Source organism: Sporosarcina sp. ZBG7A, from assembly GCF_000813425.1.
Classification (GTDB): domain Bacteria; phylum Bacillota; class Bacilli; order Bacillales_A; family Planococcaceae; genus Sporosarcina.
This window is the reverse complement of sequence record NZ_JWIB01000012.1, coordinates 1-49,185: the sequence shown is the minus strand read 5'-3', so window position 1 is coordinate 49,185 and position 49,185 is coordinate 1. Positions and strand designations below refer to the sequence as shown.

Sequence of the window (49,185 nt, the reverse complement as noted above, 5' to 3'; positions counted from 1 at the left end):
AGTAAGTGTAGCCTATACATGAATTTGTTTAAGTGTGATAAGCCCAGTATTTTTCTTGGGCTAGAACATAGTCATCACATAAAAAGCAGATACAGTATGTGGTGAGTAAGGAAGAATTAATATGTCGACATAAAGAGTAACGAGACGCTCCTTACAAATAAGAGACGCACGAGACAGATAATGCGACCTGAGGAATGCCTAATTATTAATCCATATCTTAAAAGGAAATTAATTTCCCCTCTCCATTTTTTCTATTTTTCTAGTTAATTGATCAATTTGTTTTTGCATAGATTCAATTTGATTTGATTGATCTGATTGGTTTTGTGTGTCCTGACTACTCGAGTTTTCTAATTGTTGTAGGGCAATTCCTGCTCCTACTGACTGAAGACCATCGCCTAATGTGGAGAGCAATGCTCCAATAAAACCAATTCTAGCAGCATAAATTTCAGGAGAGGTACTATTTTCACCTGGTGGAGTATTATCAAAATGATTCATTGTTACACATCCTTTATTGAATAATGGATTCTTATTATAGTATGAAACGGTTGCCTCAACGTTGTAGTCAATCTAAGGATATTACACATTTCGAACAAAATACGTCTCTAACTAAAAAACCACTCATAATTTAAATGAGTGGAAAAAGAGAGTGTCTAAAAATTAGAGTCAATTACAAGGTTAGTCTTTAGGATTAATGATCGCCAACATCTGATGATCTTCCCAAGACCCATTAATTTTAACGTTTTTCAAAGCTATTCCTTCTTTATGGAAACCAGCTTTTTCTAATACTCGAATGGAACCTATGTTATTTGGCATTACTCCTGCTTCAATTCGATGTAACTTTAGAATTTCGAAAGCATAATCAACAACCAACTTGGTAGCTTCGGTAGTATAACCTTTACCATTATGTTCTTGGTCTAAGGAATAGCCCAAAAGCGCACTTTCACGAGGTCCACGGAAAACTTGAAACAAGCCGATAGTACCTATAAGAGTTTCCTCGCCAATTTTAAAGATCCCGAATCGATATTCTAATTCTTTTTTTGTATTTTGCTCCCATTTTTCGATTAATTCTTTCTGAGTTTTTAACGTCCAATAATTTTCAGGATGAGCTATGGAATAGTTTTCAAAAAAACCTCGATTTCTCTTTTCTAAACTAAGTAATTCGACAGCATCCGAGAGGATAAGCGGTCGTATATATACATTTACTATTTTGGACATCTAATCTTCCTTTCTCTATGTAAAGAACTTAAAAATTATATCATACAGAAGAAGTATCTCGAACGCATGCCGAACTAAAAGTCACTCGAAATAGGTGAGAAAATGCTAGCTTTAACAGCACTAGAAAAAGAAGCAATCATTGCAGAAAGTATTTTGCTAGTGATAGTCATCTAGGGGATAGGGCAGCTGAGTAAAAGCAAAAAAGACGGCTGATCCTAATCGATCAGCCGTCTCTTTACAGTCACCTTTGCCTTTAGGCGAGTTAGGAGTATTTACAAGAATAAGACGAACTATACATTTCGCAATAAATGGCGTGATGGCATGGCAATTCGGTGCAAGAAATTGTGGGAAATAGCACACCAGTTACCGTTGGTAGAGCTGATTGAGCAACAAATGATGTTTGCAAGAAGTGTCATTAGAAGAAGGTACCTACGTAAGAAGCTTCCATTTTCAAGTGAATATTCAGGTATTTTTCACTCGCAGGTACCTTTCACTATTATACGGATGGCTTACTAGTTATTAGCAATATGACTTAAAAACATTAAAATTAGTATGGATAGTCTTGCAATTTCGTAAAGATAATAGATTATTGAAATTTTCATGATAAGGTTATTTAATATACATAAATTTTTACTCATCTTGAGAAGTGGGCGATGAGTGGTTTTGTACGAACATGAATCACATGATGAATCCGTTTTAAGTCTTTGTAATCTCGGGACATTTGTTAAGACCATTTTCATGATGCAAAACATGAGTCAATAAATATGTATATAAAAATTATCTAAAAGGGGAATGCTTTCATGACAAAGTTTAACGCAGTATCAGCAAAAAATACGGAGAATGCACCAAACGGTATCGGGTTATATTCACAAACTGTAGCTTTTTCTCATTACAATAATCTTTCGGCTCAATTACCGATCGAACCCAAGACAGGTAACTTGGTAGCTGGTGGTATAAAAGAGCAGGCTGAACAGTGCTTTAAGAATATCGAGGCAATTGTAAATAGCATCGATCATGTTATGAGCGATATTGTTAGAATCACTGTATTCGTTAAGGATATTCAAGATGTTGACGCAGTAGACGAAGTTTATAAAACATTCTTCCCAACTTACGTGCCATCACGGACAACGGTTGCAGTTGAAGCTTTGCCTATGGATGCTTTGGTACAAATTGAGGCACTTGTTTCACACGGTGAAGGCACAATTCCTAACGCACCACAAGCAGGCGATCTCATCAAGCTTACAAATAACACGGCAAATGCCCCAACAAATCCTCTTTCTACACAAACCGTGTCTTTCTCTCATTACAATAATCTTTCAGCTCAATTGCCTATCGATCCGAAAACTGGCAGATTGGTAGCTGGTGGAGCAAAAGAGCAGGCAGGCCAGTGCTTAAAAAATGTCAAATCAATTTTAGAAAGTATCGACGTTCCTCTTGACGATATCGTTAAGGTCAATGTATTCCTTAAAGACCTATCGGATACGGAAGCAGTTAACGAAGTGTACAAAACATTCTTCCCAGACTCAGCGATTGCTCGAGCTGTAGCGTATGTACCTGCACGTACAACAGTTGAAGCTGCAGCATTACCTATGGGGGCTTTAGTGCAAATTGAAGTAGTTGTTTCTCACGGGGATGGTACACCTCCGCAAGAAATTGAAGACAGACACGGAATCGTAATCTGGGCAAACAACACGGAGAATGCACCAAAGAATTCTCTTTCTACGCAAACTGTAGCATTCTCTCATTACAACCACCTCTCCGCTCAATTACCGTTGGATCCAAAAACTGGTGAATTGGTAGTTGGTGGTGTAAAAGAGCAGGCTGAACAGTGTTTGAACAATATCAAAGCTATTGTAGAAAGTATCGACCACGTATTGGACGATGTCGTTAAAGTAAATATCTTCGTTAAAAACATTTCAGACATGGATGCAGTGGACGAAGCTTACAAAACATTCTTCCCAGGTGGAGTACCTGCACGAAGAACAGTTGGCGTCTCTGCTTTACCAAATGATGCTCTAATCCAAATCGACGCAGTTGTGTCGAACGCTGAAGGAACACCACCAAAAGCATAATAATCATTTGTTCGTAAATACAGGAACGATTAAATTTACTTGTTAATGTCGCGGGTGAAAGAGTAAAAAGCTGGCCCTATTTTAAAAAACATCGAGATTTTTGCCGATTATGGCTGAGATCTCGATGTTTTTTTAGATTCCAAGCTAACTAAATCAACAAATACTGATCAACTTCCAAGTGACAGGAGCCACCGCAAGAAATTTTCGTGTATGTTTCATGACCTGTTACCCCTAATCAGGACAAAAGATGTGCAGATTTCTTTATGTTGAAATTATGTTAAGTATTTTCATCAATCTTTACAAAAGCTTTACATCATAACGTAATACTATAGTCTATAATCTAAATTGACTATGAATAGTGGGAGGCCGAAAGGTATGAGATTGAGCGTCAGAAAAAGAATATGGTTTGGTTTTCTACTTTTACTAACAATTTTAGTGGTTGTCGGTGTATCAGGAATAGTGTCACTTACAAAATTAAATAACGAATATCGATTTTTAATTGATGACAAAATAAAGAAAGTACTATTATTTGAACAGATTTTATCTGAACAAAACGAAGAAGCAAAAAATATTCGTGGATATATCATCTATAAGGATGAGTCACATGTTGAGCATCGGAAGGAAAACATGAACTCAATTAACGGGAAATTGAAAGAACTGAATAAAATTGTTCGAACACCATCGGCTCGTGAATTATTGAAGGAAGTAATAGAAGCCTCAAAAAGTTATGAGGAAATTAGTGCATTGACTATCCGGGATGTCAGTGAAGGAAATATTGATAGTGCTATGGCTTTAGCCGAGGAAGGTGCTTATTATCAAGATGCCATAACAGCAACTCTAAAAAAACTAATTGAACATCAAAAAAGCCAACAAGTGAAGACGGAACAGTCTTTGCTAGCTGTTTTAAATTGGATTAAAATTCTAATAGCTAGCTTGATGATCGTCGCTTTCATTGCAAGTGTTTTTGTTGCTCAAAGAATCAGTATAAGTATCGCCCGGCCAGTTGAAAAAATGACAGAAGCATTGAAGCAGATTGCTATGGGGGATTTTACTGCAGATGTCTTACTAATTCGAAACAAAGACGAAATCGGAGAAATGGCAAGTGCTTTCAATAAAATGACTAAAGACTTAAAAGGAATTTTATCGATTGTAAGAAACTCAGCCACTCAGCTTGCGGAACAAGCAGAAAACTTATCTGCAGGTTCTGAGGAAAGTCTTGCTTCTTCTAATACTATTTCGGAAATTACGGAAAGAAATAGGTTAGCGAGCAGTTCCCAAGTGACGACAGCCACCGAATCCAATTGTTACATAGAAGAGATGCTACAAGGTATGACTCAAATGAATGAAGACAACAATCAAATGCTACAGGCTTCCGAGTCGGTTTCTCAACTCGTATCGACTGGAAGGAGACAAATGGAAGACTTTACAGAACAAATGGAGAAAATTAGTTATAGCATTTCGCAATCTTCTCTAACAATAAGTGAAATGGCCATGTATTCAGAACGAATCAGGCAAGTGACAACACTGATTACAACAATTGCTGAACAAACAAACTTACTTGCATTGAATGCTGCCATTGAAGCTGCAAGAGCAGGTGATCATGGCAAAGGTTTTGCAGTCGTTGCGGAAGAAGTAAGGCATCTTGCAGAACAATCGAAACGTTCCGCGAAAGAAATAGGCATGATGATTGATGATATGGTTCACAAAGTGGAAAGTGCAGTAGGTAGTGTTGAAGAAGGATCAAACCAAATTACAAAAGGGCAATCGGTGTCAAAAGAGACGGAGAAAGTGTTTTATGGGATCGAAAATGCAACGCATAAGATGAATGATAAACTGTTAACTGTAAGCAGAACAATTGAAAAAGTACGCACAAAGACAGACGAGGTTTTCGAGGGTTCAAAAAGAGTGGAACACCTTGCTATGAAAGCCTCATACGAATCGAACTCGGTGAGTGCTGCAACTGAAGAACAACTTTCCGTAAATGAAGAGATTTCCTCAAATGCACAAATTTTAGCTCTCGTTGCTGAAGAGCTTCAGAACGAAGTCAGGAAATTCAAAGTTTAAATTAGGTGTTACTGAATAACCCCTAATCAAGGTAATGATTATGCAGTTGTGCAAAATCCTGCTCCTGCTTACTAATTAGTAGGAATTGGCATTATCGTCACATAGAAAGCCCGCAACGCCGAGAAAAGGTATCCATGCAAGAAACTTTCCTGTTTGTTAAACAATTTTGTTTGTTTCATGCACACCTTTCACTAATACCCCTCCACTTGGATTGATCGATTCATTCGCAAGACAATCGAATTTCTGTGCTTCATAAAACTTTCAAACAACCACAAGTTGGATAGTTTTATTGCGCAGAGTTTTTACTAAATGGTAAAGTTGTAGCAGCACTACAGGGTTCCAACATAAAGGGTCCCCGTTGCAATCTTATTAGAGCAGAGGATAGGACTCGAAAATAGATACCGGTATATTTAAATTAATTTCAATAACAAAGTGAGGGAAAATCATGAACATTTCGTATAAATTGATGTCTTCATTAAGTTTTGAAGACGCGCATGTCCTATTTAATAAAGGGTTTGAAGGCTATTTAGTACCGATGAATTTATCTTTTGATACGTTCGTTAGTCGTTTTGGTAATGCTGGATTATCTCCGGCATTATCTATCGTTGCATATAATGGAACAGAGCCAATCGGTTTTGTGCTACAAGGAATTAGGGAAGTGAATGGTCAAAAGATTTCTTGGAATGGTGGAACAGGTATTATTCCAGAATACAGGGGAAGGAAACTGGGTTATTCCTTGATGGTGGAAGCCGAAAAACTTTTAAGAGGACATAATGTAACTGTCGCAACTTTAGAGTCTCTTTCTGAAAATAAGGCAGCTATATCTTTATATGAGCGTTGTGGTTACAAAGTAGAGGACGATTTACTCTTTTTAAGTGCAAATGAAGTTTTAGATAGTACCTCACCAAACCTTGACGGTTATGAAGTTACAAGAATACCGGCTGCCCAATCTATTGGTTCAGATTTATTTCCAACTATCGTACCTTGGCAAACGGATCCTAGTAACACGCCAATAATAGGTGGAGAAGCTGTGATGTTAACAAAAAATGGAGAGGTCCAGGCAGCTTGTCTAATTCGAAAGCAATGTGTGTTTGGCAATGAGACGGAAAGTATTACTTTATATCAGGTGAAGGAAAATGGGAATGAAGATGCTCTCAACAAACTCCTTGCTTACGCATTAGAATATGACCAATCTATCAATCGTACAACTTATAACTTCTTAAAAGGGAATGATCGTGTAGTTTCATCCTTACTGGCAAGTGGTTTTGAAAACACTTCAATATCCCAAGTTTTTATGACAAAGGTTTTCGGAAATACCCGAATGATAGGACGATAATGCGTCGTTGCAATAACTTCCTTTAAGGGAGGTACCTGTGAGGGTCTTTCGTGTTTGTTCAAACATTTACGTTTATTTCTCAAACTGGTGCCATTCTCTTAAGAAAAACTTTATTATTCCCGTTGAATAGATCAGATATCATAGTTCCACCTAAACACTTCTTCATGTGTAGAAATCGTATGAATGTGGTAATATAAACATATGCTAAAAAAGACCGAGTGCACCAACACCCGGTCAATGTAGCTGGCATCCGCTTGAAGAGCGGTTGACCAGTTCAACGAAGGTGTTAAGAGTAATCACCCTGCTTACTGGTCAGTTAGCGGAGGGTGGTTACTTTTTTCTTTTGGTGTATAGAGCAATCATTGCAACAACAGCTGTTGCCATTGTTATGAGGAACATTCCAAATTGGAATAACAAGCTCATTGCATCGTAAGTCACCATAGTAACACCCCCTTTCTCAAGGGAGTGCCAACCGCCCATCCGCTATATGCTGCTACTTTATAAGTATATCATTCTTGATGGTTAAACGAAGTATTACAGAACACACATTCCCTTCTTTAACACTTTGATCTTTATCGACAATGGCCCAAGTGTGTACTACTAGTTTGAAGCTGATAATTCTTCCTATTTCTTGATCTAAAAAAGGTACCTATTGAAGCCTTCATGTTTGTTTCACACAATGGTACCTTTCACTAAAAAAACTACCTTGCTTGACTCCTTCGGACATAGTTTACCGGAGGAGTATTTTTTTTTGGTAAAAACAACACATTTACGGGAATCGGAAAACATTGTATAGTTGTATACATGAGTATCCAGCCATATAAATAATCAACTATTAGCGTTAGTTTAGCAAGAAAGGAGGACTCCTATTGCAACCGATATTAGATGAATCTCAACCCATATTTCGGCAAATTGCACAGATTATTAGTAATGGCGTTGTAGAAGGTATATTCAAGGAAGGAGAAAAAGTACCATCCGAAAATGAATTGTCACGATTTTATAACATAAACCGAGCAACGGTGCGCAAAGGGCTTGAGTCCTTGGTCGACGGAAATATTATCTACAAACAGAGGGGAATTGGAATGTTTGTCAGGGTAGGAGCGAAAGCACAGTTGATAAAAGAAAGGCAAAAGCAGTATCGGGATGAGTACGTCATGCCTTTGCTGGCAGAAGCAAAGCGTTTGGACATAGGAGTGGAAGATGTAATAAAGATGATCAAAGAGGGGGAGATAATATGATACAAGTAGATAATCTCACGTTTACCTACGAGAAAGAGCCTGTACTTCATGAATTGTCTTTAGCGGAACAAAGCCCTGTTATAGCAGGTCTTTGGGGAAGAAACGGTAGCGGTAAAACGACATTGATGAAACTTCTGGCTGGATATGAGAAACCAAATCATGGAAAGGTTGAAATACAAGGGATGAGTCCATACAACAACGCTGAGGCGATTCAGCTTGTCTGTTATATGCAGGAGGAACATCCATTCAGTTCACTCTGGAATGTAGGTGATGCGTTACGATTTGGGGAATACTTTAATCCCAACTGGGATCAAAATATGGCAGAACGACTTTTAGGTACTTTCCGTTTGGATAAGAAGAAAAAAATCACGAAACTTTCAAAAGGGATGAAATCTGCCCTTCAGTTTATCATCGGCATTTGCAGTCATGCGGATGTCACCATATTTGATGAACCGGTTAATGGATTGGACGCTGGAATGAGGAAGAAAATGTATGAAGTTTTACGAGAAAGCCATGAAGACAACCCCCGATTCATATTGCTCTCAACGCATCACATCGAAGAAATTCAGGCAATTTGTGAAACACTTATTGTTATTAAAGACGGGGGAGTACTATTCAACGAACCGATGGATGAGATAAAAGAGAATGGGATTTGGTTATCGGGAAGCAAAAACATTCTGGAAAAAGTAATTTACGGAGAGAGGATAATTGAGAAAAGCGAAATGGATTCGGTGATGAAAGTAATGTTGGATGTTCCTTACTCGAAGGAGTGGAGAGAACTCGCGCATTCCAATGGTCTATCGATCGGGAAGGCAGAACTCCAGGATTATTTATTGAATATGACTGAAGAAGATAAGGAGATGGTCGAATGAGTTCTATGAAAGGTACATTCCGGCTAGTCTACGAAGGTGCACTTTTTTTCTTAGGGAAATTCCTTTTTCTCTACCTGACAATCCCGTTGACGGTGGGTTGGATTCTAATCGGATTACTTTTTGGTGTACCTGATAATACCGTTGTAGCTATTTCCGGTCCAACTTATTTTTTTATACCTATGTTTGCTGTCACTGGTTTCAGGTCCCTTTTGCCAATAGCTATCGCATTTGGAGGGACGAGAATCCAACTTCTCAAAGTATTTTATGTAACAGGAATTGCTGCAGTATCAATTAGTATCTTGTTTTTAAATATACTTCAATATATTTTAATTACTGTTTACAACCAGTGGTCGAGTTCCGTTAACATTTTGCATCCAGGAGTATACGTGTTAGGGGATTATCATTTTCCCTCTTATTTATGGATAGATTTGATGGTTGGCTTGCTCTTATTCGGGATTGCCTTTTTGCTTTATTGCATTTTATATCGCTTAGGTATTAAAAGGACTATTATCATCACTACGGTACTGTCACTTATTGGAATGTTTCTCTATTATGGCAACATCTTAGACATTAACAGTTTTGAATGGATTTGGAATCATGATTTAAATCCTCTCACGTTATTTACGTTAGCAGGTTTGCTTGGTCTTGGATCACTCTTTATCACGTATCCGATGATGCGTCATGCACCATTGAATAAATCCATGGTAAACGTTGGTTAAGAACAGAAATTACTGGTGATTCTCCTAGAAATAAGTTGAGTTAATAAAAGGAGGAGGCATATGCCTCCTCCTTTTATTGGCTTATGAAATTATTAACAGGGCACAATTTAGGCACAAAACGCTATATCAGCAGGCTTATCTTTTAATCTAAAAAAGACAGAAAGCCCGTGATATAGCGTTTATTCAATACGTCCCAGGCAGGAATCGAACCTGCGACCCACAGCTTAGGAGGCTGTTGCTCTATCCCCTGAGCTACTGAGACATTTGGGATTTAACTATATTAGTATACGGCATATCTTCCATATCCGCAACCAATCTATTTTCTTCCACTAGTAAATCAAATTATTTTAATAGTTAAGCATTAAAGCGTATACTGAGAAATGATGGTACGAACATAATTATTGGAGGCGGTTTAGTTGAATCGATTAGAAAACAAAGTGGCAGTCGTAACTGGTGCGGGTTCTGGACTCGGTCGTGAAATCGCAGAACTGTATGCACGTGAAGGTGCAAAGATTGTCATCGCAGACATGAATATGGAAGGTGCAGAAGAAACCGTTCAAATGATTAAAGCAGCTGGTGGAGAAGCGCTTGCGGTGAAAACGAATGTTACTGCTGAAGAAGATGTTCAGCGCATGATCGATACAGCAGTCGAGACGTTCGGCACACTAGATATCCTTGTTAACAATGCAGGAATTATGGACAACATGTATTCCGCTGCAACGATTACTGATGACGTATGGGACAAAGTATTAGCAATTAATACTACAGGTGTCATGCGTGCAACACGTAAAGCACTTTCCATCTTCGAAGAAAAGAAAGCTGGCGTAATCGTCAATATGGCGTCCATTTCTGCACTTACAGGCGGACGTGGTGGACTTGCATATACAGCGTCTAAACACGCAGTTGCAGGGATGACAAAAAATGTTGCATCTCATTATGCACATTTGAACATTCGTTGTAATGCTATTGCACCTGCGCAAGTTCCTACAAATATTACGAACAACTTAGTGCAACCAGACAAGCACGGTATGGAACAAGCTATGAAAGGCGTCAGCCAATTGAGCCGTCCAGGTACGAAAGAAGAAATCGCGAACATTGCTTTGTTCTTAGCGTCTGATGAATCCTCTTATGTGAACGGCGTTATCATGCAAGCAGATAATGGCTGGTCTGCATACTAAGGTTTGAATACCGTTAAAAATCGACTTCCGGCTTTATGGAGGTCGATTTTTTGATGGATTCCTCAAAATTCGCACAATAAAATTGTCAGAAATGGGCGGATTGTATACCGTGGAAACAAGGTGGTCTTATGAAACGCTATCGTTTACAAATGAAATTTCAGAGCGTATACTAATATAGTTAGATAGGCTAACTAATCATTTTAACTGTGAAGTGAGGCGAGGAAATGCATTTGGAGCATCAATTTATCAGAAGCTATGTCAAACTGTACCGTCCTTTGGTGAACAAACTCAATAAACTGCTATTGCATTATGACTTGTACAACGCACAATGGACCATTCTCAGTTTACTTTCAAGAGAAGGGGAGATGACCTCTGCTGAAATTGCTGAAGAACAGATGATCGAAAAACCTTCTGTTACGAAAGTAGTGAAACGTCTTCATGAAATCGGATATCTTGATGTCACTCAAGGGCAAGATAAGCGTGAAAAGTTGTTAAAGCTCTCGAGTGAGGGCGAGCGGATCACAGCTGAGATTCAAGCGGAACTGCTTCCATTTTACGAACATATTTTAGCAGGAATTCCTGAAGAAGACATACAGGCTGCTAAACAGCTGCTCGATCAGGCGTACGAAAATCTTATCAACTAATAGAGAGGGTCATTATATGGAAGACAAGCAAAACTTATGGACAAAAGACTTTATTTTTATCTCAATCATTAACTTCTTTATAATGATTGTCATGTATATGCTCATCGTAACAATTGCTCCATTTGCAGTTGAAGAATATGGAGCATCCGCTAGTATGGCAGGACTTGTTTCCGGGATTTTCATCATCGGAACATTATCTGCCCGAATCGCAACAGGGCGTGTTATTGAAAGCATTGGTAGCCGTCGCATCTTACTGATTGGTATGGTTATATCAGTCGTAGCCATTGCACTATATTTCACTGCGCACTCGCTTCCGGTTCTTTTACTCGTTCGTTTCATCCACGGAATTGGACTCGGTATTGCTTCGACAGCAACCGGTACAATGGTAGCGCAAATTATACCACCATCACGTCGAGGTGAGGGTATTGGATACTTTAGTTTGAGTACCGTACTTGCGACAGCAATCGGACCATTCTTCGGTATTTACTTAAGTCAACATGCCGACTTCACATGGATTTTCGCGTTCAGTTTAGTATTAAGTATTATTGGTCTCGGAATGTTTTTCTTTGTCGATAAACGTCCTGAAGAGGCACCACATGAGATAAGCGCACCAGAAGACGCACCAAAAGGACTTGCAAATTACATCGAAAAATCTGCGATACCAATTGCAGTAATTACGTTGTTAGCAGGAATCGCATATTCAGGTGTTTTGTCGTTCTTGTCATTTTACGCAAAAGAAGCAAACCTTGTCGATACTGCAAGTTTCTTCTTCTTAGTGTATGCGGTCGCAATCTTGGTTTCCCGTCCTTTCTCTGGAAAATTACTTGACCGAAAAGGGGGGACATTTGTTGTAGTTCCTTCATTGATTTTGTTTGCAGGCGGTTTATTACTACTTAGTCAGACACATACTGGAATCATCCTGCTAATTGCAGGTGCTATTATTGGGTTAGGATTCGGGAACTTCCAATCCTGTGCTCAGGCGATAGCACTTATAGGTGTTCCTATTAAACGGATCGGAATTGCAACGTCTACTTTCTATATCTTCCTAGACTTTGGTTTCGGATTGGGTCCTTACTTCTTAGGTAGTGTAGCCACTGCATTTGGCTACCGCGATTTATATATGATTCTTTCAGGATTAATCGTCGTTGCGCTTATCCTATACTTGTTGATTGGCCGTAAAAAGCGTCCGGTTATTCAATAAATAACAAAACGGTTCTCCAGTAGACGGAGAGCCGTTTTTTTAAGAAAGAACCCGTTCAAATCCAAGAAAACGAGTACCTTGAAAACTTAACTTGCCAATGTCACCTTCGGCTAACATGCCATACTGATTACCTCTCATTTGAAACTCCTGCCGGTCGCCACTTTCATATTCAAAAGTCACATAGTAGTAAGTACTCGCTCCTGTATCACCAGTTCCGCCGGAAGTTTCTGTGCGTTTCGTTTTCACATGTGCAGCAACCGTGAGTTGAGGAGAGTTGTTGTTTTTCCCCCATTCCGCTGCTCCTTTTATGAAGGTAAAAAGAATTATTCCTACTATAATGCAGAAGAAAATTGCAAAAATTATTGGGAATCCGCCAAAGAACGAATCGTTAAAAGGATCCATAGTCAAACCACCTTCCTGTTTTTTCTAGTATATACGAGTTTCAGTGGAAACGGTTTCAAAAAAAGAATCAGTTTTTTCATAGCTAATGCTTTGCATTCTTTGAATTGTGTGCTATTCTATTATTACTTTAACAGACTAAAGCGATGAAGTGGAGGAAAACAATATGAAAATGAAAAAGATGAAGGTTGCGTTAGCCGGATTTGGTATCATTGCACTTTTAGCTGGTTGCGGGAATTCTAAAGAAGCAGCAAACGGTGAAAAAGAATTAGTCATCGGGGTTGATGATAAATTCGCACCAATGGGATTCCGAGATGAAGCGAATGAGCTCACTGGTTTTGACATTGACTATGCGAAAGCTGCAGCTGAACACATGGGCATGAAAGCGAAGTTCCAGCCAATCGACTGGAAAGCGAAAGAAACAGAACTGGCTAGTGGACGCATCGATCTTATCTGGAACGGGTATACGATTACAGACGATCGTAAGAAGAAAGTGCTCTTTACAAAACCATATTTAAGCAACGCTCAAGTAGTTGCAGTGCTTAAGGATTCAAACATTCAATCACTTAGTGATCTCGAAGGTAAAACAGTTGGTCTTCAAGCATTGTCTTCAGCAGCTGATGCATTAGAAGCAAATCCAATCGCAGATAAAGTTAAGAACAAAACGGAATTCTCGGATAATGTTTTAGCACTTTCTGATTTGAAGAGTAAGCGAGTAGAAGCAGTCATTATCGATGAAGTCGTGATCGACTATTACATGTCTAAAGAAGAAGGTAAATATAAAGTACTTGACGAAACGCTTGCTCCTGAAGAATACGGTGTCGGGGTGAAAAAGGGTAACGAGGATTTATTGAAAAAACTTCAAGATGCATTAGATACAATGAACGAGGATGGAACAGCTGCACAAATTTCCGAAACGTGGTTTGGTGAAAACAAAGTACTGAAGTAAGTCACGGTTTCTAGTTAGGTTGGAGGGGTTACAATGTCACCAGATTATTTGTTATCGATTTTAAAACCAATGCTTGAAGGGGCTAAGGCAACGATTCTATTGTTTGTGATCGCAATCGTTGCTTCGATCCCACTCGGATTCTTGCTTACTCTCGCGGTAAACAGCAAGTTTAAACCGCTGTCGTGGTTAGCGAATATGTATATCTATCTCATGCGGGGAACACCGCTCTTACTGCAATTATTGTTCTTCGTGTTTGGATTGCCACTAATTCCGGTAATCGGGGAATACTTAGTTATGGATCGCTTCGCTGCGGCTGCGCTTGCTTTCGTACTGAATTACGCAGCATATTTCGCAGAAATCTTCCGTGGTGGTCTACTATCTATTGATAAAGGACAGTATGAAGCAGCACAAGTACTCGGATTGAACAAGTGGCAGACGACGACACGGATTGTCATTCCTCAAATGATTCGCATTGCGCTTCCTGCTCTTGCGAACGAATCGGTGACACTCGTGAAAGATACGGCGTTGTTGTATGCAGTTGCTGTTCCGGAACTGCTTCACTTTGCGCAAACGGCAGTCAACCGAGACTTTACGATTGTTCCATTTATCATGGCAGGCGTGATCTATCTACTGATTACAGCGGTTTTGACACTCGTGTTCAAGTGGTTGGAACGACGATTCCATTATGTATGAGGAAGGTGAAAAGCAATGGCATTGATTGAAGTAATCGATATGAAAAAATCATTTGGAGATATAGAAGTCTTAAAACAGATCACATTCCAGGTGGAGAAGAACGAAGTGGTAGCGGTCATTGGACCATCAGGCTCAGGGAAAAGTACAATGCTTAGAAGTCTAGCTCACCTTGAAGAAATTGAAGGGGGAACTATCCGAATCGACGGGGAATCGCTCGTTAATGACGGGATCTATGCGAGCACTCCTGAAATCAGAAAGATTGGTAGACGGATCGGTATGGTGTTTCAGCATTTCAATTTGTTCCCACACCTAACTGTGAAACAGAACTTGGCGCTTGCTCCTAAACTTGTTAAGGGTGAGCCAAAAGAGAAACTTACTGGACGGATTACAGAACTTCTAACGAAAGTCGGTCTTGCGGAAAAAGTCGATGCGTATCCTGCTAATTTGTCAGGTGGGCAAAAGCAACGCGTTGCGATTGCTCGCGCGCTTATGATGGAACCTGAGATTCTATTGTTCGATGAACCGACATCTGCACTCGATCCAGAATTGACAGGGGAAGTGCTCGAAGTTATGAAAAAGTTGGCGGAAGAGAACATGACGATGATTGTCGTGACACACGAAATGTCGTTCGCGAAAGATGTCGCAACGAAGGCGTTATTCATGGCAGACGGACAAATTGTCGAAGAAGGCGTACCAACCTCGATGTTAACAAATCCGACACATGATCGCACAAAAGCGTTCTTAGCGCGCACTTTAGGCTAATGTGAAGTGGTTCGACCTTTCCTCATATGGTAAACTGGAAAGGTACGACAATTTACTAGCAATGGAGTGGTAACGTTGAAAAATGCGTCTTCTACAATTGAAACGCCTATAAAAAAGCGGAATTATAAGCCGTTCATCATCATTGTATCGGTCATTCTAATCGGTGCAATCGGGATTCTTTCAGGAATACCTGGAGTTGAAAACTTTGACGCATTTGATATTACAATTCTTCCGATGCTCAATGCAATCTTCAATACCTTTACATTCCTGTTTCTCGTCGGGGCATTAATCGCCATTAAAAAACGCAACATCACGGTACATAAGCGATTCATATACGCAGCATTCGTGACGACATTCTTCTTCTTAATCACGTATGTGATGTATCACTTCTTAGCAGAATCGACATCATTCGGCGGTAGCGGATTCATGAAAGGATTCTACTTTTTCATCCTAATTACGCACATCCTATTAGCCGCAGCAATCGTACCACTTGCACTAACAAGCGTAGCACGTGCATGGAATGGAGAAATCGAACGTCACCGAAAAATCGTCCGCTTCACAATGCCCATCTGGCTCTACGTCAGTTTCACTGGCGTACTAGTCTATGTCTTAATTTCTCCTTACTATTAAGAACTGTTGCATTTGAGTATGCTATCGTTAACAATCTCCATTTGAAGTGAAAGTCAACACAGTCTACTATCCCTTATTTAAAAAGCACGGACACCCAGTCAAAAATGGGATGTCCGTGCTTTTTCGTCTTACAACTCCTGATACGGCTTCATAAACCGTCCGCTATCTTTCACTTCCGCGTGATACAACGCCTTCAACGCAAAAGCCCGTTCCAATTCGTGCTCCTTCATAATCTGAGTCAACCGTGTAGATAGCTCAGGCTCCTTTTTCACAAGCTGTGCCATCTTTTGCTGATTATATTGCATATTCCATTCCGCCTCCGTTCTTTCCATGCCATTGCTACAGTATAGCACGCCTCGCACCGTTTTTCGATGTCCACACAAAAACCCCCTTTTCCGATATAACGAAAAAGGGGGGAGAATCTCTTGATTATAAAAGGGTACGGTTGTATTCATCCAAATCATGATTGGCTCTACGTGGATAATCCCCATCCACAAGAACGAGAATTTTCCCTTCATCGAAGTGCGTATTGTACTGATATGCTTCTTCTTCAGGGATCCCCATACCGATGAGAGCACCAGCTAATCCACCAACACCCGCACCTGCAGCAGCACCCGTAATCCCTGCAACAATTGGTCCGGCAGCGATAATTGGTCCGATACCAGGAATCGCAAGCGCTCCGATACCCGCTAGCACACCTCCAAGCCCACCTAAGACACCGCCCGTGGCTGCTCCCGTTGCCGCGCCATCCGTCGCATGTGTTCCAGTTTCTTCAACCACAGCGTTCGCGTGTTCGCGCTCTTTACTGATAACTGAAATTTCATCTGAAGAATAGCCTTGTCGTTTTAAGTCTTCAATTGCAAGAATCGCATCATTTTCACTTTCATAGTAGCCTACTACTTGTCGTTTTACCATTTTGAACCGCCTCCTGGAATTTTTATTACTAGATTTCGTTGCTAGTCTGAGAATACCCGTGCCATCATTTCTGAAACCTCTTAGTCCTTCTCATAACAGTTTTTTAGATAAACATTTAGATGTAGTGATTTCCAATTTTATTTTTTACCGAATAATAGGTTTTAGTTCTGACGAGAAGGGAATAAATCTAAGAAAGATTTTTTAGGGGGAACTTACATATGGATCAGACAGATGCGCATCAGAAGCGCAGAAAGTTAACGAAAACGCTTAAACCATCATGGGTCTTCGCGATTGCGCTAGGATCATCAGTCGGATGGGGAGCTTTTATCCTTCCAGGTGATTGGATTGGAGAATCAGGTCCTCTAGGCGCCATGATTGGCTTGCTAATCGGAGCGCTAGTGATGATGGTTATCGCATCAAGCTATGGGGTTATGATTAAGAAATTCCCAGTATCCGGAGGCGGATTTACATATGCCTTTATCGGAGCGGGTAAAATTTGGGCATTTATATGCGGGTGGTTTCTATCACTTGGATACATATCAATCGTCGCATTAAACGCTTCAGCATTTTCATTACTTCTTAAGTTCTTAGCACCTGGTTTTATGAAGCAATTCTATCTATATAGTGTTGCAGGCTGGGATGTCTATTTGCCGGAAGTCATAATATCTTCAGTAATCATTTTGTTGTTTGCTTTCATTAATACAACAGGGACTAACATTTCAGGACGTATTCAGTTTTACTTTAGCATTCTATTAGTCGCAGGTGTTGTATTGCTCGGGGCCTTTACATTTGGCATAACAGAAGCCCCATTTGAAAACATGAAACCACTTTTCAGCGGCAACCAATCCATTTTAACATCGATTCTTGTCATATTGGCAATTGCACCTTGGGCATATGTCGGATTCGACAATGTTCCACAAGCTGCAGAAGAGTTTAATTTCTCTCCGCGAAAAGCGACCATGCTCATTGTAGCTTCATTATTTGCATCGTTCCTTATTTATGCTGTAATGATTGGTCTTACAGCGTGGACATTCCCTTCAGGTTCATCAATAGGAGATGGTAGCCTTTGGTTGACAGGTGAAGTCGTAAATTCCGCACTCGGATATGGTGGACTCATTGTTATGGCAGTTGCGATTATGATGGGAATCTTTACTGGCTTAAACGGATTCTATATGTCTTCTAGTCGTCTTCTTTTCTCTATGGCGCGTGCACGTGCACTACCTGATATGTTCAGAACGATTTCGAAGAAAAGCCAGACACCTGTATGGGGCATTTGGTTTGTAACGTTAATTACTCTTCCTACTCCTTGGTTCGGACGCCAAGCACTTTCATGGATCGTGGACATGTCTTCTACAGGGGTAACTGTAGCGTACTTATTCACATGCATCGCTGCGTACAAAGTACTTGCTTGGGGAGCGGAAGAAGCCAATCGTGAAATCGCTCCGATTAAAAAAGGACTCGCCTTATTCGGAATTGTAGCTAGTATCGCGTTCTTACTATTATTGCTCGTTCCATTTTCTCCAGCTTCCCTGACGACACCATCTTATATTTTGTTAGTCTGTTGGGCAATCCTTGGAGGTGTTTTCTATAGTGTCATCCAAAAGCGCTATAATAGTCTAACTCAGGAAGAAACGGAATATTATATGCTCGGGAAGACGATCGAGTCTGAAGTGGATACCACTATTGAAGTGAAAACGGAACGACCAGAGCCTAAAAGTACGGATACAACAGGAACAGGTCTACCTACGTAATTCGGCATATAAGTTTTAAATGACAGCATGTCCCTAAAAGCACCATGGGCATGCTGTTATTTTCAGTTTATTATAGGCATTTCGTAGTCTGATGCTTGCCATAGCTAGGAGTAATCGATTACAATTAATAATAAATTGGGTGGATCGAAATGCGGACTAGGACGGAGGGTTTGAATTGACTTGCAAAACGGCATGTATAATTACCGACTTACAAATAGAAGTTAAGGTTGATGACCTAACACAACGCAGAATGCTAACAGAACACATGGAACGACTACATGTTCTAGGCGTTATTGACGGAGAGGACAGCTCTGTATTTACTGTTAATGAAGCTGGTCTCCGAGATTTAACTGACTTTGCTCGGGATTTTTTAGATATGAAAAAGTTATACTTTCGAATATCTGGAGAGGCACCGTGGAGGTCCCTCTTAGAAGTGGATGAAGTGTTCACCTCTCAGTGGATTGATGACCTCATCCAACAAGAACGCGTGATTTCCTTTTATCAGCCTATTGTGGACGCAGAATGCTCTGTTTTCGGCTACGAGCTATTAGCTCGGTTCCATTCGCCTGAAGGTCGGATGATTTATCCAGATGAAGCATTTTCCGCGGCTAGAGCTCGTGGAAGACTTTATGCACTCGATCGGTTATGTCGGATTACTGCAGTTCGTCATGCAGCACCTCTTATCAATAAAAAAGCCTTTATTAACTTTGTACCTACATCCATTTATTCACCTGAATTTTGTTTGCAATCGACCGTTGCAGTAGCAGAACAGTTCAATATCGACCCATTCCAACTTGTCTTTGAAGTTGTAGAGACTGACAAAGTAGATGATGTAGAGCACTTAAGAACAATATTAAGATATTATCGCGACAAAGGATTCAATTATGCACTTGATGATGTAGGGGAAGGCTATAGTACAGTAGAATTATTATCCGATTTAAAACCTCATTATATGAAGCTGGATCGATCATTTGTAGACGGTGTCTCATTGGACGTAAAAAAACAAGAGAATGCAGAGATGTTCTTGACGAAAGCTAAAGAGTGCGGTTCTGTTCCACTTGCTGAAGGAATCGAACGGGAAGAAGATTTCGAATGGTTAAAGGAGAAAGGCTACCAGCTGTTTCAAGGTTACTTTTTTGGAAAACCAGCGCTATCACCGCTATAATAGGAATAATTCAAGGACCGCCATAGTGTGCGGTCCTTTTTCAGGAGGGTTTTTTTGAAAACAATTGTCTGGTTCAGAAATGATTTGCGCCTGCATGATCATCCTGCTTTAAAAGAAGCGTCCGAGTGTGGTCACGTGCTCCCCGTATTCGTTCTACCGGATCATACGTCCCCGACAGCTGCTGATTGGTGGGTGTATGAATCTCTTAAGCACCTTGAGCAACAGCTCTTTGAGTTGGGGAGCGCATTGACAATTTTAAAAGGCCCCGCCTCAAAAGTCCTATCAAAACTCGCAAAAGAAACACAAGCAGATGCCTTATTCTTCAATGGTCAAGTGGATCCTGTTTCCCGAAAAGAAGAAGTCGACTTGCTTGAATTGGAAGCGTTATCGGAAGTGGACATTCAACGTTTCCCACCAAATATGTTGCTGGATCCTTCCAGTTTAAAAACAGGAGCTGGACAGCCGTATAAAGTGTTTGGCGCGTTTTGGAAATCTTTGCAACAACAAACGATCCCTTGGCCGATCGCAGCTCCCACTACATTGAAGAGCTGGTTTCAAGTGTATCCAGCAACTATACCTTTGGAACAATCAGGTTTACGATCTTCGATTGACTGGGATGCTTCACTTCAAGAAGAATGGACGCCAGGTGAAACTGGTTCTTTTGAACATTGGGCGAACTTTCGTGATAAAAGGCTAAAATATTATGACGCTAAGCGTGATTTCCCTGCATTGAACGGCACCTCCAGACTGTCCGGGTTTTTAGCATCCGGGAATATGAGCATCCGAGCTCTTTGGCATTCCGTCAGAAATGCACAAGAAGAGGGGATTGCCCCACAACCAGAAGCGTTTCTCAGGCAGCTTGCGTGGAGAGAGTTTTCATACTACCAACTGTTTCATTTTCCAGACATCACCGAACGACCGTTACGTTCAGAATTTCTCCAATTCCCTTGGCTTGATGATTCAGAAGGACTGAGTGCATGGAAGAAGGGGATGACCGGTTACCCGCTCGTTGATGCAGGAATGCGTGAATTATGGGAGACAGGTACCATTCATAATCGTGTGAGAATGGTTGTCGCCTCCTTCCTGATCAAACACTTACTCATTGATTGGCGTATCGGGGCGCAGTGGTTCAGTGAAACGCTCGTCGACTTTGATGTCGCGAACAATACATTAGGTTGGCAGTGGGTAGCAGGCTCTGGATTTGATGCGGCTCCATATTTTAGAATATTTAATCCGACAATGCAAAGTAAGAAATTCGATAAACAGGGAGCTTATATTAGAAGGTGGATTCCTGAATTAGCTGCACTTCCAGATGTATTTCTCCATGAACCGCATATTGCACCTGAAGAGGTCTTAGTTGAAGCAGGGGTTGTTCTCGGTGAGACTTATCCGTACCAAATTGTTGACCATTCTGCCGCTCGATCACGTGCTCTTGATGCATATGCGCTCATAAAAGGAAGGAAAGAGGGGCAAGCATGAAACGGACTCTTTGGGCAGCTGGATACGGTCTAATTGGAGGACTCATCCTGACGTTCCTGTTTAAATGGATTGAGTCTGCAACAGGTGAAAAAGTATACACGTTCTTGCTCAATGTCGATTACATACCTGTTGTAGGAGATATCACTTTCCAGGAATGGATAGAAGTGTTCTTTCACCTTGTAGTCTCGGTTTCGGTTGCACTCGGGTTTTATTTGCTGTACCGGTTGCGTCCATCGTGGAAAAAAAGAGCAATTACGATTTGTGCGGTAGGTAGCGTCATCATCGGGATTGCTTTATTTCCAACTACAGCATTATCCGATCGCACACCAGAGATTACGGATGGTCTATCGTTTCTATATTGGATACTAGGTCATGCACTTTTTGGGGCAGTATTAGGCATCTTCTTCAGATTTGAAAAGTAGACATTTGTTCATACAAAAAGCACTTCAGCTGTCATAGCGACAGGACTGAAGTGCTTTTTTAGTTAATGGAAAATCCCAGCTTCTTTCGATTTTTTCAAGAGTTGGTTCGTGCCTTTATTAATGCGCTCTTTGAGCAGTGCACCGAACAGGATAAATGCAATTGAACAGCAAGCAAGGAAAGATAAGTCTTTTGCAACTCGTTCCCAAACGATACCGCCAACTGCCTCACGCATGACATCAATTGCATACGTAAACGGTAAGAACGGATTGATCATCCCGAAGAAGTCGGGTAGCAATACAACCGGATACGTTCCACCAGAGCCTGCAATTTGCAAAACGAGCATGACAATCGCCATGGCTTTACCAACATCACCAAATACAGAAACGAGCGTGTAGACAATCGACATGAAGACCACGCTAATAATCACTCCGAAGACGACAAACCAAAATGGTTCACGGATATGAACATCGAGCAACAATAAGTCTCCCGCAACTACAATGAACATTTGCAGTAAGCCTATTAAGCCAAATGTCAGGAAACGTCCGAAATAGACTTGTCGTGTTGTGAACTCCTCTCCATGCACATCTGTGGAAAGTAAGGAAATGAGAAGGAGACAACCGACCCAGAGGGAAAGTACCGTATAGAACGGTGTCATGCCAGTTCCGTAATTTTCAATGGAGTACAATCGATTTTCTTTCAATTGAATTGGTTCTTCAAAGAATGTTTTTTCAGCATTCGGATCATTTTTTAGCAACTGAATGATTTTGTTAATATCCGTTTCACCTTGAATATTACGGATTTTCTCCGCTAATTGATTTACTTTTTCAGAAACGTATGGATACTCAGCTACAGCTTTTTCGATCGTTTCTTTTCCTTCAGCCAATTCCCGATCTGAGTTGCCAAGAATTGTTTGCACTTTTGGAAGGGTGGATTGAATTTCCGTAAGAAGTCCTTTTGCCTGTCCAAGCGTGCCTTTTGCTGTAGAGACTTCTTTTTTCACAGTCGGTTCAATCGTATTCACATATTCTTTCATGAATGCATCTAATTCAACAGATGTATTTCCGGCAATTTTTTGTAAATCATCGACTGCCTGGTCCAACTCCTCAGCTTTACCTGTAACGACACTGTTCACTGTACGAGCATTCGTTTGTGCTTCTTGTAACAACTTCTTCAGATTGTCTGTTTTTGTAATCGCATCATCCAGTTTTCCTGACAGGTCGGGGGATGATAATGAGGGAGTTGTTTGTTCTTCACTATCAGGGTTTTCATCCTGTGTTGGTAACTGTTGTACTAATTCCTGCAAACGAACAAGATCTTGCTTGACGCTATCGACCCGTCCAATACTTGCTGACATCCGGTCGTCCAATGATTTTTTCGCTTTATCCAGTTCCGTAAAATCCATCTGAACGCCTTGTAACTGTTTCAAAAAATCGTTCGCTTCGTTAGAAATATCACTTACTTTTTTCAAATCAGCTTTAATTTTTGGAGACATTTCATTTAACTTCTGTTCAGCTTCGTTTAAATAGCCAATGGTTCGATTGATTTGGCCAAGCCCATCATCTGTGATTTGTTTCGCTTCCGGCAACTTGCCTTGCGCTTTGTGAATGATGGCTTGGGCATCTGTCGCATCGCCTAATCCTCGATTGAGAAGATCATAGATTTCTGGCAAACTTTTTTCGGCTTCAAACACATAGTTTTCGAATTTTTGAACGTCCGGTAAGTCTTGTTCTAATTGAAGGCCAAGTTTGTTTAGCATTTCAAAGATGACACCGTTCACAGTGGAAACGAATTGACTACTAACCTGGTCAACAATCACCGTTGCACCTTTTTCAGTAATTTTCGGTGCGATGGAGTTTAATTTTTCATTCACAAAGTAGTCGATTTCGGCTTTTTGAGGATTGCCGGATACAACTGACGCAAGTTGTTCTGACAAGTTCTCTGGTAACACCATGACAGCAAAATAGTCGCCGTACTCAACTCCATCCATCGCTTCTTTTCGAGATACAAAGTGCCACTCCATGGATGGATTTTTCTTGAGTGTCGAAACGATTTCTTTACCTGTGTCAATGTGCTTCTCTTGCACATCCGCTCCTTTATCTTCATTAACAACAGCGATGGGCAATTTATCGGTTCTGCCATATGGATCTGAAGAGGCATATATATTGAGCCATGCGTACAAAGAAGGCAGGAATATTAAGCCGCCAATCAGCACTGCGGCCACCCAGTTTGTTGAGATGTTGCGCACATCCCGCTTAAAAATCGTGAAGATATTGCGCATTGTTTTGCCTCCTATTCCTTCTGATAATGGTGTCCATACTACCAGATTTATGTCGAAGTGAGTATGAATCTGCTGGGTTGATGCCCTCACTTCTATTCTACCCAAAAACCCCTTGTCCTGAACGTCAGGCAAAGGGGTTTGCTCAATTATTCAATCAAGCCATCTTTCATCATAACAATACGGTCCGCATACGGTAACATTTCTTCATCGTGAGTGACCATAAGGGTAGTGATTTTCAACGTTTTCGTTAAATTCCGGATGATTTCCATTACCTCTTTGGAACGTTTAGAGTCGAGACTCGCTGTTGGTTCATCCGCAAATAGCATTTTCGGTTGATGAATGATCGCTCGTGCAATTGCGACACGTTGTTTTTCGCCACCTGAGAGGGAAGAAGGGTAGGCATCTTTCCTATGTGACATGCCGACAAGATCCAGCACTTTCGACACTTCTTGCTTTTGCTGTTTTTTGTTCAATTTTGTTTCTGCTACATCGAGCATGAGCAACAACTGATCCTCCACCGTCAAAAAGGGGACAAGGTGCGAAGACTGGAACACAAATCCGAATTCACTTGAACGGATTTTACGGATTTCTTCTTGGCTCATCTGGGTCATGTCTTTACCTTCAAAAAGCACTTGCCCACCAGTTGCTTTCTGCAGTCCAGCGGCAATCGTCAAGATCGTCGACTTACCAGATCCTGAGGGACCAACGAGTGCCGTGATTTCGCCTTCGTTCAAGGCAAGATCGACGCCTTTTAAGATTTTCTCACTGACATCACCACTTTTGAATGTTTTTTCGACATCGTCAATTGTGAAAATCGCCATCTTACATCTCTCCTTGTTGGATTGCCTGCAACGGCTCCACTTTTTTGATTTGGAATCCTGAAATAGTTGCTCCGATGAATCCAATCACTAAGAATACACCAGATAATAATAATGACGTCTCAAGTGGTAAGCTGAACGGCATACCTGCGGGAGCTACCATACTGAACACTTGGCTGAGCCCAACGGATAATACGAGCGATACAGCTGTAATCAGTAACATTTGGTACCACATCATGCTAAACAGTGAAATGGTCTTCACACCAATCGCTTTCAATATGCCATACAATCCGATTTTCTGGACGTTCATCATATAGAAGAAAATCGCAAACAACATACCGCTAATCACAACGAGGAACCAAATAATCATGTTGAGGGACATTTGTTCTGCGCCATAGCTCGGAATCGTATTCAAGAATTCCTTGTTATTGAATGATTCAAGTCCCTTTATGGAATCAGGACTATCCGATCCTGGGATGAATACCGTCTGCATTTCCATCACACGGTAAATTTCTTGATAGTTTTTCATGCTGATGAACGCAACAGGTGCGTGGCTATACGTTTGCTTCTCTGTAAATCCAACGACTTTGAACTCTCCGCTGAATTGGTTATTCGTCAGAATGTCACCGACTTTGATCCCTTCATCTTTCAAGGAAGCATCTAATACGACTTCATTGTCTTTGACATTAGGGAATAGTTCACTGTCAGTGGACGTCACAAATGCAACACTGTGTTGTTTGTCTTCTGTATCGTTGACGAAGCCCATTTGAATGGACATTGCAGTTGCCCCATTGTAGTCTGCGAGCAATTTGTCTTGCTGATCGACATCGATTTTAGAAAGGTTGTATGTTTGTTTTGCATCTTCATTTAAGTAGAACTGCCCGTTGGGGACATTTTTAATAAGGGCAGCGTTGTCTTCAGACAACCCGTTAGCTAATCCCGAGATAATGAAGGTCAAGAAACTAACCAAAAAGATGATCGAACCGAGTATCAGGAATTTCATTTTACTTTTTTTAACTTCTTTCCACGCCATTTGCATGGTGAACACCTCCGTGATTGAATACCCTCAGTGTACTCCCGCAACATGAACGCTACATAAACACAGCATTACAATTGAATCTCTGCGAAACTTTTTCATTCAGTGTATTGAGAAGAACAATTTAGTTGGGAACCAATACTCAGAATTTTCCATTGTTCATGCGACGCTAGTTAGAGATATGGTATAATTATCCGGGAACAAAAGAGTTAACATTCGGAAAACATTTTCTAGTTTCGTTATACATAACCCAGAGTTTCTGAGTAAGTTATTTAATAGAAAGGAGACATTCTTATGGAAAATATGATTTCAATACTCCCAATCCTTTCACTACTTTTTTGGTTTGTACCATTTGTGTTCATCATTTGGTTTCTAATCACTTTCATTAAGTTACAGAAAGAAAAAAATCAAATCTTGCGTACCATTGCTGATAAGATGAAAAAATAGTAACGAAAGGAGTACAGAAAATGAAGCGATTAAAACAAGGGGATACAATCGGAATCTTCTCCCCATCATCACCTGCAACCGTGAATGCAGAGCCTCGCTATAAACGGGCAAAAGCGTTTTTGGAATCGAAAGGATTCATCGTGAAAGAGGGGAATTTAACAGGGAAAGCCGAGGGGTACCGATCAGGCGCACCTAAAGAGCGAGCAGATGAACTGAATGAGTTGCTTAGGAATCCCGATATCACGATGATCATGTCGACAATTGGTGGTACCAACTCAAATAGTATGTTGCCCTATATTGACTACGAAGCATTTAAACAAAACCCAAAACTTGTAGTTGGGTATTCGGATACAACAGCGATACTACTCGCGCTTTATGCAAAAACAGGTATCCCGACATTTTATGGACCCGCTTTGGTTCCATCATTCGGTGAGTTTGAGCCACTAGTCACTGTTACGTATCGCTATTTCGAGCAGTATTTTATGCAAGAAAGTAACATTCCTTATGAAGTACCTATGCCTGACTATTGGTCCGACGAACCGGTCAACTGGTTGGAGAAGACGACAGAGAAAAAGTTGTATCCAAATGAATGGGTAACGGGGAACGGAGGAGTTGCAGAAGGCCGACTGATCGGAGGGAACTTGAATACGATGTACGGCTTTATCGGGTCACCATATTTCCCTGAGATTAAGCAAGGGGATATTTTACTAATCGAAGACTGTACGAAATCGCCATCTGTTGTGGAAAAGAATCTAGCTATGCTGAAAGTACATGGCGTCTTCGAGAAAGTCGCGGGCATCATTTTGGGGAAACATGAATTATATGATGATTTAGGGACAGGCAAACAACCTTTGGATTTATTGCTTGAACAGCTAGATGGACTGCCAATTCCAATTCTAGCTGAATTTGACACGTGCCACACCCATCCCATGCATCCATTAGCCATTGGGAAAAAGGTCAAGTTAGATGCAGATGCAAAAACTGTAGCTAGTACTGAACGTTGGCTTGACGATTAAGTATAGAAATGTTGGTGCCGTTTTAAAGGAGTAGCAGAGGAGGAACAATTATGCAAAACTCTCATTTATCCTGGAGTTTTATGAACTTCGCAAACATGGAATGTAAGGGCTCCAGTGAACTCTATGAATTTCTGTCATTGAAAATAGCAGAAGACGCTGAAGTACTCAATTTGTGCCTGGCAGTTCCAAAAGGGCAGCCGGTACCTAACCTATTATTCGGGGCTGTTCATTATCTTCTATTAAAAGGATATGTACATCCATTAAAAGACTATTATAGCAGTGTTACAAATCCACCAAGGAAAATAGACAACGAGACATTCAGCAATTTTAAAGATTTCTGTGAGCGATATCGAGAGGAAATCATTTCAATAGTAGAGAGCAAGTTAGTTCAAACAAATGAGGTTAGGCGATGCGGCTATCTCTATCCAGTATTTTCGTGGATTTACAACAAAGTTGAAAGACCATTGTCTCTTATTGAAATTGGAACCAGTGCGGGTCTTCAGCTCTTATGGGATCACTATAGCTATTCATATGGTACTGGTGAAACGTTTGGAAAAGAAGGTGCTCGTGTTCATATCACCTCGGAAGTTAAAGGGGATCACTTTCCAATAATACTTTCTGAAAGCCCTCCAATTGCATCTAAAATTGGATTAGATCTCAATATAAGCAATCTATCTGATTCTGAAGACTATTTGTGGTTAAAGTCACTCATTTGGCCCGAGCATCAGGAACGAATGGAGTTATTCGACAGGGCTGCTGAGTCTTTGAAAGAAAACCCAGTAAAACTGGTTGAAGGCGATGGAGTATTTTTACTTCCCGACGTAGTAGATACACTTCCTACAGACTCCACGATTTGTATCTTTCACACTCATGTGGCAAACCAAATCCCAAATGAAACCAAGCACGAGCTATTAGATAAGATTGCAAAGATCGGGAGTAAGAGAGACGTCTTTCATATTTACAATAATATGTGGGATCGGCAACTCCACCTCGATTACTATGTGAATGGTGTGGAATCTAAAAACACGATCGGTGACACAGATGGTCACGGAAGATGGTTTGAATGGAAGTTGTAACTTAGCTGATTGTATCTTTCATAGAAAGAAATACCACTGGAGTGGGGAGGCTGCTTGAATGACTGGTTTTTTAGATGGTGAAAGAATTACCTTGAGAGAGATGGAAGATAGAGATTGGATCGATGTACATAGCTATGCCTCTCAACCCAGTGTCTGCCAATATCAACCTTGGGGGCCGAATACCGAAGAAGAGTCACAAATATTTGTGCGACAAGTACTGTCTGATGCTACAAGGAATCCAAGAAGTAGGTTTGTTTTTGCGGTCATTGAAAACAACGTGCTAATTGGTGCAGGCGAGCTGAATATACGGAGTTTAACCAATAGAGAAGGGGAAATAGGTTATATTGTGCATCCAGATTATTGGGGAAAGGGATACGCTACAGAAGTAGCAACTCTTTTAATAAACTTTGGATTTGATACCTTAAGTCTACATCGTATCTTCGCTACAAGTGATCCAAGAAACGTAGGCTCTTCAAAGGTTTTAGGGAAAGTTGGAATGACTCAAGAAGGAAGAATGCGAGAAAATATCTTATTGGAAGAGGGTTGGCGAGATTCAATTCTCTATAGTGTTTTGGATAGTGAATGGAGAAAAAAGGGGGAGTAACTTTGATGCAGAAAAAGGCGAAAGTTCTTCTACTTGGAACTTTTCATATGTTTGAACATGAAGGCCTAAACTCCGAAAAAAGACAAACTGAAATCGAGGAATTAGTTTCTAAACTAGCAATTTATAAACCAACGAAGATTGCAGTTGAAATGGTAGCAGAAGAGAATGAGGAGTTAAACGAAAAATATATCCAATACAGATCGGGCTCGAACAACTTAGAAATGAATGAAATCGACCAAGTAGGGTTTCGTTTAGGTTTAAAGCTTGGCCATGAACAGATATACGCAATCGATTGGATGGGCAAGTATGACATGCATTATGGAGAAGTCGAGAGTTGGGGGAGAGAAAACCAACCAGAACTTTTAAATGAAATATACAAGGAACTTCATGTGCCCGAATTAACAGAAAATAAAAGTATAGTAGATTATTATAAAGAGCTAAATGATCCCGTTCTCATTAATATGTTCCATAAGATATATGTAAATATAGCACGTATCGGTGATTTCAATAACTATGTCGGTATGAACTGGTTAAGCTGGTGGTACAAAAGGAATTTAATTATGTTCTCTAATGTGACCCGTCTAATTGAGTCACAGGAAGAACGTATTTTGTTTATAGTAGGTAGCTCCCATTCATCAATCGTTACCAAATTCCTTGAAGAAAGTGAAGTTTGCGAGGTCGTTCAACCACTTAGCGTTCTATCATAACTTATAGGTTGCTTTGTCATTTTATGAGATTCATTAAGTCGATAGATGGTGTAAACACTTTCTTTTTCACCAAACGCATTCAATAAGTCTGTGCTGCATTAGGGACACTGTCTTTGAAGACTGTTGCTTTCCGCTTCAGAAGGCACGCTTTCCGAGGGGCGTGGCTTAAGCCGAAAACCATGCGCCCTACGGGGTCTCAAGACGCACGCTGATCCCTTCGGAGTCTGCCTTCTTCCGCTACAATCAACAGAGCATATTACTATAAATCGCTTCTTCTTCAAAATAGCCAAATAGTTCAATAACAGGATTGATGATTTGGGGGATTTGATGAAAAGCTGGTTGGGTTCAGCAGGGATATGTTTCAACGAAAAAAATGAACTACTAATGGTGAAATGTCACGGATCAGAAGAATGGGCGGTTCCTTCTGGCGGAATCGAAGAAGGTGAAAGTCCCGAGGAATGTTGTCTAAGGGAAGTTAAAGAAGAAACAGGATATGATGTGAGTATCATCGAACAATTGCTAGTTAAAGAAACATCGATTAAAGGTATTGAAGTGAAAACCTATTATTTTATAGTAGAAAAAGTTGGCACGAGCACTGGTATCCAGGATCCTGATGGGATTATTGCAGCTGCTGCTTGGAAGTCATTACCTGAAGTGAAAACAATGTCTCACACATACCCAGAGGATTTAGATTTCTTACTGAAACAATTTAACCGTCGTTGACAAAATGTTTGTGTTTTTAATTATGCAATCCCCTTATGAATCGTGCCAAATTCCAAAGCACACATGCAAATAAATTTTTATCTTAAAAAGAACGGAGTATCGATATGAGGACGTCATTAGAACTACTTCGCATACTTATAATTCTTATTTTTTTTGGCGGTTTGGGATGGGCTGTATTAAACAATATTTATACCATGTATGAAGTACCTATTAAATACATGTGGGTAGGTGCAACAGCAATTTTTATAATCATTTTTGTATTATATAGAAACAAGTTACAGTTTTCAGGATGGTACAAAGGAAAAAGTAAAGAAAAACTCCCAAAAAAAGTGTCATTTTTGCTAATTCTCATTTCATTTTTATTATTGATAACACCGCTAGTGGCTAGTTCTTTTTGAAGTTAGAAAAAGTAATAATGCTAGATGAATTCCATCATATCATTTTAAAAACCTACAGAGGTTCAACTTGTTATCTTCGCCTGCTTTAAATGCACTTGATCATTCATACTAATTTCGCTCTACTATGGGGGGGATTTAATGATAAAGGGGTTATATGAAGCGCATATACCTGTTAGTAACTTACAACAATCAATTGATTTTTACACAAAGCTTGGTCTTACTTTATATAAAAGATATGATAAAGTAGCATTTTTTTGGATTGAGGAAGGTAAAAGTTGGATCGGGTTATGGGTAGGTTCAGAAGCAAAGATACCATATCACGTTTCATTAAGACACATAGCATTTTTTGTTGATTTGGAAGATATAAAGAAAGCGAAGGCATGGTTAAAAGAAAGAGGAATCGAAGTACGGGATGAATTTGGTATAGGAACAGAAGAACCCATCGTTATTCCTAGCCAAGCGCACGCAATGATTTATTTCGATGATCCGGATGGAAATAGTTTGGAACTGATAACTCGATTACCCAAAGAAGTTGAACAATCGGAAAAAATGTATTTAAGTGAATGGGAAAAGCAATATTTATAACTTAATCCATTATCTGGCGTAGTTGTTGAGTAATTGTTGCGGATTAATATGGCCATTTAGTTAAAGATAGGGGTGAGAAAAATTAAACACGTAAACATTGGTCTAACATTGTTAATTGTAAGTGCTATTCTTTACGGTTCAACTTTGATCTCGGCATCTGTCTATTCGCAGGTTTTGAATAGTCCTGGTGGAGGGGGATGGGATTCAAGGTATGGTGTTTTTAAAACTGCTCTAATACAAGTAGGAACCTTACCATTAATAATAGCCACCTCAGTAGCAGTATTAGGCATAGTTTTTATTGTTCAATCGGTTAGAAAGCCCTAAATTCCATTTTTCAGAATAAGGAACTGACTATTACTGTTGAAAATAAGCACACCTTGACACTCGAGGGGGAATTCAAATTAAAAAGGTTAAGTTGATATTTTTGGTTTTAATCTCGTTAGCATTATTCCCAGGGTGTTCCGCAGCTGAAGTGATACGAGTAGGAACTCCTGTAAATGGAACGGCAATTAGTTTTGAAATGGAGATTAAGGATGCAGAATCCATTGAATCTATGAGAACGATGATTAGAGAAGCTAAGGAGATTGATGAACCGAAGGACTTAGCTAGAAAACCAGATACATTTTTCACTCTAGAAAGACGAAAAGAAGGTATTGCTGAAATGTGGTTTTATGTATTTTATCAGGACGATGATAGTTCGATTTTATATAATGACGGTGCAAATATTTACTTTACGCTTTCTAAACAGGAAACTAATGTGTTAAGAAGCATCATAGGTAAATGATTTTTCTCTGTTTAGCAAAAGTGCGATATTCTTTTATTAAGGATCTGTATCTATTCCGGAACAAGAGCCTATTGAAGATGAAGAAAGGGCAGTCATAATATGGAGAACGCAACAAATGTAAATAAAGTGGAATCAATAAAATCTTTACAATCGACAATTAATAAACTTGAAAATGCTTTTTCTCAGATGACTCAGAAAGGCGCAAATACCACATTAGTAAAGAAGCGACTCAAAGCTGTTAGCATAGGATTGGCTACGCTGGAATACGCTTGGGATCAAAAACCTTATCATTACACACCGGCAGATTTAGTGGAAGCTCGTAGTGTTCTTAATGGTCTATTCCCATCAATCGAGAATAGTTATGCTAAGTCAAAGGCTGGTAGCCCGCAGAAAACTCTTTTAGAGAGAAGAATAAAAGCATTAGGATTAGCCGTTAAGGCGATTGATAATTTATCTAAATAAACGGACGGCGGTACTTATTAACTGCTGTACTTTAGCCAGGTCAAAATACTATAAGAACATCAATATATGAATTTTAATTAGGGAGGAAAGTGTTTGAGGGAGCGCCATATTAAATTTTCAAAATACTTCTCGGTTCTTTTCGTTATTAATATAACGGTTAACTTCATTTTCAAAGATGATATCAACATACTAACGGCATTTTCAGTTGCATTCAGAGTTAGTTTAGGAATCGCGTACTTAAGTCCGTACTTGGTCAGGAAGTAAATGGTTGAGCTGTACTTCTTCTCAAACGGATTCAGTTGTCGAAGAAGCATTGTACCTGAAATGGGCCAGAGAAACATGTCGCCATTAAAAAAGCACTAAGCAAATACGGTAGTTTTTTTTACTATTCTTATGTCATCTTGGAGGAAAGCAAATTGCGCGTTATTAAATACATCTTCTTTACATTAATAGGCTTAATTTTCACTGCTATCTTGTTGGTTGGCGTCTTTCTATTATCAAGTAAACTGTGGGGAACTATTGTTTTGATTCTGGGATTGATCGCCTTGTTTACAACCTTTATTTTTGCACTAATCAGCTTTATCAAATCCCAGTCTAAGTTTTATAATTGGAACGGACTAATAAAACTTTCCTTAAAAGCTTTATACTTGGCTATAACCGGGACTCTTTTGGTTGTACTATGGATTTTCAACTTTGCAATAATTGATGAATTCGGGGAGTTTTCTCCGCTTGATAAAATGAATGTCGTCTTAAGTAAGACCGATGTTAACGAAAACGTAATCCAACAACTCATAAAAGACTATCCTGAATTAAAGAAACGAAATATTACATTTAAATACCCGCCGAATGCGGAGGACAAAGTTCATGAGATGATCAGCAAAATGGGTGATATTGAACAACTTGAACTAGAAATCTTCGGATATCAAATACCTAAAACCAAGAATCTAGAAGTGATTATTTTGCCTAACTATTATGAGTACATACAAGCAAGACCATCTGCAGGGGAAAGGGAAGCCGGATCGTATACTGGAATGGATAATAGAGCCATCTTATATGAGCAACCAATAGATGTGAATGGTGAGGAACCTTCTTTGTCTGAAATTTTTAGCCATGAGTATGGTCACTATTTGATGGACATGTTTTTAGTCGACAAGGAAATGAAGTTTGACGATGTCCCTGCTTGGTATCATGAAGGCGTGAGCGAATACATGGGGAATCAGATAAGTGCGGAATTCAAATTCCCTGGAAACATTAGCCCTGAATTAACGTTTGACAAATTACAAAGTTCTCAAGATTGGAAGAATGCTACTAAGCAATCGGATGTCTATTACTTTGCAGGAAAAGCAATTGAATATGTAATAGGCAGCGTTGACGATTCCATTATTTTGTCAGACATTGTTTTGAATATAAAAGAAGCTGGTACGTTTGATGAGTCCTTTAAACAACTCACTGGGTTAGATCCAAAGACACTTACTATCACAACTATTTATTCATTGGAAAAAGATTTAGATGAAGCGCATATCCTCTGGCAAGAGTCTGATTTCAAAAAGGCTGAAGAACACTATAAAAAAATTCTCAAGAAGCATCCACGGGAACCGTTAGCATGGCACCAATACGCATTAATGCTGGAAAAGCAAAAAAGATGGGATGAAGCCCTCAGTGCTAGAAGAAAAGTCGTTAGTATAGAACCTAAAAATTCAAATAGTTACATATATCTCTCCTATTTATTAACCGTTATTGACTCTCAAGAGGCCGTAAACAATGCTCAAAAAGCATTAGAGATAGTTAAGAAAGATAATATTGAGGACTGGGGTTTCCATCAAAAATGGTTAGATGAGGTTTCTCACTATCATGAATTGAAGAATGAAAAGAAATATACAGAAGCATATCAATTCATTTCACAAAGTGAGCAATTGTCTACTTCTCCTGAAATAATTGAAGAGCTTGGCTTGATTAAGAAATAGTTGATTCTATCTTATTTCAATTTACAAGATGGATTTTGAAAGGGGATGATGTGACATGAAAAAATATGTTCTTCTAATGCTTTTCGCTACTATTTTATTCCTTGCGGCTTGTTCCAAAGGGGAAAAAGATGAAGTACAAGGATACTCAGGGGTTATTGGCTACGGGGCAGCCATGGGATATCAATACGTCGTGGTTAAGGAACAAGATACATTTTCTTGGGATATTGGTTATAAAGGAAATAATTTACTCATTGAAGAGAATGCAGATAATGTAAAGAATCTAGAGAACTTTATGTTTAGTGTCAACGAGAGCAAATTAGAATTAGGTACATTAATAATATCGTTCTCTTACTTTGTACTTGTTGTTATAACCGCCCTGATCCTTTACAAGAAAAAGAGTGAGATGCTTAAAGGTAGCGGCGCGATAATAATGATTGTTGCAACTACACTTGCACTATACTTTACTCTTGTGTCAGCAGTTGATTTAAGCAGTTTATTACATGAAGTGAAATACTATTATATAATACTGGCCAATTAAATTAGATTTCGGAAATTTTATAGGGCCTCTTAAAAAACAGAACTTTCCACCAGTTCAAACGTCTTACAATAAAGGGAAGGTTAGTGTAAGAAGTATTGACGGTGTTAGGAGGAGAGTTTCGTCACTAGTATTATTATGTTGTTTGTTATATTTCTAATTTTTGTTTTCATTGGCGTTGGCGTTTCTTTATACTTCAGAAAAAGAAATACTCAAAAAAAAACCATCTTTATTGGGAATTAGTTCATTTTCACTACAATTATCACTACTTGTATTTTTCTTCACTGGAATTTTAGAAATTCTTAATGAAACACTCTTTGATATTCTTTGGTGGAGTACAACATTTTGTGGTTTTGTGTTCGGTATTAGAGAATTCAAGAACAATATAATTGTATCCTTATTAAATATTCTTTTTAGTATTTTTCTAGCAATACTCATGCTGTTATTGTTATTTATTTCCTCAATGTAGTTTGCAATAAGGCGAGAATTTGCTAAAGAACACTCGCGCTTAATTTGCACCATAGTTTCCGGAATCGGTTATTTTCAACATGAATAGTTTAAAAATTCACAATGATGTTTGTGTCAAAAACATGTTAAGGGGGGCGTTCATTATGGCAAACGAGAGCACTTTTTTAGTTAATAACTTAAAGGGGAGAACGTCTATTTAACAACAGTGACTTAGCGTTCCCTCTAAAATCGAAAGGGGAAAATGTATGCAAGCAGGTAATGTGAAAATTGAAGAATTGAACGAAGATAACTGGTATGACTGTTGTGAATTAGAATTATCAGAGAAGCAAGCCGCGTATATAGAAACGAATGCTGTTTCAATAGCCCAATCAAAGTTTGAGCCCTCTTTAAAACCCTTTGCAATTTATTCTGAAGAAAAAGTAGTTGGTTTTCTAATGTTTAATACTTTGAAGGAGGAACTTGATGGTTATTGGGTATTTAGAATAATGGTTGATAAGACCTTCCAGGGGCAAGGCATAGGAAAAGCTGCAACTCAGTTAATGATTTCAGAGATGGGCAAGCTACCAAATGCAAAAAAAATTGTTGTGGGTTACCACCCAGATAATAAGGAAGCCCACCAGTTATATGCCAGTTTAGGATTTATTGATAATGGTGATCGCTTTGGCAAGGAAATGGCTGTGATCAAACATATAAACGAGTATTCTGAAATTTAGCCTATTTATAAAAAAGAACCAGAATGTAGGGTTCGCTTCGACCTAGTTATGTAGCAGAATCTTAAACAAGTTTGCTAAAAAGAAGGTAATCCTGTTGGAGATTATTACTCAAAAACTCATATATATAGCGTTGTTCATTTTTATTATTCATTCTATTGAAACGCTTGCTTATGCCGTGAGACTATCAGGAGCACGAGTACGGATGATTGCTTCGGCCTTATCTCTTTTTAATATAATGGTGATGTTTTCAAGATTGGCAAATATGATGCAACAGCCTTTTACAGGAAGTCTAATAGACACTGCGCCAACTCATAATGCGCAAGAATTCGTAGAGACACAATTTCGTTTTCTCATAGGCGCCTCAACAGTTGGTACTGTGTTTGGAATGCTTTTACTCCCTACTTTTGTAGCTCTATTTTCAAGGGCAATCATTCATTTATCTGAAGAAAAGGGTTCTGTTCCATCGTTATTTAAAAGACTGTTTTCCTCGCAGTACCTCAAACGAGGCATTACACATTTCAGTTTACCGAAATTTTCATATTTAAAGGATACTAAGATCAAAGATATTCCAGTAAGGTTATTCTTAATAAATATGATAATAACTGCAATATACACTATTGGTGTGTTATCTGCTTTATATGCAGCACTGCTCACCCCAGAACGTGCATCAACAGCAATTATGGCATCCGGCTTAATCAATGGTATGGCTACAATTCTATTAGTTATTTTCGTCGATCCAAAAGTCTCCGTGGTTGCGGATGATGTCGTGAATCAGAGAGGTAATTATCAGACACTTAAAAATATCTCATTGATGATGGTTACGTCCAGGCTTTTAGGAACTTTGTTGGCACAATTATTTTTTATACCAGGAGCAAAATACATTGCCTGGTTTACACAATTCATAGTTTAGATTTTTCATCAAAGTTGCTGAATAATCGCTTCATCTCAAATGGTCCAAACTATGATGGAAAAGGCCACCAAGACTGCGAAATCCCAAATTCAGCTGCTCAATAACGTTAATGTGTTTGTAATTAGAAATGATTTGAGTATAAAAATAGTACTGGAGGGGTTTTATTGTGAGTTCAAAAGTTAGCGATCTATTTCAATTTATTGAATCAGGTGATGGTGATGCCTTAGAGAAGGCTCTTATTCTTTCCCCCAACTTAGCAAATGCAGAAAATGAGCAAGGACTAACTCCTCTAGGTTTTTCATCTCATTTAGGTGATAAAAACGCTGTTCTTATCCTTTTAAATCATCATACGGATATAGATGCCCTTTCTCATTCTAAGATCGAGTATATCCCTTCGAATACTGCACTTCATGCAGCAATTGCAGGAACACGAAATCTAGAAGTTATTGAGCTTCTTTTAAATAATGGAGCTAAAACAAATATTTTTGATAGCAACGGGCATACAGCTTTACATACAGCTGCGTTTCACGACGATAATACGGAACTGATTAGTCTTCTTATTACACATGGAGCTTCTGCACATGCAAGGTTAGATAATGGGGTAACTGCAATGGAATTGGCGATAGAACAAGGGAACAATAAAGTGGCTGAACAATTGCGATCCTATGTTGGACAGCTCTAATCCCTTAATGAGTGTTTTCATCATTCCACAACACGGCTCGTTTTGAAATGTTCAAGAAGCTGCATCATGAAAAAGTATGCTTGAGAGAGTGTGTCAGAAGGGCATTCCAAATGATAGAGGTTACAGATCCAATTTGTAGCAATAACACAAATAATTAATCAGAGACTATGTATTTCCTCATCCCCCTTTATGAACCTCCCTGCATAGCGGCACAGTGCTAAGAATAAGGTTAAGAATTATTGGAAAATTAAATTGCGTTGTTGAGCCTCTTTGGATAGAATTGTCTAAAGAGGTTCTTTTTTGTTAACTGTACGGTATAACTTAAATGGGCAGCAACTTCTGAAATAGGAACAATCTATAATGGACAGATCGTAAAATGGGAGGATGAAATGAATAATAAAGAAAGCATACTACCCACTATAAAAATCAGGAATTTACGTGAAGACGATTATGAAACTGTTGTAAAGTGGAGTAGAGATGATACTTTTTGTGAAGCGAATGGTTGGGAGAAAAATAGAAATGAAAAAGAAGTATATAGATGGTGGCTTAACTGTGTAAATCTCGAGTCTAAAGATCTTGTCCGTATGGGAATCTTGCTTGAAAACAAATTAGTTGGATATGTGGATTTGGCTCATATTGAAAATAATACTGCTGAAATAGGCATTGCAATTGGAGAAAGAAGTGTATGGGGGAAAGGAATCGGGACTAGTTCCATTCTCTGTATGATGGAGTATGCTTCTGAAAAATTCAGGATTTCCATTTTTGATGCTGAAACACATGAAGGAAATATTCGCTCAAGAAAAATGCTTAAAAAGGTATGATTCAAAGAGATAAGTAGAATTGGTAAGGAAGATTACTTAGGAATCGATAACCAATTAATACAACTTCGGTTTTATAAGTAGGCACACTACCGGTAATACTAGCTGTCTTATGAGTGAGTTCGTTCTCATTGTGAAATCAACTAAGGAAGCATGATAACGTCATCCTTCGGATTTGCCAAAATGAAAATGGTATGAAAGAATTAAAATTCTTTTTTATTAGGTTTTCAGTGCCACTCTGTGTATTAGGAGCAATTTTTAATAAGCTCTTTTTCTCAAGGAAACAGAAGGAGGACTTTTTAGCTCAATATGAACTTTATGTGCTTTTCTTGATACTTTTCGTTTCATTAATTTTCTCCTTTAAACAAAAGAAAACTACTTATACCTTTTGAATTGATTAGAAGTATTTAAAGAGGGGGCATCATATTGAAACCTCACGTACTTGTTGTAGGAGGAACTGGGATGCTTAAAGAGGTCTGCTTATGGCTTGTCGATCAAGGATACAATGTTTCAGTTATTGGGAGAACCAAAAAACGATTAGACGACGTAGTAAATGAGGCTAGCGATTCTTCTAGTGTTTTCCCAATAAGTGTTGATTATCGAAACGAAGAACGATTTCTTAAAGAAATTATGGAAATTCAACAAAAACGTGGACCACTCACTTTAGCCCTTAGCTGGATTCATTCAGATGCTCCAAATACGCTACATATTTTGGCAGAACAGCTTTCAAATCTACCAATTAATCCTTGGAGGCTATTTCATGTCAAGGGAAGTACCGCCCATTTGTCTATAGATCCAATTCCTTTACCAGAAGGATGTCTTTATCGTCAAATAGTGCTTGGTTTTATTCTAAGCGACTCCTCCTCTCGTTGGCTTACAAACAAAGAGATTGCCGCGGGTATAATTAAAGCAATTCGATGGGATCGAGAAGAGAGCATAGTTGGAACTCTAGAACCTTGGGAAAAACGACCTTGATTCAACCTGTTGCCAGTTTGCACAACTATACAAGAAGGACAAGAGTTCATTACTTTATCGTAAAACAAAGAAAAAATCATGTCTATAATTGTGAGGGAATCTATGATGATCAGACGTTTAGTTCCACAAGATGCAGAAAGTTATCTAACTCTAAGATTAAAAGCTTTACAAAACAGTCCTGAGGCATTTGGTTCTACTTACGAAGAGGAAAAAGATTATCCTGTTGACAAGTACAAAATTAGATTCCAATCCGAAGACTCCTTTACTTTTGGTGCTTTTGAAAATGGCGAACTTGTTGGGATGATCACTTTAGTCAAAGAGCAGCGAATCAAATTATGCCATAAAGCAACTATTGTAGCTATGTACGTTTCACCAGAAAAACGTGGTTCGGGTATCGGAAAAGCGTTAGTGAAAGAAGCCGTTAGAACGGCAATAGAATTGCAAGGGGTAGAACAGGTTTATTTAACTGTGGTCACGACAAATAAGACAGCCAAAAAACTATATTCTTTGTTGGGGTTTGAAGTTTTTGGTACGGAAAAACGAGCATTAAAACTAAATGAAACCTATTTTGATGAAGACCTAATGGTTCTGTTTCTTTAATAGGGATGGGGAAAGGTGTAATCGCACACTAGTACTGCATTTGTTTCTATTTCAAACGGTGCGCAGCTTGTGTATTAGGGCTGAGCTTCAATCAGGATATTCAAGGCTTATTGACGAATAATCTTTATATTGTAGCAAATCAATTCTTACTTAAACTGAAAGTTGGAGGTTCAAATGGAATTAAAATTATCGAAATTCCAAGAAACTGATTTTGATTTATATAATAGTCTTGTTTCGAATGACGATGTTATGGCTCAAATAACTGAGCGTGCTTTCCTTTATGATGAAGCCAAAATAAGTTTTCAAAAGCTAATAAATCGAAATGAAAAACATGATGGATTTGGTTCATATAAAATCTATGATTATTTAGAAGAGGCATTCGTTGGACTTGGACATTTGACGTTAAATGAAAATAAGATGGGAGAAGCAGAGATTGGGTACATGATGTTCCCCGAATATTGGGGAAAAGGTTACGGAACTAAGACAGCAAAAAAATTAGTAGAAATTGCAAACCGATTAGATTTAAAGTTAATTACTGCTATTATTGACCCGGAGAATACTCCTTCTAGAAAAATATTAACTAACCTTGGTTTTATATCCCAAGAGTTTTGTGAGATAGACGGTTTACCAGGGGAAATATTATGTAAAAATTTATAAACCGCTTTGCAATTCGTTGTTCTTTTAACGGGGGAGATCACTTGAAAGTTCGGTTGTCAGAGTATCAAGGAAATTGGATTCGAATGTACGAAGATGAAGCTGAAATCTTAAAATTTATTTTTGGGGATGAAATAATTAAATTTGAACATTTTGGAAGTACCGCTGTTCCAAACATGAAGGCAAAGCCTGTTGTTGATATGATGTGTCTTGTTAAAGATATCGAAAAAATCGACCTATTCAATGAACAAATGGAGCGGTTAGGCTATGATGTTGCTGGCGAATGGGGAATACCAGGCAGACGGTTATTTCGAAAGGGTGGAGAAGGCAGAACTCATCATATTCATGTTTATCAGTATAATCATCCTCAAATTAGACGTCATCTGGTATTCCGTGACTATTTAAGAACTCATCCTGACGAAGTTAAACGGTATACATGTTTCAAAGAAAAATTGGCTGATCAATATGACGATACAGCCTTATACAGTAAAGCGAAGAAACCTTTCATAAAGGAAATGGAACAGCGTGCATTGAATTGGTTTGAAAACTAAGTAGCATTAATTTTATATAGCGATCATTCAAGTAAGCAGGTCATTTAGCTAACAAAGGATTTCTAATTAACTAGTAAAAATTGATATGAATATGGGGATGAGTGCATGACACCACCAAAACATATTGTTTCAGCAGCCACTATTGTGATAAATAACAAGAATGAGCTTTTGTTAATAAAAGGACCCCGTAGAGGTTGGGAGATGCCCGGTGGACAGGTTGAAGAGGGGGAATCTCTAAAAGAAGCTGCAATCAGGGAAACGAAAGAGGAATCTGGTATTGATATAGAGATTATCAAGTTTTGTGGAATCTTTCAGAATGTAGAACGATCTATTTGTAACACACTATTTTTGGGGAGAGTTGTCGGTGGTAAGCCTACTACGAGTCCGGAAAGTTTAGAAGTAGGATTTTTCCCAATAAAGAAAGCATTGGAAATGGTAACAATTACGAACTTTAGACAGAGAATTGAATATTGTTTAGACGAAAATACCCATCCTTTTTTTGTGGATTTTTAAAATATATTAGAGTGAAGAGTACCTGCGCGAGAAACTTTCATGATTGTTTTAACATCCATGAAAGTTTGAACACAGGTACTTTTATAAATCGCTCACTGGAACGGAATTTAATGCGTAATTGCTGGATTGGTAGAGGTCTTTTTTTGTGAAAATCCACCAAGGAGGAGCTTTCCGTACGGTAGAAATTTTTGTATGATGATCGAAAAAATGATTGGAACGACCAAACCGAATGCGGTGAAACCAACAATGCCATATGTGAAATAGTCGTTTAGCAAAATATCTGTAAAGATGTGCAAGTACATAATCGTTAAGGAGTGCTTCTCGATTTTTTCCAACCATTTTACTGACAGCTGAGCAGCAATGAACTGGAATACGCCAACTAATACGATTGTGAATGAAAGTGGAATGATTAAATCTAAAATGAAATGTTCATAACGTAAAAATTTCATACTTAAATGATAGTCAGTTACATGAATCCTATCGAGAGAAATGGCTGTTACACTACCTATTAATCCAACGATTAACCATCTTCTCGAAACGTCCATCCAAATACTCTTCATATAATAACCTAACGCAAAATAGACGACTGCCATAAGTACAACATCGATGTTCCAAATCATTGGGACTGTTTGAGACGCAATGTCTGGTTTCCCGCCAATTACGCTCATCGCAAAAAAACTTTCATAATGGGCAATGCTATAAGAGATTGCCAAAATAATGATTTGTTTCGTTCGGCTAAAGTATTTAGTCATCCATAAGAAGAACAAATACGTAAAGAAAAGCGTGGTGACAAACCAGAAAACACCGTACGCACCACGTGCAAATCGTCCACCTACAACAAGTGTCCAAAAATCATTTACATACCATGAAAAATCTATATTGCCCGAACTAAGCTCAATCCCGTAACGGATAAGTGTAATGCTTCCTAGAAAAAACAAATAAGGGACTATCAATTGCATAAATCGTTTATGAATCATGTGTTTCATTAAGCCCTTTTCAATAACAGGTTTAAAAAATAAACCACTTAAGATAAAGAAAGCTGGCATGTGAAACCAATAGATATACTTAACGAGTGGGAAATCAAGCTGCCCAGGATAATGACCAATGACGACAAGGATCATTAAAAATCCTTTTGCTCCATCCACCCAGGATAAGCGTTTCTTACTCATAATTAGGCACCTCAAGAAAATTGACGTATCTCCAATGTACATCCTTTCTGCAATTTCGAGTGTAATGTTACAGAATTGACTCACGGATGTTAGTAAGTTGGTAATACATAGGAGTGTTTTCTTGATTTATTACGGATGACTGACTAAATTGAATAGTTAGTACTACTAATTGCATGAGAATTATATATCCTTCGAATTTTTCTCGTGAGAGGGATAAAGCATAGTAAAAAATATGGATGCATAATTGGGAGGATTGAAATGAGAGAAGGAATTATACGGCCATTGGTTATTTGTGTTTTCCAACAGGAGGATACCATCCTTGTTGCAGAAGGTTATGATCCTGTGAAAGAGGATCACTTTTACCGGCCAATCGGTGGGGGAATCGAATTCGGGGAAAGCAGTGAAGAAGCACTCGTCCGGGAAATCAAAGAAGAACTCGATACGGCTATTACGGATCTTGCATACTTAGGAACGCTAGAAAATATATTCAGCTTCAACGGAAATATAGGTCACGAGATTGTAAGGGTCTATGATGCATCTTTCACCGATAACTCTTTCAACAAAGCGAGTACGTTTGAAGGCATAGAAGATAACGGGGAACTATTTAAAGTGATGCGTCTGCCTATACAGACGTTTCGATCTGGAGAGCTTCGTCTTGTTCCAGACAACTTATTGGACCTGCTTGAAGTGAACGGCATAGCTCTTAAGTGATTCAACATGACCAAATTTACTTACATAACCCATAAGTTAAATCATATTTTGCACACCAGAAAATTTAAGAAAGGGGAAATTCATAGTGAAAAGAGAATTCCCAATTATTGAAACGGATCGATTAATTTTAAGAGAAGTAATAAAAGAGGATTCAAATGACATGCTCGAGTATTTATCTGATAAAGATGTTGTAAAACATATGGGTTTGGACCCTTTTCAAACAGAGAAAGATGTACTAGAAGAAATTGAGTGGTACCAAAAGATTTTTAAAGATAGCACTGGAATTAGGTGGGGAATAGCTCACAAGGACAATGGTAGGATTATCGGAAGTTGTGGTTTTCTTAATATGCACCCCAAGCATTCTCGAACTGAAATCGGTTATGAATTAAACAAAGAATATTGGGGGAGAGGTATTGCCAGCGAAGCATTGGAAGCGGTAGTTAAGTATGGATTTCAACACTTACAGTTAGAACGAATTGAAGCATTAATTGAACCTGCTAATTTAGCATCACTGAAATTGTTGGAAAAAAAGGGCTTTGAAAAGGAAGGATTATTAAGACATTATGAATTTACTTGTGGTAAGTTCGATGATTTATATATGTATTCAATTTTAAAAAGTGACGTACTCACTACTTAAAGAATATTGATGATTATTGCATTAGCAGCGGATCCTCTCTTTCGCAATAGCTCGTGGTAGGGATTAGTGCATAGTAGGAGGTGAATAAAAATATCTATTCACGATGGTGTGATAACCGGGTACACAGTGAACTTCTTAGAACATGAATTACGAATAGATATCGAAACGGTGACAGATGATATTGACACTGTTAAATTCAATTCTTATTTAGCTCATTATTTCGATCATGTAATGGCAGGTAGTATATTGCTTGATATTGAAGAAGCAGATTTGAAAACATTCTTCGCAGAAAACAGAGAAGAATTTGAGTCCCATAAACTATATGCTTGGCCGATTTGGTACGATGATGTGAATGAACTCGAACAGTACTTACAAGTTAATAATTATAAATGTTACATTATTTTTGCTTCACTAGGATTGTCAGGTTATGTATTTGCTAAAACATTTGAAATCAAAAACAAATGAAACCTTAGACAGACTACTTAAAGTTTGTGAAGAAGCGTTAACGTGCGCTGGTATTGAAGATGTAATGTGCCTGTATCAGTCCTAAGATCGTGTAGGCATAGCTTTTTGAAATAAATAATTGGAGGTACTATCCAATGTTATGGGGAAGTATTTTACTATGGATTGTTGGCTTATTAATTTTGTACGTAGTAATCTTTACAGCAGTAAAAGATGGGATTGATAAATCAGAGGTGGGTCAATTGATAAAAAAGAATTTTGGGACTAAAGATAACATTGTTACGGTGAGTGATGATGAAATTGAAAAGGAATTGGAAGACGAATTTAAGAATTAGAAACAGTGGTTACAACGATTTAAGTTCAACTATACGTAGATGTTAATGCTTGGCGCACTAGTCACAACACAACAGATAAAGCAGAAGAGAATATAGGGTTAATCCATCGAGGATCTAATAATGTATCAGACCTGCATATCTATTAACTGTAGGAGGTTTTATGTATTGATTAAAGGTTTATACGAAGCACATTTACCCGTAAGTGACTTAAATACAGCTATCCATTTTTACGAAGGTCTAGGATTGATACTTGATCATAAAATTGAAGATAGATTGGCATTTTTATGGATTGAAAAAGAGAAAAGCTGGTTGGGCTTATGGAATACAGATAAAGTGGAAGTAGAATATCATCCCTCAATTAGACATATAGCTTTCGAGGTCTCATTGGAAAGCCTCAAAGACTCAGTAAACTGGCTAACAAAAAAGGGCTACACACCTAGGAAAGCCTTTGGGTTTGAACCCACCGAACCTTTTGTAATGCCCAATTATGGATTTGGTCACGCTAAAATTCATTTTAATGATCCTGATGGAAACAGCCTAGAATTCATTTGTAAAATCGATAATCCAAGAAATATTACAGAAAACATGTATCTAAGCGAATGGGAAAAACTGAGTAATTAATTTTCTTAGCGTCATAATTTCTTATTCGAAATAACAATGGTTTTGCGTTGAAAAAGTATTGGTACAGGGCTTACTGCATAATAAATCTTCAATATAGGAAGTACGAGAGGGGGAAGATATGCTACAACTATTGATTTTTTATCTTATTGTTGTTCCGATTTGTATTTTACTCCATGAGATAGGACATGGAATTGGCGCAGTCTCATCTTCAAATTCCCATGCACATATCTATTTAGGACCGAGAAGTGAACATAATAAAGAGAATTTCAGATTAGGTAGACTCCACTTTCACATCTCTTGGTCATTTATCGGTTTTGCTTATTGGGATACTGTTTTAACTAATCGACAGAGAGCAATTGCACTTGCGGGAGGACCCTTGATGTCTTCAATACTTGCAATTACATTTGGAGTGATGACATTTTCTTCTGTCCAAAGTCATTTGCATTCATTGTTATGGTGGACAACAATTTTTACCTTTTCACAGTTTTTAGTAACGATAATTCCTGTGACATACCCTCGTTGGATGGGAGGATATAGCGGTTACAAATCTGATGGCTTGCAGCTGTTAAGGATACTGAGAGGTCAAAATTGACAGTCAGTTTATCACGGTAATCGAACACGTTACCTGAAAAGTGTATGCCCTAAATATAATTGAGGTAATGAGGTGATAGGCATGAATGACAGATTTGATCTGAGTTTCAGAAATAAGGAAGTCAGAGTATGGTTGGTTATTATGGTACCTACTGTGATAGCGGAAGTCTTACTTATTCTATTTTCCGAAACACCAACCAGCTATGTTACAAGCTTGCTTCCACTAATCTCTTGGACAATCTTTTTTATTTGGCGTTATTTTTATAAAAAGAAACAGAAGAAAGTACAATCGGTTAGTTAGTGACTTTACTCTAACCGGGTTGGTTTCTACATGACTAATTGGGAACGATAATCTAATACAGTGTACATGATTTATGAAAAACACATTCAGGTAACTAGGAAGGGTGGCCGTAATGATTGATTTCTTTGAAAGAAAGTTAAGACTTCAGGATTTAGAAGTCTGGGATGTTCAATGTGGGGAAGGCATTTATAGGATGTTTATTTTTGATGAGAATCGTTTGCCTGAATTAGCAGATTTGGACATACCCAGCAATGCTATAGCAGAAGATTTAAGAGAAAATTTAATAACTGTCAGTGTCTATTCTAATACTCTTGTAAAAGATGAACATATCGAAGATTTAGACCAATTTGCCAAGCAATTAACGGATCATGTCGCATTAGCTCATTGTCATGTTATCACGAACTTTTATACAGGAGCGATAGACGAGATGTCCAAATGGTTTTTGAAAGAAAAATTAAATTTGAACTATGAGGAAATACCTTTAACGCAACTGTGGCACTTAAATCAAGACAATTAGTCATACGGTCTAGTTTGTGTTAGAACGCAGTAGTAACCAATTACTCTCCCAATTCAACTGAATGAGGTGTATTTCTTATGATCATCATGATAAATGGAGCGTTTGGCGTGGGAAAAACAACAATAGCTAGTGAACTAGTAAAAGACATAGAAAATAGTATGATATTTGATTCAGAAGAAATTGGTTTTATGTTAAGAAATATTCTTCCTCAACAAACAATCCAACTTGAAGCGAAGACTGGAGATTTCCAAGATCTAGAACTTTGGAAAGAGTTAACGGTTCAAGTAGCACATTCTTTACTTGTTAAATACAAAAAGAACTTGATAGTTCCTATGACCATTCGCAAACCAGAGTACTTTCTTTACATAAAAGACGGATTTAGTAAGCTCGATTCACAAACATACCATTTTTGTTTAACTGCTAGTAAAGAGACAATTTACGGGCGACTTCGTCATCGTGGAGAAGAAGAAGGGAATTGGTGCTTTCAACAAACAGACAAATGCTTAACTGCTTTTAATGAATACAACTTTGGGGAGTATATAGATACTGATCATGTCGCAATCCCTTCGGTTATCGCTGAGATTAAGAATAGGATTCAAGCTTTCCCTAAAATGAGGTAGGAAAAATGAAAATACTTAAGAGGCTAGTCTTTTTTATTACAATTTTTAATTTGACATTCATAACAATCTTAATCTTGCAGTTCCAGTATCGATTCAATCATAATTCAAATTTTGATGAATTGATTATGTACGCTTCAATCTTCTCTATCACTATCTCAATAATTCCCTTAGTTTGCTTTGGCATCACTAGGTTTATTTTTTGGAGTTTGAAAAAAAGCAGATTACAACTTAATCCCTTCCTACAGTCAGTCCTAATTCTTCTAATCACTGTTACGTTAACTTATATACTAATTGATTTAACTTTTCATGATTCTATCTTTTCATTAATATGCATAATTAGTACAATGATAACTTTAATTTTATTTTTCTATATGGATTCGATGAGTAGTAAAAGAGTCTCAGTGAAAAATGATGAAGAGGGGTAGCTTTATATGAAAATGGGATTAATTGCAGATATTCATGGAAATGCTCCCGCATTAAGAGCTGTGCTTCAAGATTTAGACAAGAGACAGGATATTGACCAGATCTTTTGTTTGGGGGATATGATTGGAATTGGGCCCGATACAAACGAAGTTTTAGAAATTTTATTTTCCAGATCAGATATATCAATAATCACTGGGAATCACGATGAAGCAGTTCTAGCACTTTTAAAAGATGAACAACATCCACGCAGCCACTCTCATGCAAGAGAACATCATCAATGGATCGCTGACAGTATGGATAACAGGTTTATTTCAAATTTGGAACGATTACCTCGAACAATTCATCAAAACATCAATGGTCATAATGTCTTGTTTACACATTATCACATTGAGAATACTAAACTGTTTGATCACATTAGCTTAGACCCTTTCAGCAACATTGTCGAACCAAGTCTTGAAAACTTAACCGCATTATTTAAAGACTCAGAAGCAGAGTTAATTTGTTTTGGTCACCATCATCCACTTCACTTTTTTGAGAGCGAGACCACAATTTATCTAAATCCAGGCTCTTTAGGATGCAATTCCAAACCTATTGCCCCATACGCTGTCCTAGACGTTTCACAGGTTAAAATTGAAGTAAGCTTTGAAAAAGTGTCCTATGATAACACCAACTTTTTGTCATCTTATGAGCATCTCCAAGTTCCTAATCGTGAGTTCATTATCAAAGCTTTTCATGGGAATCAACGAGTTAAATTTTAAGGTTCTAAATCAAATGTT

Annotated in this window: 55 protein-coding genes and 1 tRNA gene; 45 read left to right on the top strand and 11 right to left on the bottom strand. The window is 38.6% G+C overall.

Annotated features, from left to right (window positions below; genetic code table 11):
• Nucleotides 1-228 precede the first annotated feature (228 nt).
• A complete protein-coding gene (locus RL70_RS05165) occupies nucleotides 229-495 on the bottom strand; it encodes a hypothetical protein (protein WP_039042355.1) in 267 nt (88 codons plus the stop codon).
• A gap of 180 nt (nucleotides 496-675) precedes the next feature.
• Entirely contained in the window at nucleotides 676-1,215 is a 540-nt protein-coding gene (locus RL70_RS05160) for a GNAT family N-acetyltransferase (protein ID WP_039042354.1), read from the bottom strand.
• Nucleotides 1,216-2,015: 800 nt separating this feature from the next.
• Between RL70_RS05160 and RL70_RS05155 the strand changes: the two genes are divergently transcribed.
• The 3 genes from RL70_RS05155 (at nucleotide 2,016) to RL70_RS17220 (ending at nucleotide 6,687) form a co-directional block, all read left to right on the top strand.
• Entirely contained in the window at nucleotides 2,016-3,287 is a 1,272-nt protein-coding gene (locus RL70_RS05155; RefSeq protein WP_039042353.1) for a RidA family protein, read from the top strand.
• Nucleotides 3,288-3,662: 375 nt separating this feature from the next.
• A complete protein-coding gene (locus tag RL70_RS05150; RefSeq protein ID WP_039042352.1) occupies nucleotides 3,663-5,351 on the top strand; it encodes a methyl-accepting chemotaxis protein in 1,689 nt (562 codons plus the stop codon).
• A gap of 445 nt (nucleotides 5,352-5,796) precedes the next feature.
• Nucleotides 5,797-6,687 (top strand): N-acetyltransferase, encoded by an 891-nt coding sequence (locus RL70_RS17220; protein WP_052245789.1) that lies wholly within the window; start codon nucleotides 5,797-5,799, stop codon nucleotides 6,685-6,687.
• Between the two features lie 330 nt (nucleotides 6,688-7,017).
• On the opposite strand, the gene RL70_RS18150 is transcribed toward RL70_RS17220, so the two are convergent.
• On the bottom strand, nucleotides 7,018-7,128 hold the full coding sequence (locus tag RL70_RS18150) for a putative holin-like toxin (RefSeq protein ID WP_231567236.1): 111 nt from the start codon (nucleotides 7,126-7,128) through the stop codon (nucleotides 7,018-7,020).
• 428 nt (nucleotides 7,129-7,556) lie between these two features.
• Here RL70_RS18150 and RL70_RS05140 point away from each other — a divergent pair, with 428 nt between their 5' ends.
• From RL70_RS05140 to RL70_RS05130, 3 genes are read left to right on the top strand one after another with little or no spacing between them, the layout of a single operon-like run.
• Nucleotides 7,557-7,925: a GntR family transcriptional regulator gene (locus RL70_RS05140; protein ID WP_039042351.1), complete on the top strand. Its 369-nt coding sequence runs from the start codon at nucleotides 7,557-7,559 to the stop codon at nucleotides 7,923-7,925.
• Nucleotides 7,922-8,797 carry an ABC transporter ATP-binding protein gene (locus RL70_RS05135; RefSeq protein ID WP_039042350.1) on the top strand — a complete coding sequence of 292 codons (876 nt, stop codon included), beginning with the start codon at nucleotides 7,922-7,924 and terminating at the stop codon, nucleotides 8,795-8,797. Before RL70_RS05140 ends, RL70_RS05135 begins: the two co-directional genes overlap by 4 nt.
• Nucleotides 8,794-9,516 (top strand): hypothetical protein, encoded by a 723-nt coding sequence (locus RL70_RS05130; RefSeq protein ID WP_039042349.1) that lies wholly within the window; start codon nucleotides 8,794-8,796, stop codon nucleotides 9,514-9,516. Before RL70_RS05135 ends, RL70_RS05130 begins: the two co-directional genes overlap by 4 nt.
• Before the next feature lie 189 nt (nucleotides 9,517-9,705).
• Here RL70_RS05130 and RL70_RS05125 read toward each other — a convergent pair.
• Nucleotides 9,706-9,778: transfer RNA gene (locus RL70_RS05125), tRNA-Arg, on the bottom strand.
• 154 nt (nucleotides 9,779-9,932) lie between these two features.
• Between RL70_RS05125 and RL70_RS05120 the strand changes: the two genes are divergently transcribed.
• The 3 genes from RL70_RS05120 (at nucleotide 9,933) to RL70_RS05110 (ending at nucleotide 12,539) form a co-directional block, all read left to right on the top strand.
• Nucleotides 9,933-10,694 (top strand): glucose 1-dehydrogenase, encoded by a 762-nt coding sequence (locus RL70_RS05120; protein WP_039042348.1) that lies wholly within the window; start codon nucleotides 9,933-9,935, stop codon nucleotides 10,692-10,694.
• A gap of 230 nt (nucleotides 10,695-10,924) precedes the next feature.
• The gene (locus RL70_RS05115) at nucleotides 10,925-11,338 is read left to right on the top strand and encodes a MarR family winged helix-turn-helix transcriptional regulator (RefSeq protein WP_197054076.1); all 414 of its coding nucleotides are present in this window, start codon (nucleotides 10,925-10,927) and stop codon (nucleotides 11,336-11,338) included.
• A 16-nt stretch (nucleotides 11,339-11,354) separates the two neighbouring features.
• Nucleotides 11,355-12,539: an MFS transporter gene (locus tag RL70_RS05110; protein WP_039042346.1), complete on the top strand. Its 1,185-nt coding sequence runs from the start codon at nucleotides 11,355-11,357 to the stop codon at nucleotides 12,537-12,539.
• A 39-nt stretch (nucleotides 12,540-12,578) separates the two neighbouring features.
• On the opposite strand, the gene RL70_RS05105 is transcribed toward RL70_RS05110, so the two are convergent.
• Entirely contained in the window at nucleotides 12,579-12,941 is a 363-nt protein-coding gene (locus RL70_RS05105; protein ID WP_156137907.1) for a DUF2500 domain-containing protein, read from the bottom strand.
• A gap of 169 nt (nucleotides 12,942-13,110) precedes the next feature.
• Between RL70_RS05105 and RL70_RS05100 the strand changes: the two genes are divergently transcribed.
• The 4 genes from RL70_RS05100 to RL70_RS05085 all read left to right on the top strand — a co-directional run bounded on the left by RL70_RS05100 (nucleotide 13,111) and on the right by RL70_RS05085 (nucleotide 15,972).
• On the top strand, nucleotides 13,111-13,887 hold the full coding sequence (locus RL70_RS05100; protein ID WP_039042360.1) for an amino acid ABC transporter substrate-binding protein: 777 nt from the start codon (nucleotides 13,111-13,113) through the stop codon (nucleotides 13,885-13,887).
• A 33-nt stretch (nucleotides 13,888-13,920) separates the two neighbouring features.
• Nucleotides 13,921-14,580, top strand: coding sequence for an amino acid ABC transporter permease (locus RL70_RS05095; protein ID WP_039042344.1), 660 nt, complete (start codon nucleotides 13,921-13,923; stop codon nucleotides 14,578-14,580).
• A gap of 15 nt (nucleotides 14,581-14,595) precedes the next feature.
• Entirely contained in the window at nucleotides 14,596-15,342 is a 747-nt protein-coding gene (locus RL70_RS05090) for an amino acid ABC transporter ATP-binding protein (RefSeq protein ID WP_039042343.1), read from the top strand.
• A 75-nt stretch (nucleotides 15,343-15,417) separates the two neighbouring features.
• The gene (locus tag RL70_RS05085) at nucleotides 15,418-15,972 is read left to right on the top strand and encodes a DUF420 domain-containing protein (protein WP_039042342.1); all 555 of its coding nucleotides are present in this window, start codon (nucleotides 15,418-15,420) and stop codon (nucleotides 15,970-15,972) included.
• A 128-nt stretch (nucleotides 15,973-16,100) separates the two neighbouring features.
• Here RL70_RS05085 and RL70_RS18005 read toward each other — a convergent pair whose 3' ends face one another.
• Both RL70_RS18005 and RL70_RS05080 read right to left on the bottom strand, forming a co-directional pair.
• Nucleotides 16,101-16,277, bottom strand: coding sequence for a hypothetical protein (locus RL70_RS18005; RefSeq protein WP_172643578.1), 177 nt, complete (start codon nucleotides 16,275-16,277; stop codon nucleotides 16,101-16,103).
• 124 nt (nucleotides 16,278-16,401) lie between these two features.
• On the bottom strand, nucleotides 16,402-16,887 hold the full coding sequence (locus RL70_RS05080) for a general stress protein (protein ID WP_052245788.1): 486 nt from the start codon (nucleotides 16,885-16,887) through the stop codon (nucleotides 16,402-16,404).
• Between the two features lie 218 nt (nucleotides 16,888-17,105).
• Between RL70_RS05080 and RL70_RS05075 the strand changes: the two genes are divergently transcribed.
• The 4 genes from RL70_RS05075 to RL70_RS05060 all read left to right on the top strand — a co-directional run bounded on the left by RL70_RS05075 (nucleotide 17,106) and on the right by RL70_RS05060 (nucleotide 21,704).
• Nucleotides 17,106-18,638: an APC family permease gene (locus tag RL70_RS05075; RefSeq protein ID WP_052245787.1), complete on the top strand. Its 1,533-nt coding sequence runs from the start codon at nucleotides 17,106-17,108 to the stop codon at nucleotides 18,636-18,638.
• Nucleotides 18,639-18,813: 175 nt separating this feature from the next.
• The gene (locus RL70_RS05070) at nucleotides 18,814-19,803 is read left to right on the top strand and encodes an EAL domain-containing protein (protein ID WP_039042341.1); all 990 of its coding nucleotides are present in this window, start codon (nucleotides 18,814-18,816) and stop codon (nucleotides 19,801-19,803) included.
• Between the two features lie 54 nt (nucleotides 19,804-19,857).
• A complete protein-coding gene (locus RL70_RS05065) occupies nucleotides 19,858-21,282 on the top strand; it encodes a deoxyribodipyrimidine photo-lyase (protein ID WP_039042340.1) in 1,425 nt (474 codons plus the stop codon).
• Nucleotides 21,279-21,704 (top strand): hypothetical protein, encoded by a 426-nt coding sequence (locus tag RL70_RS05060; RefSeq protein ID WP_039042339.1) that lies wholly within the window; start codon nucleotides 21,279-21,281, stop codon nucleotides 21,702-21,704. Before RL70_RS05065 ends, RL70_RS05060 begins: the two co-directional genes overlap by 4 nt.
• Before the next feature lie 62 nt (nucleotides 21,705-21,766).
• On the opposite strand, the gene RL70_RS05055 is transcribed toward RL70_RS05060, so the two are convergent.
• From RL70_RS05055 to RL70_RS05045, 3 genes are all read right to left on the bottom strand, one after another.
• Nucleotides 21,767-23,983: a YhgE/Pip domain-containing protein gene (locus RL70_RS05055; protein ID WP_197054075.1), complete on the bottom strand. Its 2,217-nt coding sequence runs from the start codon at nucleotides 23,981-23,983 to the stop codon at nucleotides 21,767-21,769.
• A 146-nt stretch (nucleotides 23,984-24,129) separates the two neighbouring features.
• Entirely contained in the window at nucleotides 24,130-24,804 is a 675-nt protein-coding gene (locus tag RL70_RS05050) for an ABC transporter ATP-binding protein (RefSeq protein ID WP_039042338.1), read from the bottom strand.
• Between the two features lies 1 nt (nucleotide 24,805).
• Nucleotides 24,806-25,840, bottom strand: coding sequence for an ABC transporter permease (locus tag RL70_RS05045; protein ID WP_039042337.1), 1,035 nt, complete (start codon nucleotides 25,838-25,840; stop codon nucleotides 24,806-24,808).
• A gap of 464 nt (nucleotides 25,841-26,304) precedes the next feature.
• Between RL70_RS05045 and RL70_RS05040 the strand changes: the two genes are divergently transcribed.
• The 19 genes from RL70_RS05040 (at nucleotide 26,305) to RL70_RS04945 (ending at nucleotide 42,022) form a co-directional block, all read left to right on the top strand.
• The gene (locus RL70_RS05040; RefSeq protein ID WP_039042336.1) at nucleotides 26,305-27,300 is read left to right on the top strand and encodes a S66 peptidase family protein; all 996 of its coding nucleotides are present in this window, start codon (nucleotides 26,305-26,307) and stop codon (nucleotides 27,298-27,300) included.
• A gap of 47 nt (nucleotides 27,301-27,347) precedes the next feature.
• Nucleotides 27,348-28,376 carry a DUF2332 domain-containing protein gene (locus RL70_RS05035; protein WP_369795192.1) on the top strand — a complete coding sequence of 343 codons (1,029 nt, stop codon included), beginning with the start codon at nucleotides 27,348-27,350 and terminating at the stop codon, nucleotides 28,374-28,376.
• A 58-nt stretch (nucleotides 28,377-28,434) separates the two neighbouring features.
• Nucleotides 28,435-28,980, top strand: coding sequence for a GNAT family N-acetyltransferase (locus RL70_RS05030; RefSeq protein ID WP_039042334.1), 546 nt, complete (start codon nucleotides 28,435-28,437; stop codon nucleotides 28,978-28,980).
• A 5-nt stretch (nucleotides 28,981-28,985) separates the two neighbouring features.
• Entirely contained in the window at nucleotides 28,986-29,687 is a 702-nt protein-coding gene (locus RL70_RS05025; RefSeq protein ID WP_039042356.1) for a DUF5694 domain-containing protein, read from the top strand.
• Nucleotides 29,688-30,014: 327 nt separating this feature from the next.
• A complete protein-coding gene (locus RL70_RS05020; RefSeq protein ID WP_039042333.1) occupies nucleotides 30,015-30,410 on the top strand; it encodes an NUDIX hydrolase in 396 nt (131 codons plus the stop codon).
• Between the two features lie 536 nt (nucleotides 30,411-30,946).
• A complete protein-coding gene (locus RL70_RS05010) occupies nucleotides 30,947-31,393 on the top strand; it encodes a VOC family protein (RefSeq protein WP_039042331.1) in 447 nt (148 codons plus the stop codon).
• Nucleotides 31,394-31,865: 472 nt separating this feature from the next.
• Nucleotides 31,866-32,177, top strand: coding sequence for a hypothetical protein (locus tag RL70_RS05005; protein WP_156137905.1), 312 nt, complete (start codon nucleotides 31,866-31,868; stop codon nucleotides 32,175-32,177).
• A 99-nt stretch (nucleotides 32,178-32,276) separates the two neighbouring features.
• Complete coding sequence (locus tag RL70_RS05000) at nucleotides 32,277-32,639, top strand: hypothetical protein (protein WP_039042329.1); 363 nt, start codon at nucleotides 32,277-32,279, stop codon at nucleotides 32,637-32,639.
• Between the two features lie 416 nt (nucleotides 32,640-33,055).
• The gene (locus RL70_RS04995; RefSeq protein WP_039042328.1) at nucleotides 33,056-34,603 is read left to right on the top strand and encodes a hypothetical protein; all 1,548 of its coding nucleotides are present in this window, start codon (nucleotides 33,056-33,058) and stop codon (nucleotides 34,601-34,603) included.
• Between the two features lie 55 nt (nucleotides 34,604-34,658).
• Nucleotides 34,659-35,141: a hypothetical protein gene (locus RL70_RS04990; protein ID WP_039042327.1), complete on the top strand. Its 483-nt coding sequence runs from the start codon at nucleotides 34,659-34,661 to the stop codon at nucleotides 35,139-35,141.
• A 710-nt stretch (nucleotides 35,142-35,851) separates the two neighbouring features.
• Entirely contained in the window at nucleotides 35,852-36,319 is a 468-nt protein-coding gene (locus tag RL70_RS04985) for a GNAT family N-acetyltransferase (RefSeq protein ID WP_039042326.1), read from the top strand.
• 94 nt (nucleotides 36,320-36,413) lie between these two features.
• Nucleotides 36,414-37,229: a lipid II flippase Amj family protein gene (locus tag RL70_RS04980; protein WP_039042325.1), complete on the top strand. Its 816-nt coding sequence runs from the start codon at nucleotides 36,414-36,416 to the stop codon at nucleotides 37,227-37,229.
• A 166-nt stretch (nucleotides 37,230-37,395) separates the two neighbouring features.
• Nucleotides 37,396-37,911: an ankyrin repeat domain-containing protein gene (locus tag RL70_RS04975; protein WP_369795190.1), complete on the top strand. Its 516-nt coding sequence runs from the start codon at nucleotides 37,396-37,398 to the stop codon at nucleotides 37,909-37,911.
• A 389-nt stretch (nucleotides 37,912-38,300) separates the two neighbouring features.
• Nucleotides 38,301-38,732, top strand: a complete 432-nt coding sequence (locus tag RL70_RS04970; protein WP_231567235.1) for a GNAT family N-acetyltransferase — start codon at nucleotides 38,301-38,303, stop codon at nucleotides 38,730-38,732.
• Between the two features lie 423 nt (nucleotides 38,733-39,155).
• Entirely contained in the window at nucleotides 39,156-39,704 is a 549-nt protein-coding gene (locus tag RL70_RS04965; RefSeq protein WP_039042323.1) for a short-chain dehydrogenase, read from the top strand.
• Nucleotides 39,705-39,806: 102 nt separating this feature from the next.
• Entirely contained in the window at nucleotides 39,807-40,304 is a 498-nt protein-coding gene (locus RL70_RS04960) for a GNAT family N-acetyltransferase (protein WP_039042322.1), read from the top strand.
• A gap of 174 nt (nucleotides 40,305-40,478) precedes the next feature.
• Nucleotides 40,479-40,961, top strand: a complete 483-nt coding sequence (locus RL70_RS04955) for a GNAT family N-acetyltransferase (protein ID WP_039042321.1) — start codon at nucleotides 40,479-40,481, stop codon at nucleotides 40,959-40,961.
• 41 nt (nucleotides 40,962-41,002) lie between these two features.
• A complete protein-coding gene (locus RL70_RS04950) occupies nucleotides 41,003-41,509 on the top strand; it encodes a GrpB family protein (RefSeq protein ID WP_039042320.1) in 507 nt (168 codons plus the stop codon).
• A gap of 105 nt (nucleotides 41,510-41,614) precedes the next feature.
• Nucleotides 41,615-42,022 carry an NUDIX hydrolase gene (locus RL70_RS04945; protein ID WP_039042319.1) on the top strand — a complete coding sequence of 136 codons (408 nt, stop codon included), beginning with the start codon at nucleotides 41,615-41,617 and terminating at the stop codon, nucleotides 42,020-42,022.
• Nucleotides 42,023-42,129: 107 nt separating this feature from the next.
• Here RL70_RS04945 and RL70_RS04940 read toward each other — a convergent pair whose 3' ends face one another.
• Nucleotides 42,130-43,191, bottom strand: a complete 1,062-nt coding sequence (locus RL70_RS04940) for an acyltransferase family protein (RefSeq protein ID WP_039042318.1) — start codon at nucleotides 43,189-43,191, stop codon at nucleotides 42,130-42,132.
• A gap of 258 nt (nucleotides 43,192-43,449) precedes the next feature.
• On the opposite strand from RL70_RS04940, the gene RL70_RS04935 reads away from it, so the two are divergent.
• The 9 genes from RL70_RS04935 (at nucleotide 43,450) to RL70_RS04885 (ending at nucleotide 49,167) form a co-directional block, all read left to right on the top strand.
• Nucleotides 43,450-43,902, top strand: a complete 453-nt coding sequence (locus RL70_RS04935) for an NUDIX hydrolase (protein ID WP_039042317.1) — start codon at nucleotides 43,450-43,452, stop codon at nucleotides 43,900-43,902.
• An 85-nt stretch (nucleotides 43,903-43,987) separates the two neighbouring features.
• A complete protein-coding gene (locus RL70_RS04930; RefSeq protein WP_039042316.1) occupies nucleotides 43,988-44,539 on the top strand; it encodes a GNAT family N-acetyltransferase in 552 nt (183 codons plus the stop codon).
• Nucleotides 44,540-44,665: 126 nt separating this feature from the next.
• Complete coding sequence (locus RL70_RS04925) at nucleotides 44,666-45,004, top strand: hypothetical protein (protein WP_156137904.1); 339 nt, start codon at nucleotides 44,666-44,668, stop codon at nucleotides 45,002-45,004.
• A gap of 134 nt (nucleotides 45,005-45,138) precedes the next feature.
• Nucleotides 45,139-45,336 (top strand): hypothetical protein, encoded by a 198-nt coding sequence (locus tag RL70_RS04920; protein WP_039042314.1) that lies wholly within the window; start codon nucleotides 45,139-45,141, stop codon nucleotides 45,334-45,336.
• A gap of 165 nt (nucleotides 45,337-45,501) precedes the next feature.
• Nucleotides 45,502-45,957 (top strand): VOC family protein, encoded by a 456-nt coding sequence (locus RL70_RS04915; RefSeq protein WP_039042313.1) that lies wholly within the window; start codon nucleotides 45,502-45,504, stop codon nucleotides 45,955-45,957.
• A 118-nt stretch (nucleotides 45,958-46,075) separates the two neighbouring features.
• The gene (locus tag RL70_RS04910; RefSeq protein WP_039042312.1) at nucleotides 46,076-46,549 is read left to right on the top strand and encodes a hypothetical protein; all 474 of its coding nucleotides are present in this window, start codon (nucleotides 46,076-46,078) and stop codon (nucleotides 46,547-46,549) included.
• 412 nt (nucleotides 46,550-46,961) lie between these two features.
• Nucleotides 46,962-47,366 (top strand): hypothetical protein, encoded by a 405-nt coding sequence (locus tag RL70_RS04900; RefSeq protein ID WP_039042310.1) that lies wholly within the window; start codon nucleotides 46,962-46,964, stop codon nucleotides 47,364-47,366.
• Between the two features lie 77 nt (nucleotides 47,367-47,443).
• Complete coding sequence (locus RL70_RS04895; RefSeq protein WP_039042309.1) at nucleotides 47,444-47,986, top strand: AAA family ATPase; 543 nt, start codon at nucleotides 47,444-47,446, stop codon at nucleotides 47,984-47,986.
• 431 nt (nucleotides 47,987-48,417) lie between these two features.
• Nucleotides 48,418-49,167 (top strand): metallophosphoesterase, encoded by a 750-nt coding sequence (locus RL70_RS04885; RefSeq protein WP_039042307.1) that lies wholly within the window; start codon nucleotides 48,418-48,420, stop codon nucleotides 49,165-49,167.
• Nucleotides 49,168-49,185: the final 18 nt, after the last annotated feature.

Coding starts and splice junctions, on each gene's coding strand:
- RL70_RS05165 (WP_039042355.1), bottom strand. CDS start 495: ATGAATCATTTTGATAATACTCCACCAGGTGAAAATAGTACCTCTCCT.
- RL70_RS05160 (WP_039042354.1), bottom strand. CDS start 1,215: ATGTCCAAAATAGTAAATGTATATATACGACCGCTTATCCTCTCGGAT.
- RL70_RS05155 (WP_039042353.1), top strand. CDS start 2,016: ATGACAAAGTTTAACGCAGTATCAGCAAAAAATACGGAGAATGCACCA.
- RL70_RS05150 (WP_039042352.1), top strand. CDS start 3,663: ATGAGATTGAGCGTCAGAAAAAGAATATGGTTTGGTTTTCTACTTTTA.
- RL70_RS17220 (WP_052245789.1), top strand. CDS start 5,797: ATGAACATTTCGTATAAATTGATGTCTTCATTAAGTTTTGAAGACGCG.
- RL70_RS18150 (WP_231567236.1), bottom strand. CDS start 7,128: ATGGTGACTTACGATGCAATGAGCTTGTTATTCCAATTTGGAATGTTC.
- RL70_RS05135 (WP_039042350.1), top strand. CDS start 7,922: ATGATACAAGTAGATAATCTCACGTTTACCTACGAGAAAGAGCCTGTA.
- RL70_RS05130 (WP_039042349.1), top strand. CDS start 8,794: ATGAGTTCTATGAAAGGTACATTCCGGCTAGTCTACGAAGGTGCACTT.
- RL70_RS05110 (WP_039042346.1), top strand. CDS start 11,355: ATGGAAGACAAGCAAAACTTATGGACAAAAGACTTTATTTTTATCTCA.
- RL70_RS05105 (WP_156137907.1), bottom strand. CDS start 12,941: ATGGATCCTTTTAACGATTCGTTCTTTGGCGGATTCCCAATAATTTTT.
- RL70_RS05100 (WP_039042360.1), top strand. CDS start 13,111: ATGAAAAAGATGAAGGTTGCGTTAGCCGGATTTGGTATCATTGCACTT.
- RL70_RS05095 (WP_039042344.1), top strand. CDS start 13,921: ATGTCACCAGATTATTTGTTATCGATTTTAAAACCAATGCTTGAAGGG.
- RL70_RS05090 (WP_039042343.1), top strand. CDS start 14,596: ATGGCATTGATTGAAGTAATCGATATGAAAAAATCATTTGGAGATATA.
- RL70_RS18005 (WP_172643578.1), bottom strand. CDS start 16,277: ATGCAATATAATCAGCAAAAGATGGCACAGCTTGTGAAAAAGGAGCCT.
- RL70_RS05080 (WP_052245788.1), bottom strand. CDS start 16,887: ATGGTAAAACGACAAGTAGTAGGCTACTATGAAAGTGAAAATGATGCG.
- RL70_RS05075 (WP_052245787.1), top strand. CDS start 17,106: ATGGATCAGACAGATGCGCATCAGAAGCGCAGAAAGTTAACGAAAACG.
- RL70_RS05060 (WP_039042339.1), top strand. CDS start 21,279: ATGAAACGGACTCTTTGGGCAGCTGGATACGGTCTAATTGGAGGACTC.
- RL70_RS05055 (WP_197054075.1), bottom strand. CDS start 23,983: ATGCGCAATATCTTCACGATTTTTAAGCGGGATGTGCGCAACATCTCA.
- RL70_RS05050 (WP_039042338.1), bottom strand. CDS start 24,804: ATGGCGATTTTCACAATTGACGATGTCGAAAAAACATTCAAAAGTGGT.
- RL70_RS05045 (WP_039042337.1), bottom strand. CDS start 25,840: ATGCAAATGGCGTGGAAAGAAGTTAAAAAAAGTAAAATGAAATTCCTG.
- RL70_RS05040 (WP_039042336.1), top strand. CDS start 26,305: ATGAAGCGATTAAAACAAGGGGATACAATCGGAATCTTCTCCCCATCA.
- RL70_RS05030 (WP_039042334.1), top strand. CDS start 28,435: ATGACTGGTTTTTTAGATGGTGAAAGAATTACCTTGAGAGAGATGGAA.
- RL70_RS05025 (WP_039042356.1), top strand. CDS start 28,986: ATGCAGAAAAAGGCGAAAGTTCTTCTACTTGGAACTTTTCATATGTTT.
- RL70_RS05020 (WP_039042333.1), top strand. CDS start 30,015: ATGAAAAGCTGGTTGGGTTCAGCAGGGATATGTTTCAACGAAAAAAAT.
- RL70_RS05010 (WP_039042331.1), top strand. CDS start 30,947: ATGATAAAGGGGTTATATGAAGCGCATATACCTGTTAGTAACTTACAA.
- RL70_RS05000 (WP_039042329.1), top strand. CDS start 32,277: ATGGAGAACGCAACAAATGTAAATAAAGTGGAATCAATAAAATCTTTA.
- RL70_RS04990 (WP_039042327.1), top strand. CDS start 34,659: ATGAAAAAATATGTTCTTCTAATGCTTTTCGCTACTATTTTATTCCTT.
- RL70_RS04985 (WP_039042326.1), top strand. CDS start 35,852: ATGCAAGCAGGTAATGTGAAAATTGAAGAATTGAACGAAGATAACTGG.
- RL70_RS04970 (WP_231567235.1), top strand. CDS start 38,301: ATGAATAATAAAGAAAGCATACTACCCACTATAAAAATCAGGAATTTA.
- RL70_RS04960 (WP_039042322.1), top strand. CDS start 39,807: ATGATGATCAGACGTTTAGTTCCACAAGATGCAGAAAGTTATCTAACT.
- RL70_RS04955 (WP_039042321.1), top strand. CDS start 40,479: ATGGAATTAAAATTATCGAAATTCCAAGAAACTGATTTTGATTTATAT.
- RL70_RS04945 (WP_039042319.1), top strand. CDS start 41,615: ATGACACCACCAAAACATATTGTTTCAGCAGCCACTATTGTGATAAAT.
- RL70_RS04940 (WP_039042318.1), bottom strand. CDS start 43,191: ATGAGTAAGAAACGCTTATCCTGGGTGGATGGAGCAAAAGGATTTTTA.
- RL70_RS04935 (WP_039042317.1), top strand. CDS start 43,450: ATGAGAGAAGGAATTATACGGCCATTGGTTATTTGTGTTTTCCAACAG.
- RL70_RS04920 (WP_039042314.1), top strand. CDS start 45,139: ATGTTATGGGGAAGTATTTTACTATGGATTGTTGGCTTATTAATTTTG.
- RL70_RS04910 (WP_039042312.1), top strand. CDS start 46,076: ATGCTACAACTATTGATTTTTTATCTTATTGTTGTTCCGATTTGTATT.
- RL70_RS04900 (WP_039042310.1), top strand. CDS start 46,962: ATGATTGATTTCTTTGAAAGAAAGTTAAGACTTCAGGATTTAGAAGTC.
- RL70_RS04895 (WP_039042309.1), top strand. CDS start 47,444: ATGATCATCATGATAAATGGAGCGTTTGGCGTGGGAAAAACAACAATA.
- RL70_RS04885 (WP_039042307.1), top strand. CDS start 48,418: ATGAAAATGGGATTAATTGCAGATATTCATGGAAATGCTCCCGCATTA.